The sequence below is a fragment of the Melaminivora sp. genome, assembly GCF_032059615.1.
Classification (GTDB): Bacteria; Pseudomonadota; Gammaproteobacteria; order Burkholderiales; family Burkholderiaceae_C; genus Melaminivora.
The window spans coordinates 1-51597 of the sequence record NZ_DAMCAM010000017.1; the positions used below are offsets into that span (position 1 = coordinate 1).

Annotated in this window: 72 protein-coding genes, 1 tRNA gene and 2 pseudogenes; 18 read left to right on the top strand and 57 right to left on the bottom strand. The window is 67.9% G+C overall.

Annotated elements, in window-relative coordinates:
- From RT051_RS05400 to RT051_RS05410, 3 genes are all read left to right on the top strand, one after another.
- A partial coding sequence (locus RT051_RS05400) for a SelB C-terminal domain-containing protein (RefSeq protein ID WP_313073227.1) occupies positions 1–286 on the top strand: 286 nt, incomplete at its 5' end.
- A gap of 8 nt (positions 287–294) precedes the next feature.
- A tRNA-Sec gene (locus RT051_RS05405) sits at positions 295–386 on the top strand.
- 186 nt (positions 387–572) lie between these two features.
- Positions 573–1775: a phage integrase central domain-containing protein gene (locus tag RT051_RS05410; RefSeq protein ID WP_313073232.1), complete on the top strand. Its 1203-nt coding sequence runs from the start codon at positions 573–575 to the stop codon at positions 1773–1775.
- 15 nt (positions 1776–1790) lie between these two features.
- Here the strand turns inward: RT051_RS05410 and RT051_RS05415 are convergent, their stop codons facing one another.
- The 11 genes from RT051_RS05415 to RT051_RS05465 form a co-directional block, all read right to left on the bottom strand.
- Positions 1791–1988, bottom strand: a complete 198-nt coding sequence (locus RT051_RS05415; RefSeq protein WP_313073236.1) for a hypothetical protein — start codon at positions 1986–1988, stop codon at positions 1791–1793.
- On the bottom strand, positions 1985–2305 hold the full coding sequence (locus RT051_RS05420) for a hypothetical protein (protein WP_313073241.1): 321 nt from the start codon (positions 2303–2305) through the stop codon (positions 1985–1987). The genes RT051_RS05415 and RT051_RS05420 overlap by 4 nt, the downstream gene beginning before the upstream one ends.
- On the bottom strand, positions 2302–2499 hold the full coding sequence (locus tag RT051_RS05425; protein WP_313073245.1) for a hypothetical protein: 198 nt from the start codon (positions 2497–2499) through the stop codon (positions 2302–2304). The genes RT051_RS05420 and RT051_RS05425 overlap by 4 nt, the downstream gene beginning before the upstream one ends.
- A 3-nt stretch (positions 2500–2502) precedes the next feature.
- Positions 2503–3582 (bottom strand): phosphoadenosine phosphosulfate reductase family protein, encoded by a 1080-nt coding sequence (locus tag RT051_RS05430; protein ID WP_313073250.1) that lies wholly within the window; start codon positions 3580–3582, stop codon positions 2503–2505.
- 26 nt (positions 3583–3608) lie between these two features.
- Positions 3609–4085, bottom strand: a complete 477-nt coding sequence (locus RT051_RS05435) for a hypothetical protein (protein WP_313073255.1) — start codon at positions 4083–4085, stop codon at positions 3609–3611.
- Positions 4082–4429 (bottom strand): DUF4406 domain-containing protein, encoded by a 348-nt coding sequence (locus RT051_RS05440; RefSeq protein WP_313073260.1) that lies wholly within the window; start codon positions 4427–4429, stop codon positions 4082–4084. Before RT051_RS05440 ends, RT051_RS05435 begins: the two co-directional genes overlap by 4 nt.
- 4 nt (positions 4430–4433) lie before the next feature.
- Complete coding sequence (locus RT051_RS05445) at positions 4434–4652, bottom strand: hypothetical protein (protein WP_313073263.1); 219 nt, start codon at positions 4650–4652, stop codon at positions 4434–4436.
- A 78-nt stretch (positions 4653–4730) separates the two neighbouring features.
- Positions 4731–4922 (bottom strand): hypothetical protein, encoded by a 192-nt coding sequence (locus RT051_RS05450; RefSeq protein ID WP_313073268.1) that lies wholly within the window; start codon positions 4920–4922, stop codon positions 4731–4733.
- 3 nt (positions 4923–4925) lie between these two features.
- A complete protein-coding gene (locus RT051_RS05455) occupies positions 4926–5228 on the bottom strand; it encodes a hypothetical protein (RefSeq protein WP_313073272.1) in 303 nt (100 codons plus the stop codon).
- Positions 5225–7198, bottom strand: coding sequence for a replication endonuclease (locus RT051_RS05460; RefSeq protein WP_313073276.1), 1974 nt, complete (start codon positions 7196–7198; stop codon positions 5225–5227). Before RT051_RS05460 ends, RT051_RS05455 begins: the two co-directional genes overlap by 4 nt.
- A gap of 4 nt (positions 7199–7202) precedes the next feature.
- Positions 7203–7550, bottom strand: a complete 348-nt coding sequence (locus RT051_RS05465; RefSeq protein WP_313073280.1) for a hypothetical protein — start codon at positions 7548–7550, stop codon at positions 7203–7205.
- 113 nt (positions 7551–7663) lie between these two features.
- Here RT051_RS05465 and RT051_RS05470 point away from each other — a divergent pair, with 113 nt between their 5' ends.
- Entirely contained in the window at positions 7664–7942 is a 279-nt protein-coding gene (locus tag RT051_RS05470; RefSeq protein WP_313073285.1) for a hypothetical protein, read from the top strand.
- A 29-nt stretch (positions 7943–7971) separates the two neighbouring features.
- On the opposite strand, the gene RT051_RS05475 is transcribed toward RT051_RS05470, so the two are convergent.
- The 5 genes from RT051_RS05475 to RT051_RS05495 form a co-directional block, all read right to left on the bottom strand.
- The gene (locus RT051_RS05475; RefSeq protein ID WP_313073289.1) at positions 7972–8124 is read right to left on the bottom strand and encodes a hypothetical protein; all 153 of its coding nucleotides are present in this window, start codon (positions 8122–8124) and stop codon (positions 7972–7974) included.
- Between the two features lie 123 nt (positions 8125–8247).
- The gene (locus tag RT051_RS05480; RefSeq protein ID WP_313073294.1) at positions 8248–8670 is read right to left on the bottom strand and encodes an ogr/Delta-like zinc finger family protein; all 423 of its coding nucleotides are present in this window, start codon (positions 8668–8670) and stop codon (positions 8248–8250) included.
- 72 nt (positions 8671–8742) lie between these two features.
- Positions 8743–9003 (bottom strand): hypothetical protein, encoded by a 261-nt coding sequence (locus RT051_RS05485; RefSeq protein WP_313073298.1) that lies wholly within the window; start codon positions 9001–9003, stop codon positions 8743–8745.
- Positions 9000–9239, bottom strand: a complete 240-nt coding sequence (locus RT051_RS05490; RefSeq protein ID WP_313073301.1) for a hypothetical protein — start codon at positions 9237–9239, stop codon at positions 9000–9002. The genes RT051_RS05485 and RT051_RS05490 overlap by 4 nt, the downstream gene beginning before the upstream one ends.
- Before the next feature lie 23 nt (positions 9240–9262).
- Positions 9263–9484: a hypothetical protein gene (locus RT051_RS05495; protein ID WP_313073305.1), complete on the bottom strand. Its 222-nt coding sequence runs from the start codon at positions 9482–9484 to the stop codon at positions 9263–9265.
- Between the two features lie 99 nt (positions 9485–9583).
- Between RT051_RS05495 and RT051_RS14680 the strand changes: the two are divergent.
- The 3 genes and pseudogenes from RT051_RS14680 to RT051_RS05505 form a co-directional block, all read left to right on the top strand.
- Positions 9584–9745 (top strand): annotated as a pseudogene (locus tag RT051_RS14680) (helix-turn-helix domain-containing protein); the annotation flags it as partial.
- Positions 9746–9808: 63 nt separating this feature from the next.
- Positions 9809–10276 carry a S24 family peptidase gene (locus RT051_RS05500; RefSeq protein ID WP_313073309.1) on the top strand — a complete coding sequence of 156 codons (468 nt, stop codon included), beginning with the start codon at positions 9809–9811 and terminating at the stop codon, positions 10274–10276.
- Positions 10277–10278: 2 nt separating this feature from the next.
- Entirely contained in the window at positions 10279–10761 is a 483-nt protein-coding gene (locus RT051_RS05505; RefSeq protein WP_313073316.1) for a hypothetical protein, read from the top strand.
- Positions 10762–10803: 42 nt separating this feature from the next.
- Here RT051_RS05505 and RT051_RS05510 read toward each other — a convergent pair whose 3' ends face one another.
- Positions 10804–11157 carry a hypothetical protein gene (locus RT051_RS05510; RefSeq protein ID WP_313073322.1) on the bottom strand — a complete coding sequence of 118 codons (354 nt, stop codon included), beginning with the start codon at positions 11155–11157 and terminating at the stop codon, positions 10804–10806.
- A gap of 168 nt (positions 11158–11325) precedes the next feature.
- Here RT051_RS05510 and RT051_RS05515 point away from each other — a divergent pair, with 168 nt between their 5' ends.
- Positions 11326–11865: a DUF2939 domain-containing protein gene (locus RT051_RS05515; protein WP_313073324.1), complete on the top strand. Its 540-nt coding sequence runs from the start codon at positions 11326–11328 to the stop codon at positions 11863–11865.
- Positions 11866–11871: 6 nt separating this feature from the next.
- On the opposite strand, the pseudogene RT051_RS05520 reads toward RT051_RS05515, so the two are convergent.
- Positions 11872–12117 (bottom strand): annotated as a pseudogene (locus RT051_RS05520) (phage late control D family protein); the annotation flags it as partial.
- Positions 12118–12150: 33 nt separating this feature from the next.
- Here RT051_RS05520 and RT051_RS05525 point away from each other — a divergent pair.
- Together RT051_RS05525 and RT051_RS05530 are read left to right on the top strand one after the other, a co-directional pair.
- Positions 12151–13320, top strand: coding sequence for a ParB N-terminal domain-containing protein (locus RT051_RS05525; protein WP_313073327.1), 1170 nt, complete (start codon positions 12151–12153; stop codon positions 13318–13320).
- 79 nt (positions 13321–13399) lie between these two features.
- Entirely contained in the window at positions 13400–14287 is an 888-nt protein-coding gene (locus RT051_RS05530) for a hypothetical protein (RefSeq protein WP_313073330.1), read from the top strand.
- Between the two features lie 3 nt (positions 14288–14290).
- Here the strand turns inward: RT051_RS05530 and RT051_RS05535 are convergent, their stop codons facing one another.
- Complete coding sequence (locus RT051_RS05535; protein ID WP_313073332.1) at positions 14291–15229, bottom strand: DNA cytosine methyltransferase; 939 nt, start codon at positions 15227–15229, stop codon at positions 14291–14293.
- Positions 15230–15353: 124 nt separating this feature from the next.
- Between RT051_RS05535 and RT051_RS05540 the strand changes: the two genes are divergently transcribed.
- Positions 15354–15770, top strand: a complete 417-nt coding sequence (locus RT051_RS05540; RefSeq protein WP_313073334.1) for a very short patch repair endonuclease — start codon at positions 15354–15356, stop codon at positions 15768–15770.
- Here the strand turns inward: RT051_RS05540 and RT051_RS05545 are convergent.
- From RT051_RS05545 to RT051_RS05690, 30 genes are all read right to left on the bottom strand, one after another.
- The gene (locus RT051_RS05545) at positions 15767–16825 is read right to left on the bottom strand and encodes a contractile injection system protein, VgrG/Pvc8 family (RefSeq protein WP_313073340.1); all 1059 of its coding nucleotides are present in this window, start codon (positions 16823–16825) and stop codon (positions 15767–15769) included. The genes RT051_RS05540 and RT051_RS05545 overlap by 4 nt on opposite strands.
- Positions 16825–17286, bottom strand: a complete 462-nt coding sequence (locus RT051_RS05550) for a phage tail protein (protein WP_313073343.1) — start codon at positions 17284–17286, stop codon at positions 16825–16827. The genes RT051_RS05545 and RT051_RS05550 overlap by 1 nt, the downstream gene beginning before the upstream one ends.
- A 14-nt stretch (positions 17287–17300) precedes the next feature.
- Positions 17301–19754 (bottom strand): phage tail tape measure protein, encoded by a 2454-nt coding sequence (locus RT051_RS05555; protein ID WP_313073347.1) that lies wholly within the window; start codon positions 19752–19754, stop codon positions 17301–17303.
- Between the two features lie 30 nt (positions 19755–19784).
- Positions 19785–19913, bottom strand: coding sequence for a hypothetical protein (locus RT051_RS05560; protein ID WP_313073350.1), 129 nt, complete (start codon positions 19911–19913; stop codon positions 19785–19787).
- Between the two features lie 11 nt (positions 19914–19924).
- Positions 19925–20062 (bottom strand): GpE family phage tail protein, encoded by a 138-nt coding sequence (locus RT051_RS05565; RefSeq protein WP_313073354.1) that lies wholly within the window; start codon positions 20060–20062, stop codon positions 19925–19927.
- 8 nt (positions 20063–20070) lie between these two features.
- Entirely contained in the window at positions 20071–20415 is a 345-nt protein-coding gene (locus RT051_RS05570) for a phage tail assembly protein (protein ID WP_313073357.1), read from the bottom strand.
- Between the two features lie 116 nt (positions 20416–20531).
- Positions 20532–21041 (bottom strand): phage major tail tube protein, encoded by a 510-nt coding sequence (locus RT051_RS05575; protein WP_313073361.1) that lies wholly within the window; start codon positions 21039–21041, stop codon positions 20532–20534.
- 46 nt (positions 21042–21087) lie between these two features.
- Positions 21088–22284: a phage tail sheath subtilisin-like domain-containing protein gene (locus RT051_RS05580; protein ID WP_313073366.1), complete on the bottom strand. Its 1197-nt coding sequence runs from the start codon at positions 22282–22284 to the stop codon at positions 21088–21090.
- A gap of 128 nt (positions 22285–22412) precedes the next feature.
- Complete coding sequence (locus RT051_RS05585; protein WP_313073368.1) at positions 22413–22862, bottom strand: hypothetical protein; 450 nt, start codon at positions 22860–22862, stop codon at positions 22413–22415.
- Positions 22863–22866: 4 nt separating this feature from the next.
- On the bottom strand, positions 22867–23718 hold the full coding sequence (locus RT051_RS05590) for a glycine-rich domain-containing protein (RefSeq protein ID WP_313073371.1): 852 nt from the start codon (positions 23716–23718) through the stop codon (positions 22867–22869).
- Positions 23719–23744: 26 nt separating this feature from the next.
- Complete coding sequence (locus RT051_RS05595; RefSeq protein ID WP_313073374.1) at positions 23745–24062, bottom strand: hypothetical protein; 318 nt, start codon at positions 24060–24062, stop codon at positions 23745–23747.
- Between the two features lie 14 nt (positions 24063–24076).
- The gene (locus RT051_RS05600) at positions 24077–24769 is read right to left on the bottom strand and encodes a phage tail protein (RefSeq protein ID WP_313073377.1); all 693 of its coding nucleotides are present in this window, start codon (positions 24767–24769) and stop codon (positions 24077–24079) included.
- 3 nt (positions 24770–24772) lie between these two features.
- A complete protein-coding gene (locus RT051_RS05605; RefSeq protein ID WP_313073381.1) occupies positions 24773–25411 on the bottom strand; it encodes a phage tail protein I in 639 nt (212 codons plus the stop codon).
- A complete protein-coding gene (locus RT051_RS05610) occupies positions 25408–25626 on the bottom strand; it encodes a hypothetical protein (RefSeq protein ID WP_313073384.1) in 219 nt (72 codons plus the stop codon). Before RT051_RS05610 ends, RT051_RS05605 begins: the two co-directional genes overlap by 4 nt.
- 3 nt (positions 25627–25629) lie before the next feature.
- Entirely contained in the window at positions 25630–26187 is a 558-nt protein-coding gene (locus tag RT051_RS05615; protein ID WP_313073388.1) for a hypothetical protein, read from the bottom strand.
- A 1-nt stretch (position 26188) separates the two neighbouring features.
- Positions 26189–26380, bottom strand: coding sequence for a hypothetical protein (locus RT051_RS05620; RefSeq protein ID WP_313073391.1), 192 nt, complete (start codon positions 26378–26380; stop codon positions 26189–26191).
- Complete coding sequence (locus RT051_RS05625) at positions 26377–26736, bottom strand: hypothetical protein (RefSeq protein WP_313073394.1); 360 nt, start codon at positions 26734–26736, stop codon at positions 26377–26379. The genes RT051_RS05620 and RT051_RS05625 overlap by 4 nt, the downstream gene beginning before the upstream one ends.
- The gene (locus tag RT051_RS05630) at positions 26733–27731 is read right to left on the bottom strand and encodes a baseplate J/gp47 family protein (protein ID WP_313073398.1); all 999 of its coding nucleotides are present in this window, start codon (positions 27729–27731) and stop codon (positions 26733–26735) included. Before RT051_RS05630 ends, RT051_RS05625 begins: the two co-directional genes overlap by 4 nt.
- Positions 27728–28105, bottom strand: coding sequence for a GPW/gp25 family protein (locus RT051_RS05635; protein ID WP_409520551.1), 378 nt, complete (start codon positions 28103–28105; stop codon positions 27728–27730). Before RT051_RS05635 ends, RT051_RS05630 begins: the two co-directional genes overlap by 4 nt.
- Positions 28102–28695, bottom strand: a complete 594-nt coding sequence (locus tag RT051_RS05640) for a phage baseplate assembly protein V (protein ID WP_313073403.1) — start codon at positions 28693–28695, stop codon at positions 28102–28104. The genes RT051_RS05635 and RT051_RS05640 overlap by 4 nt, the downstream gene beginning before the upstream one ends.
- A gap of 70 nt (positions 28696–28765) precedes the next feature.
- Positions 28766–29239, bottom strand: a complete 474-nt coding sequence (locus tag RT051_RS05645; RefSeq protein ID WP_313073408.1) for a phage virion morphogenesis protein — start codon at positions 29237–29239, stop codon at positions 28766–28768.
- 6 nt (positions 29240–29245) lie between these two features.
- A complete protein-coding gene (locus tag RT051_RS05650; protein ID WP_313073411.1) occupies positions 29246–29761 on the bottom strand; it encodes a phage tail protein in 516 nt (171 codons plus the stop codon).
- Positions 29762–29773: 12 nt separating this feature from the next.
- Positions 29774–30397, bottom strand: coding sequence for a DUF2514 family protein (locus tag RT051_RS05655; protein WP_313073416.1), 624 nt, complete (start codon positions 30395–30397; stop codon positions 29774–29776).
- Positions 30357–30881, bottom strand: a complete 525-nt coding sequence (locus RT051_RS05660; protein WP_313073420.1) for a glycoside hydrolase family protein — start codon at positions 30879–30881, stop codon at positions 30357–30359. Before RT051_RS05660 ends, RT051_RS05655 begins: the two co-directional genes overlap by 41 nt.
- Complete coding sequence (locus RT051_RS05665; RefSeq protein ID WP_313073424.1) at positions 30872–31111, bottom strand: hypothetical protein; 240 nt, start codon at positions 31109–31111, stop codon at positions 30872–30874. The genes RT051_RS05660 and RT051_RS05665 overlap by 10 nt, the downstream gene beginning before the upstream one ends.
- Positions 31112–31115: 4 nt before the next feature.
- A complete protein-coding gene (locus RT051_RS05670; RefSeq protein WP_313073427.1) occupies positions 31116–31340 on the bottom strand; it encodes a tail protein X in 225 nt (74 codons plus the stop codon).
- Positions 31337–31819, bottom strand: a complete 483-nt coding sequence (locus RT051_RS05675) for a head completion/stabilization protein (protein ID WP_313073430.1) — start codon at positions 31817–31819, stop codon at positions 31337–31339. Before RT051_RS05675 ends, RT051_RS05670 begins: the two co-directional genes overlap by 4 nt.
- 136 nt (positions 31820–31955) lie before the next feature.
- Positions 31956–32660 (bottom strand): phage terminase small subunit, encoded by a 705-nt coding sequence (gene gpM, locus RT051_RS05680; RefSeq protein ID WP_313073441.1) that lies wholly within the window; start codon positions 32658–32660, stop codon positions 31956–31958.
- A 105-nt stretch (positions 32661–32765) separates the two neighbouring features.
- On the bottom strand, positions 32766–33776 hold the full coding sequence (locus tag RT051_RS05685) for a phage major capsid protein, P2 family (protein ID WP_313073444.1): 1011 nt from the start codon (positions 33774–33776) through the stop codon (positions 32766–32768).
- Between the two features lie 57 nt (positions 33777–33833).
- Positions 33834–34664, bottom strand: coding sequence for a GPO family capsid scaffolding protein (locus RT051_RS05690; RefSeq protein ID WP_313073447.1), 831 nt, complete (start codon positions 34662–34664; stop codon positions 33834–33836).
- Positions 34665–34807: 143 nt separating this feature from the next.
- Here RT051_RS05690 and RT051_RS05695 point away from each other — a divergent pair, with 143 nt between their 5' ends.
- Positions 34808–36664 carry a terminase large subunit domain-containing protein gene (locus RT051_RS05695; RefSeq protein ID WP_313073452.1) on the top strand — a complete coding sequence of 619 codons (1857 nt, stop codon included), beginning with the start codon at positions 34808–34810 and terminating at the stop codon, positions 36662–36664.
- A gap of 2 nt (positions 36665–36666) precedes the next feature.
- The gene (locus tag RT051_RS05700) at positions 36667–37740 is read left to right on the top strand and encodes a phage portal protein (protein ID WP_313073455.1); all 1074 of its coding nucleotides are present in this window, start codon (positions 36667–36669) and stop codon (positions 37738–37740) included.
- A 504-nt stretch (positions 37741–38244) separates the two neighbouring features.
- On the opposite strand, the gene RT051_RS05705 is transcribed toward RT051_RS05700, so the two are convergent.
- From RT051_RS05705 to RT051_RS05725, 5 genes are all read right to left on the bottom strand, one after another.
- Positions 38245–39738 (bottom strand): putative nucleotidyltransferase substrate binding domain-containing protein, encoded by a 1494-nt coding sequence (locus tag RT051_RS05705; RefSeq protein ID WP_313073458.1) that lies wholly within the window; start codon positions 39736–39738, stop codon positions 38245–38247.
- A gap of 62 nt (positions 39739–39800) precedes the next feature.
- On the bottom strand, positions 39801–41987 hold the full coding sequence (locus tag RT051_RS05710; RefSeq protein ID WP_313073461.1) for a 3'-5' exonuclease: 2187 nt from the start codon (positions 41985–41987) through the stop codon (positions 39801–39803).
- 19 nt (positions 41988–42006) lie between these two features.
- Positions 42007–42510, bottom strand: coding sequence for a hypothetical protein (locus RT051_RS05715; protein WP_313073463.1), 504 nt, complete (start codon positions 42508–42510; stop codon positions 42007–42009).
- 85 nt (positions 42511–42595) lie between these two features.
- Complete coding sequence (locus RT051_RS05720) at positions 42596–44338, bottom strand: sodium:solute symporter family protein (RefSeq protein ID WP_313073466.1); 1743 nt, start codon at positions 44336–44338, stop codon at positions 42596–42598.
- 3 nt (positions 44339–44341) lie between these two features.
- Positions 44342–44605, bottom strand: coding sequence for a DUF4212 domain-containing protein (locus RT051_RS05725; RefSeq protein WP_313073469.1), 264 nt, complete (start codon positions 44603–44605; stop codon positions 44342–44344).
- A 413-nt stretch (positions 44606–45018) separates the two neighbouring features.
- On the opposite strand from RT051_RS05725, the gene RT051_RS05730 reads away from it, so the two are divergent.
- Positions 45019–45747, top strand: a complete 729-nt coding sequence (locus RT051_RS05730) for a hypothetical protein (RefSeq protein ID WP_313073472.1) — start codon at positions 45019–45021, stop codon at positions 45745–45747.
- A gap of 28 nt (positions 45748–45775) precedes the next feature.
- On the opposite strand, the gene RT051_RS05735 is transcribed toward RT051_RS05730, so the two are convergent.
- The gene (locus tag RT051_RS05735; protein ID WP_313073475.1) at positions 45776–46825 is read right to left on the bottom strand and encodes an MBL fold metallo-hydrolase; all 1050 of its coding nucleotides are present in this window, start codon (positions 46823–46825) and stop codon (positions 45776–45778) included.
- 189 nt (positions 46826–47014) lie between these two features.
- On the opposite strand from RT051_RS05735, the gene RT051_RS05740 reads away from it, so the two are divergent.
- Positions 47015–47254, top strand: a complete 240-nt coding sequence (locus tag RT051_RS05740) for a hypothetical protein (RefSeq protein ID WP_313073478.1) — start codon at positions 47015–47017, stop codon at positions 47252–47254.
- A gap of 22 nt (positions 47255–47276) precedes the next feature.
- Here the strand turns inward: RT051_RS05740 and apbC are convergent, their stop codons facing one another.
- Both apbC and selD read right to left on the bottom strand, forming a co-directional pair.
- A complete protein-coding gene (gene apbC, locus RT051_RS05745) occupies positions 47277–48368 on the bottom strand; it encodes an iron-sulfur cluster carrier protein ApbC (RefSeq protein WP_313073481.1) in 1092 nt (363 codons plus the stop codon).
- A gap of 96 nt (positions 48369–48464) precedes the next feature.
- A complete protein-coding gene (gene selD / locus RT051_RS05750) occupies positions 48465–49535 on the bottom strand; it encodes a selenide, water dikinase SelD (protein ID WP_313073484.1) in 1071 nt (356 codons plus the stop codon).
- Between the two features lie 121 nt (positions 49536–49656).
- On the opposite strand from selD, the gene mnmH reads away from it, so the two are divergent.
- The 3 genes from mnmH to RT051_RS05765 form a co-directional block, all read left to right on the top strand.
- The gene (gene mnmH, locus RT051_RS05755; RefSeq protein WP_313073486.1) at positions 49657–50748 is read left to right on the top strand and encodes a tRNA 2-selenouridine(34) synthase MnmH; all 1092 of its coding nucleotides are present in this window, start codon (positions 49657–49659) and stop codon (positions 50746–50748) included.
- Positions 50749–50827: 79 nt separating this feature from the next.
- Positions 50828–51409 carry a restriction endonuclease gene (locus tag RT051_RS05760; protein WP_313073491.1) on the top strand — a complete coding sequence of 194 codons (582 nt, stop codon included), beginning with the start codon at positions 50828–50830 and terminating at the stop codon, positions 51407–51409.
- 34 nt (positions 51410–51443) lie between these two features.
- Positions 51444–51597: class I tRNA ligase family protein (locus tag RT051_RS05765; protein ID WP_409520552.1), on the top strand; the 154-nt coding region annotated here is incomplete at its 3' end.

Consider the following 51597-nt stretch of genomic DNA (forward strand, 5'->3'; position numbering starts at 1 on the left):
GGTGCGCCAGACGCTGGCCAGCCTGGCGCGGCGCGGCGAGGTCTTCCAGGTGGTCAAGGATTTGTACTATCCAGCGGCTACACTCGAGCGCCTTGCCGCCCTGGCACGCACTTGCGGCCAGGCCCCCGACGGCCTGCAGGCCGCGGCGTTTCGCGACGCCACGGGCCTGGGGCGCAAGCGGGCCATCCAGGTGCTGGAGTTCTTCAACCGCGTCGGCTTCACCCGCCGGGTGAAGGATGCGCACCTGCTGCGCCCCGGCACCCCGCTGTTCGAGGGCGGCGGCTGAGATTTTCTGGAAGGGAAGCGTCCCTGGTGGGGCGCCCGGGCTTCAAACCCGGTGGACTGCGCCACGCGTGGTCGGAAGGTTCGACTCCTTCTCTCTTCCGCCCCTCCTCCATCACCACCAAAACACTTCGGCTATTTAGCCGCTTTTTCGCGCGCGTTGACCGCCAAAAATCAACGTGTTACGCTTGGTTATCTGGTGTTTTATACAGTATTACACCAACGGCCATGCAACCCGTGTTCAAGGCCAAATCATCATTTTTTGGCCTGTCAAGTGGCCTATAGAACAGATGCCCAAGCGAATACTGGAGATGACAGCGTTGGAGGTCTCGCGCCTGAAGGCAGAGGGCGCCTACTCGGTGGGTGGCGCGGTCGGGCTCCACCTCCAGGTTATCGGCGGCTCGCGCGTGTGGGTCTATCGGTACGTCTTCATGCGGCAGCGCAGGCGCATGGGTCTGGGCAGCTATCCAACGGTGAGCCTGTCTGCGGCACGCGAGGCGGCGCGTGCCGCTCGGGCGCTGCGTGATTCCGGCATCGATCCCATCAAGGATCGACAGGACAGACGCGAAGCCGCCCGGCTCGCCGCCGCGGCGCTGATCCGGTTCGATGATGCGGCCGACGCGTACATCCGCGAGCACGAGAGCACTTGGCGCAACGCGAAGCATGCCCAGCAGTGGCGCAACACGCTGAGCATGTATGCGCACCCCAAGATCGGCAGCGTGTACGTCTCCGACATTGATGCCCAGCATGTACTGCGGGTCATCTCCCCGATCTGGAAGACCAAGACGGAAACCGCCTCGCGCGTGCGTGGCCGCATCGAGCAAATACTGGACTGGGCCACGGCCCACGGCCACCGCACGGGCCCCAACCCCGCGCGTTGGCGCGGGCAGCTGGAGTACATCCTGGCCAACCCCAAGAAACTAGCCCCCGTCCAGCACCTTGCGGCCGTCCCGCTTGCCGATCTGCCGACGGCCTACGCGACGATTGCAGCGGCCTACGGGCAAAGCTCCCGGGCGCTGCGCTTTTTGATCCTCACGGCGGCCCGCTCGGGCGAGGTGCGTGGCATGCTGTGGAGCGAGGTCGATCTGGAGGCCAGCCTGTGGACGGTGCCGGCGGACAGAATGAAGGCGAAGAAGGACCACCGGGTGCCGCTTTCGCGCCAGGCGCTCGCGCTGCTGCGCTCGTTGCCGCGCGAAGCCCACGTAGAGCACGTCTTTCCCTCGACCCGCAAAGGGCCGCTATCCGACATGGCGCTCACCACGCTGATGCGCCGGCACAAACTAGGAGCCGTGCCCCACGGGTTCAGGTCCACCTTCCGCGACTGGGCCGGCGAGATGACGCACCACCCGCGCGACGCGGTGGAGCTGTGCCTGGCCCACACCATTGACACCAAGACCGAGGCCGCCTATCGGCGCGGCGACATGCTGGATAAGCGCGCGGTGATCATGCAGGAGTGGGCCGACTACGCCGCCGGGCCGCTGCCCGCCGCGTAGGGTGGGCGCGCGTCTTCAATCTGCGGCTGCGCCGCCCCAAGCCTTGGGGCAAGCCTGCAGCCACTCAACCACCTCCGACACCAACCAAAACAGCTTGGCGCCCATCTTGCGCGGGTGGGGGAAGGCGCGTTGCTCGATGAGAGCACGCAGGGTGTTCTCGGCAATGCCCAGCTCATCGAGCAGCTGGGCCTTGGTGAAGATGATCCTGCTCATGCGAATAGGTCGCCCTGCCCGTGGCTGCCTGCGCTCATCCGGCGCCAATACAGCGGCTCCAGATCCCATTCGCAGCGAGCACGCTCGCGCCACACATCCATCCCCGGGCCGGGCAGAAGGTCGGCGAACCACCCTCTCATCACGTGTCCATCATCGTGCGGAATGCCGTCTTGCAACCCCCATCGTTCGCCCTCGATGCCAGAACGATGGTTGCTCTCGTCGCCAGCCAACTGGCGCACCACCCGGATGCAGTAGCTGTAGCGGTAAAGCCCGACGGGGCGCAGATAGGCGCCCACGGGTGGCAGCGAGGCGATCACGCCGCGCCCTCGCTCGCCCATTGCACGGCCTCGGTGATCTCGCGCAGCGCCACGCGCAGCCTGGCCAGCTCACGGGCCGCGGCCAGGCCCTGCTCGGCATCCAGCTGCCGCATTTTTCGCACGGTGGCCAGCTCGTCCTCGGCGCGCAGCGCGCGCCGGCGCCAGTGGGTCAACGTCTTGCTGTTGTCGCTCATGACTTACTCGCAAAGCCCGTAGGCAGAGGCGCAGGCGGCCGGCTCATCCAGCACCTGCAGCAGGTCGTACTGCCGGCCGCCGCGCGTGGTCTTGGACCACTCGATGCGCGCCCAGATGTTCAGGTCGGCGAACACCTGGCGACGGTCGGCCGCAGAGTGCGCGTCCGCCATGAAGGTGGAATAGCCGCGCTTGGCGCACATCCCGACGGTGCGCTCCCACTCGGCGATGCGCTGCAGGTGTTCTGGAAAGCGCACGGCGATCTGCCGCAGCTCAGCCTTGCCGCAGTTGATGCAGGGCATGCAGCCCACGCGCGTCATGCCCTGGCGGTATAGCGGATTGGGCTGCACGCCGCGCGCAGCGGCGAAATCGAACACCTGCTGGGCCGTCCACTCCACGATGGGGCGGAAGGTCCACAGGCACGGGCCGACACGCTCGGACTTCTTGGCGTGGCGCCGGTTCGCGGACTCGTCTCGGCGCACGCCCTGCCAGCTGATGACGCGGTGTCCGGCGTCGATCAGGTCCAGCTGGAAGCCGACCGCCATGTTGCGCTTCAGCTCCTCGGTGCAGAACTGGGCCTTGCGGGACGGGAAGCGCCCCTTCCACATGCACAAGTCGAGGAACGGGTTTCCGCTGGGGAACATCACCGACAGCGCGCGGCGCTTGGCCTTGTTCGACCACCGCACCTTGCGGCCACCGTCCCAGCCCTTGGCCTGGCGCGGCGCCAGCTCGCCGGTGGACTCGCCGTCCTCGTCCAGCACCGGGAACAGGCGCACCGCGCCGGCCTTGTCGCGCAGGTACACGGGGTTGCCGGCGCGGTCGGTCTTGGGCACGCGCCGGTATTCGCGGCGGGTGCGCACGTCGCGGGCGATGAACTGGCGCTTTGCTGCCAGCTGCTCGGCGAAGTCGGCCTTGAGGCGGGTGATGGTGATGCCCAGGGCCGCCTCCAGGTAATCGAGATAGTCGTAGACGGCCTGGTCCTCATTGCCGGTATCGCAGAAGATCGGGACGACGCTGCCGGCGGGGCAGCGCTCCAGCGCGATCAGCAGCGTGGCGAGGCTGTCTTTGCCGCCGGAGACGGACACGATATGCAATTTTTTGGCCTGCCCAGTCATGCGGCGACCTCGCCCCCAAACGGCACGATCGCATCCGCCCGCACCCGCCCCAGCTTGATGTCTTCGCTCAACGCCATGGCGCCCGGCAGCACGGCCTGGGCCAGGACGCTGTGCTCGAGCATCAGCTCGGCCGACACCTCCAGGGCCAGCTGCAGCTGCGCGGCCCAGGCGGCGTCCCAGATGCAGCCGTCCACCGCCATGCGCAGCACCTCGGCCAGCGCCTGGTGCAGCCCGGCGCGGTTGTCGCCCGCCACGGGCCGCTGGGCGGCCACCTCGGCGCCGATGCCGAGCATGAAGGCCAGGCGCGACAGCAGCTTGCGCTGCTCGCTGCCATGCTCGACCGCCAGGCAGGCCAGGCCGATCTCGAGCATTTCGTTGTACAGCCACTGCAGCGCAACGGCCTTGCCCACCGGGCTGCACAGCGCAAGGTCTGCGCGGCTGCGCAGGTGCCGGCCCTTCTTCCGGGCCCTCATGCCGCCACCTCGGCCGTGGCCGCCTGCAGCGGCTCCGCTCTCGGCTGTGCTGCCCGCGGCGGGTACATGACCCACAGCCCCAGCCCGCGCGCCAGCTGATGCTCGACCTGCGCGCCGCGCGATTCCTTCCAGCCGGGCAGCAGATAGATAGCGTCGCAGCGCGCCAGCTGGGCAACGGCCAGGCGCATCCAGCCCAGCCACGTGCCGCCGCATGCGGGCAGCCCGTTCTCGGCCGGGTTCTCGACGTTGAAGCCGCGTGCGCGCAGGTGCGCGGCGGCGGCGTGGAAGGCGGGGTAGTTGCTCTCGGGCAGCCCCGTCATCGGACCAGCGATGTACACGCGCATGGCGTCAGCCCTCCACCGGCTCGATGCGCTCGACGCGCAGCACCTGCTTGCCGCTGGCCAGCTGCGCCCGGGCGTGGGCCTGCATGGCGTTGGCCGCCTTGACGCGGATGGTGGGCAGCAGGCCGGCGTCGGCGAGATCCTCGACGTTGGCCGGGTCCCAATCGGTGGGCAACAGGTGCGCGCGGTAGCTGCGCAGCGCCTGGATGTTGTGGATGGGGTGCATGACGGTCCTTTCCTTGTTACGGTTTTGATAGCTGACAGACGAAGCCCACAAAGGTCAAATGCGTGATTTCCTGCGGTTTCAGGCGGCCGGGGCCGGTTGCTCGCAGGGCGTGCACACGCAGCACGGCAGCGCGGCGCGCGCCAGCCGCGCACGCTCGGCGGCGAACACGGCAAGCAGGTGCTCGGTGGTGGTTGCGGCGGCGGGCACGTAGGGGCGCGGCGCGGCGGGTGGTTGGCAGCGCTGGCAAGGCGCGGGCAGGTGTGCGGGCATGGGTTACTCCCTTGCGGTGGCGGGGTGGCTGGCTGGGGCAAGTGCGGGGGCCGGGGCCAGCAGCAGCGCGCGGTCGATGGGCGCGGCGAGGGCCTCGGCCAGGTCGGCCAGCAGCTCGGCGGGCGTGTCCAGCACGTCGCGCTTCATGGCCTCGCGGGCCTCGGGGCCGTCGCCCATCTCGTCGCAGCGGCGGCGGGCGGCGCGCAGGGCATGCATGCGCAGATCGGCCAGCCGCTGGTCGGCTGGGCCCATGCGGCGGCGCGCCTGGGGCGTGGTGGTGTGGGGTGCTGCCTGTTTTTTCATCATTTCCAGGCCTCCTGTCGCTGCAGTTGCTGGATCCGGCGGTAGTGCGCCACCGCTTCGGGCGTGCACCAGTCCTCTTTTTCGTGGTCCCCGCGGCCAAAAACCAGGCGGCGCAGCTCGTGCGTCAGGCGGGCCGTACAGTTATTGAAACCAGTCCAAGCGCGCGGCAAAGCCGCGCGGGCGGGCGCCTCGCCCTGGGCGTCGCCCTGCTCAGGCGTGGCCGCTGCCGCGCCCTCGCCCAGCACCGGGGCCCACATGATTCGGCGGCTCACCAGCCAGCGCCCGGCCATGCGGCCGCGCTGGGCGAGCAGGCCCACCACCCGGCCCACCTTGACCTCCTCGCCGTAGCGATTGACGGCGCCGGCCTCGGGCGGGCGGTGCGCGGTGCGCAGGTGCCACTGGCAGCGGCGCACGGCGTGGCCGCCCATCGCCTCCATGAACAAGCGCCAGTCCGCGCGCAGCTCGCCGCGGCGGTGGCAGGCGTGGTAGGCGCGCAGCGTCTCGCGGTCGCCCTCGCGCTGGAACAGCTCCAGCTGGTCGCCGGTGACGCGGCGCAGCTCGCGCCAGACCGTGACACTGGGCATGCCGATGGTCTGAAACTGCCGGATGCCCCAGGTGGCCGCCCAGGCGTCCACGCGCTGGTGGCCCTGGCCCTGGCCCTGGCCCGGCTCCTGAGCGGGTGCCCGGCCTTCGGACTGCGTGGGGGCGGCGCCGAAATCCATGGTGATCTGCTGGCCGTCCACCAAGTCCTGGTGCTCGGCCAGGGCCAGGTGGCCCACGCTCTTGGCGATGTACTTGGCCACGTAGCCGGCGGCGCCGCCCTTGAGCATGCGCTTGACGTTGATGCGGTTGTCCGCCGCGCCGCGCTCGTCGCCGTCGTCGCTCAGCCAGTAGCGGCGCACCGTGGCCTCGATCTGCTGGGCGCCGGCCTCGGTCTCGGCCCACACCAGCATGTGCCAGTGCGGCGTGGCGTCGTGGTGGGGCTCGGCCACGCGCAGGCCGTACATCTTCACGCCGCGGCGGGCCAGCGCGGCGCGCGTCTTGGCCCACATGTCGCGCAGCCACTGCTGGCCGTCGCGCGGCGTGGCGCCGGCGTATTTGCGGTTGGGCACCGGCCGGCCGCCGCTGCCCTGCTTGACGGGGTGGAAGCGGCTGGGCAGCGTCAGCGTCACGAACAGGCCCACGTGGGCGCGGGCGTCGGCGTATTCCTCGGCGCCGCGGATCCGCGTCATCAGCTCGCCGCCACGGATCAGCGGGTTGGACGTGCCCAGCTCGGCCAGTTCGGCCAGCGTGAAGACCTGGCCGGCCTCGTTGCGGTACAGCGTGCGGCCCAGGGCCTCGGCGTTGCGCTTGAGCTGCGCCTGGCGGCGCGCCATGCCCTCGCTGCTGACGTAGCCGCCCCGGCCCTTGTGCACCAAGCCCAGGCCCACGGCGCCGGCCTCGACTACGCGCGCCACGTGCACGCGCAGTCGGCGCCGCCACCAGGCCGCGTCCTGCGCCCGCTTGATGGCGGGCTCCCCCTGGATGGGCTTGTCTTCCACGATGCCAACGCAGCGGATCAGCATGCGGATGCTGTCCACGCGCTCGGCCAGGCCCAGGGCCTGGCTCTGGCACAGGGCGTCCAGCTCGTCGGCCTCGGCCGCCAGCTTCTTGGCCATGTCGCAGATTTCGTAGTCCTGCAGGTTCCACAGCGTGGCCGCGCCGAAGCGGTCCTCGTGCCCGGCCAGGGCCTGCATCAGGTCCCAGGCCTGCGCCCACTCGGGCGGCTGCGCCAGCCATTCCTGGGCCGTCAGCGCGGCGGCGACGATGGGCGGCGTGCTGCGCTCGAAGCGCGAGCGGATGGCGGCTTGCCAGGTCGCAGGCGCGCAGCGGATCACGCGCTCCATGTGCGCGGCCGCCTTGTGCAGCGTGGGCTTGTTCTTCTCCCACTCGGACAGGCTGCCGTTGGGAAGGACGCGCGGGATGGTCGCCACGGTGCTACACCCTCGCGGCAAGGGCCGTCACGCCGCGCAGGTGGTGGCGGCCATCGCGGATCACCGCCTTGACCGCCTGCTGCTCGGGCTCGGGGAACTCATGCCAGTGGCGGCTGGCCAGCGTGTCCAGGTCGGCCACGTCCACGCCGACGCCGGCCACCATCAGCAGCACCATGCGCCACTGCAGGGGCAACTTGCGCCACTCGGCCGCGGCGGCATCGACGAAGCGGCCTTTGCTGCTGATCTGCACGAACTCGTCGCGCAGCACCATCAGACGCTGCAGCACTTCGCCGCTGGCAGGCGCTGGCGCCTTGGCGGGGGCCTGGGCCACCACTTCCTCGCTAGCGCTCATGCCGGTGCCGCCCCGTTGTTACCATGCGTTGCTTGCAGTACCGCTAGAGCCTTGGCGACATAGCGCAAGGCTGCGCGCAGCTGCGCCACATCAGCATCGGACAGGAGGGAACTTTGACCACCAAGCTCATCAAGGATGTAGAGCCGCTGACCATGGACAGCCAAATACTGGCGGCCATCGAAGAAAACACCCACCCGGACCTGGGCGGGACCGTCATGGTCATTGGGGTGCGCAATGGCGCCGGGCAGCTGTACCGCACGGCCAAGGTCGCAGGCCTGGCCAGCTTCATGGGCGTGGTCGGTGCCCTGCAGGACCTGGGCCTGACTGACGAGCTGGAGCACGAAACCGGCATGCGCGAAGGCTGCGACGCCATCTTCAGTGCCACCGATTAGCTGCGCCGATGGCTGGTGTGCATGGGCGCTCATGCGGCACCTCCTTTGAGCTTGCGCAGGCCGCAGCCGCAGGCGTTGCAGCCCAGGCGCTCCAGCACGTCGAAAGCGCGCTCCCAGGCCTGTTTCAAGTTGGCCGCCAACACGGGTTGCAGACGCAAACCGGCTGCAGTGCGGTAGGTCATGACGTAGCAATTCACAGCTTTCCTCGGTTTTTGGGCAAAAAAAGTCCCTGCCTGGCGCGGCGCGCCTTGCAAAAAGTGGGTTCGGGTGGGTGATGGGTGCCGCTGGCTTTCAGCGGCTGGCGGTCAAGTCGTGTCGGCCGCCTTGGCGCTGCCGGCGAACAGGTCGCCGGTTATGGGTGTGGTGAATTGCGCTTCGTGCTGGGCCTCGCCGGCGTTGTCCAGCACCACGCGCACCATGTCGCGCCGCACGTGGCTGGACAGGGGCAGGTTGACGGTGGGGTCTGGCGTGGCCGATGGGCTCAACGTGCGGACCACCTCGGCCATCACGACGTATGTGTGCCCGCACTCCACGTTGCTGCAGGCGTAGATTGATTCGCGCATCGTGTCGCTGACCATCCGGCTGGTGCGAATCTCGGACGATGCGCGGCAGTGCGGGCACGCCCAGCGCGTGCCCTCGTAGCGCAGCTGCCGCCCCTGGTGGCTGGCGCGCGGGCGCGGCGGCTTGGCCATGCCCAGCGCCAGCACTTCGGCTTTGCTGTTCATCATCGTCATCCCCTCGACGCCGTTTTGTTCGTGCCGCTTTTGAGCGGCTATTTGCTGCTGATTGCTGCCGGGTGGTCAGTGGCCAGCGGCCCGGTCCTGCAGGTAAGCCTCCAGGCCACGCAGGTACATGCGCTTGACGAACACGCTCGTGGGCCGCTCGTCCTCGTCCGCCAGCTGGCGCGCCTGCTCGAACTCGGCGGGCTTGAGGCGCAGGCCCACTAGCTGCGGCCGGCGGGTGGGTTGCTTGGGCGTGGGCTCGTCCAGGCGGCCGGCCTTGCGGTTCTTGGCCACCAGGGCCTGCAGGCCGGTGGGTTGGGTCGTTGCTGCTGCTGTCATGGTGGTCCTTCGTGCCCGGTTGTGGGCTTGTCATCGGGGTGGGGGTGGCGGTTGTCCACCACCAGGCGGGGGCCGGGCCGTATGCCCGTCATGCCGTAGACGCTGCGATCAAGCTGGGCGCTAATTAGCCGCTCGATCACAGCCGTGGTGCTGGGCATGTGCCATGCCTGGCGCAGCCGCTCCAGCTGGTGCTCCAGCTCGGCGGATACCTCCACCAGGTGCTCTTGGGTTTGCATCGCGCATGGCCTGCTGGCGCTGGTCAGCAAATAGCTGCGCCGCCGGCGGCAGTCGCTGCGGGCACGTTGCCCAGGCCCAGCTTCTGCAGCTCTTTCTCGGCGGCCAGCAGGGCCATGTTCTGGATCAGCGTGGCCTTCTGTACGCCCAGGCGGTCGGCCAGCACGGTGATCAGCTGATCGTCCGCGCGCTTGAAACGCACGGTGTGCCGAAAGTCGCGGCGTTGTTGCTTGTCGTCGTATGCCATGTGCTTACCTCCCGCCGAAATCGGCGCGTGTAACATGCGGTTATCGGTGTATGTCGTAATGCGCCGCACTATTGCACGGAATACCGTGCGTGTCAATCAATGAGCACAGATTTCCGTACATCGCTAAGTGAGCGGCTGCGATCTGAGAGGGACAGGCTGGGCCTTTCTCAACCGGACATGGCCGCTCTTGGGAGCGCCAAGCCGCGCACCTATCAGGACTGGGAGAGGGGCATCGCTGCAGTCAGCACGGAATTCCTGTCGGCGGTTGCTGATAGTGGGCTTGATGTCCAGTACGTGGTCACGGGCCGTCGCTCTCCCACTCGGTTGTCCGGCGCTGCGCCAGCACCCGAGCCGCACGACGACGCCGATGCCGTGCGGGTGCCGCTGTACAGCGCGACTGGCAGCATGGGCCCCGGCAATGAGTTCATTACCGAGGATGTGATCCTGGGCGAAGTGCCGGTGTCGCGCCGTTGGCTGGCTGCGCATCTGCCGCGCTCACGTCCTGCAGCGCTGCGTCTGGTGCACGCCTACGGCGACAGCATGGCCGGCACGCTGGAATCAGGCGACTTGGCCCTGGTAGACACCGACCAAACCGTGGCCGATGTGGACGGGGTGTACGTGCTGCAGGCCAACGGCCAGCTGTTCATCAAGCGGGTGACGCGGCGCATGGACGGGCGCTGCGAGGTGTCAAGCGACAACCCGAGCGTGCGCACAGTGGATGTGCTCGATGGCTCGCAGCAGGTGCGCATTTGCGGGCGGGTGGTGTACGGGTGGAACGGGAGGCGCTTCTAGCCATGAGCGTGCTTCATTTCATGTACACCGACGCCGCGGGCGAATCCACGCTTCGCGCGGTATCCAACTGGACCGAGGAAGGCCATTACATCGTTGGCAACTGCGCAGCTGCCGGTGGCGCCCCTCGGACGTTTCGCAAGGACCGCATATCCCGTTACCTTGACGGTTGCGAGGTGGCGCTCGCAACACCGTTTGCCGGCCCGCCTCCCAAGCTCTCTCGCACCCTCCCACAAGACAGCCGGCCCCATATCCTTTTCACCGGCTTTCCTGCCGCCTTGCGCTCGGAGCTTGAACAGCAATGCGCTGCAGCAGGTCTCAAGGTGGTGAAGACCGTCACGCAGCAGCTAGCTTTTCTTTGCGCTGGCCCTAATGCCGGCCCTGCCAAGCTGGCGAATGCTCGCGCACAGGGGGCGTTCATCGTCTTCGAGCCAGATCTCCCCGAGCTGCTCGAATCTGGCGTTCTGCCGGATCACATCGCGGACTAGCTTCTATGCAGCTCGCCCGCCTGGCCCTATTGCTCGCGCTGGTCAGCAGTCGGCCTGGTAGCTGCGGAACACGTTTTCCGATGCGTTGCATGCGCCGCACACGCGCCCCGTGTCTGGCTGCACGCGCACGGCCTTGTCATCCCACAGCGCAATGAGCCCCGGCGCTTTGACGTTGGTCACCTCAAGCTGCGGAAGATCGTTGTCGCTCAGCCATTTTTTAACAGCTGCCGCTCCCACTGCTGTATGCGCGCGCACGGTGAAGATGCGCACTTCAAAGCCCTGCGCCCGCCAGCGTCTCACGCGATCCCACATGGCGCTTATCGGCGCTCCAATGCCGTTCGTCACCCGTGTTGCCAAGGTGCCGTCAAGGTCTACCGCAATCCATTCTTTTGCCATGCGCGCATCTTCCCTCCGAAGGGTCTGTTCTTTCGGTGCGCTTGTTGTGTATGGCGCAGCCACTTCCGTACCTGCCAGATATGCAGGAGTCCGGAGTTCTTCCCGACCGGATCGTCGATTGATCCATGCCGCACGTGATGCTGGCTTTTTCACGAAGAGAGGGTGCCCATGAACAGAAAGATCGTAGGCGGCGTTATTGCCGCATCCCTTTGCGCTGCAGCTCTGCTCTATGCGTCACCGTACCTCACGCTGCACCAAATTCGCGGTGCCATTGAGCGCAAGGATGCCGATGCGGTGTCGGAATACGTGGACTTCCCCGCGCTGCGCGAGAGTGTGAAGGCCCAAATGCTGGTGCGCATGCAGTCCGAGATGGACAAGCCCGAAATGAAGGGCAACCCCTTCGCGGGCTTCGGCCAAGTGCTGGCCATGGGCCTGGTCAACCAGTTCACCGAAACCCTGGTGTCGCCTGCCGGCGTGATGCTGATGCTGGAAAACGGAAAGCCGGGCAAGCCCTCCGACGTGGCTGCCGCGGGGATTGGCGTCGGCGCCAGTGAGCCCGGCAAGCCCCGCAAGGACTTCGCGGTTGACTATCAGGGCTGGTCCAAAGTGCTTGTCCACCCCAAAGGGGAACAGGGCGGCTTCATCTTCAAGCGCGACGGTCTTCTCAGCTGGAAGCTGGTTGGCGTACGCATGGATGACCTGAAGTAACCGTGCTTACTCGGCTACAGCCCGCGCATCATCACCCCCGCCGCGCTCCATCTCCAGCTTGGTTGTGAACCCGCCGTCGCCCAGCGTGTGCGTGGCGGTCTTGACAAGCCAGTCGGTGCCATCGATCTGCGGCTTGAACCCGGCCACCGTGATCGGCGCCTGGGGTGTGATGTCTGGCCTGCCCAGGGCCAGCGTCAGCTCGAAGGTGGCCTTGCCGCGCTCCATGCGCTGCAGCTCGGCCCGGGCGGCGGCCATAGTAGATTGCGAAATTAGAAGGAAAAGTCCATGCCAAAAAAAGACACCGCAGCAAAGCCAGAGGTTTCTGATATGCAGCAACAGTCTTCCGTGCAAATGCTGGAGATCGGAAGGCTGGCTCTTGATTCTGCCAATCCGCGCCTTCCTGAGGCTGTAGAGCGTGATGAGCCATCGATGATGGCCTTCATCGCCGAATCGACAGCCATCGAGGACTTGATGCAAGCGATTGGGCAAAACGGCTTCTTCGAAGGGGAGCCAGTGGTGGCAGTCAGGGAAGGCGGTGAATATGTAATTGTTGAAGGCAACCGCCGATTGACGGCGGTCCGGCTTCTAAATAATCCCTATGTAATAGAAAAGCCATCTGCGCGGATCGTCAGTATTTCAAACGATGCGCAGTATAAACCCGCTGCAATTCCTGTAATCGTAAGGGAAACCCGCGCAGAAGTTCTGCCATACCTCGGCTTTAGGCACATTACAGGAGTCAAGCAGTGGGAGCCGCTGGCAAAGGCCCGTTATATCGAGCAAATATTCAATAGCACAGATAATTCGCTTCCGCCAGATGCCCGGTATGCGCAGGTTGCCAAAACTATAGGCAGCCGGAAAGACCATATACGCCGCAATCTTGATGCCTTGGCTGTGTATAGACACATCAAAGAGAACGATTTTTTTAACATTCCCGACCTGTCTGAGAGAACCATTAGGTTCGCTGTGCTTTCAACTGCAATAGCGGACGAGCGCATAGGCGCGTATGTCGGGGCCTCGGAGGCGGCCAACTCGGCAGCAAACGAAGACGAAGATTTTATCCCTACGAACCCCATTATCGAACCCGGGGCGCTGAAAAAACAGCATATCAAGGAGCTAGCGGAGTGGCTCTACAAAACCGATGAAAAAGGCGCAACCCGGGTTGGGGAAAGTAGAAATTTAAGACAGCTGTCAGCTGTTGTTTCTACGCCAAAAGCTTTGGAGGCATTCAAATCTGGCAGCACTCTTTCTTACGCCTACAGGATAACCAAGGGAGCAAGTGAGGAGCTCAAAGAACTACTATACGAAGCAGAAAATGTGCTTACGCGAGCTGTGGGCTTCGTTGCAAATGTCAGCTATGACATGGAGCTATATGAAATAGCGAAGCAGCTGCGCGAAAAAATTGTCCTTATCGGAAAAACCCTTAAAGACAAGCAGATTTCTAGCGATGACTTTTAAGATTGGCCCTGTTCATAGAAACGTCCCTCATTTACTAGCAGACTTGGTCGAATTGTTGCTAGTAGTGGGCTATGACAAAATGACCCATATCGCAAGGCAGAGCGCAGAGGCCATCGTCATGGCTTCTGAAACTCACCCTGAAGAGCTCGACGAGCAGGAAGCCGAAAGCTCAGGTGCAGAATCAGACGCTGAGAAGCACGACTTCTCTTTCATCGCGATGGATGACGTGTGGAAAGTACTGCAGTACCGGGATAAATTCTTCGGAGAGAATTACCCCTTTGATATTGATGGCGACTCAATAAGGCCAGCATTGGAGTTGTCAGAAGGTGGCAGGCTCTACCGGTTCCTTTTGGCGTGCTCCCGGCTGAAATCTTTTTCAAGACAGCAGCGTTACGAATGGGCTAGAGGGTTCGCCACGCTAAGCGCCTTTTCTCTAAAGCAGGGGATGCCCGAAGCAGCGCTTGTCAGAATCTTCGATGCAAATTCTGACGACCGAAAGAGCTATTACACGACTGATCTGCGCCAGGCATTGGAAATTTTGGGAGATGATCTCCACGCATTCTTTGTTAATAAATCCGAGTGTCAAAAAATCCACCCTTCCGGAGATGCCTCGCTAGACATAGTCGGCATCTACCCATTTTTAGATGGTGCGTCCGGGACAATCGCGATATTGGGACAATGCGCCGCAAGAGAAACAGAATGGCCCTCTAAAAGATTTGAGGGAAGCCCCGCAACACTAAGCACCTACTTTACTCTCACAAGTACGCCTCAGCACGTAACGTTCATCCCTCTAAGCTTCCGTCTTTCCACTGGCGGTTGGGTGGATGCAAGCAAAGTTACCGGCACGTTAGTTATTGACCGGGGACGGATGCTTAGCCTCTCGTTGCGTTCTAAAAGTCTAACGCAAATAATTGACTCGGAGTGGTTCAAGAAGTTCGAGGCAGCAATAAATATAACTGTTGCATAAGTATCACCAGATATCCGGAAGCATCCTAGCAACCGCTTCAAATAGTGGAGGCGGCACAGCATTCCCGGCAACTTTATATTTCATATCTAGGCTGCCAGCTTCTGTTTCTGGAAATTCGAAGCCCTTCGCAAATCCCTGCAGGCGTGCGGCCTCGCGATAAGTAAACCGGCGTGCGGGACTGTCTGTCTCAAACCGCCATTCGTTGTGCTGCACCTTGACCATCGCCGGGCTGATGGGGTGCAGCGGCATGTGCCTTGGGTTGGCCACAATGGTTCGGGAAGTCTCGTCCCAGCCGTTGCGTCGGTCGCGCGACATGTAATACCAGTGGAAATCCTTTGTATAGAACTCGCCTTCCGGCCATTCGGGCAGGTCGCCGATGGCGTCGCGGATAGTCACAGTCGGCCTGTCCCTCCCTTCGCCGTGTGTGGGGACAGGGAACTCGTAGCGCGCGCCCATATCGCTGCGTATGCCGACAATGAAAATGCGCCTGCGCTCTTGCGCCACGCCGAAGTCGGCTGCGTTCAGCACTTCCGCCTTGACCTCGTAGCCTGCTGCCGTGAATACCTTGATTTGATCTTCTAGCAAATGCCGGAAGTTCTTGCGCACCATGCCGGAGACGTTTTCGACGATAAAAGCCTTGGGCCTAACAAGGCTGAGCGCCCTGGCAAACTCCAGGTACAGCTTGTTGATCTTGGCGTCCGGGTTGCGCACACCTCCCTGGCTGAAGCCCTGGCAGGGGTAGCAGCCGGCAAGCAGGTCAGCCTTGGGGAAGTGGCGGATTTTTGACACATCCTTGACCTGGTAGTCGGTCTCCGGATGGTTGGCCAAGTACACATCCCGCGCATAGGGCAGGATGTCGTTGGTCATGACCACTTCGAACCCTGCAGCCAGAATTCCGGCGTCGGACCCGCCGCAGCCTGTGAAAAGAGAGATCGCTTTCATGATGGTTCTTTGCGCAAGGCGGCAGTTTAGCGGTCCAATGCCGCCCTGGCCATAGGCAAAAGCGGTTTCCCGCAGCCTGAACGCTTCTGCGCAGGACACCCGTCGGCGATGTACTCTTGGCGCGATGGACACGCTCAGCCCAGATGCCCGCAGCCGCTTGATGTCCCGGATCAAAGGGAAGAACACCAAGCCCGAGATGGCGGTGCGCTCGGCGGCGCACAGCCTGGGCCTGCGCTTCCGCCTGCACGACAAGCACCTACCTGGCTGCCCGGACCTCGTGCTGCCAAAGCATCGCACCGTCATCTTCGTGCATGGCTGCTTCTGGCACCGCCATGGCTGCAAGCTGGCATCCAACCCAAAGAGCCGGCAGGACTACTGGGGCCCTAAGTTCGAGCGCAATGTGCGGCGCGATGCCGAGCACCGCGCGGCTCTGGAGGCCGCAGGCTGGCGCGTAGCTGTGATCTGGGAGTGCGAAGCAAGGGCGCCGGATGCGCTACAGGCCAGGCTCATCGAACTGTTCGGCTTGCGCTGCGGCTCCTAGGCGGGCGGCCTGCGCTCCGTGCGCCTGGCGGGCGCATCGCCATCCACTCCGCGCCTCTCCATCTCCATGCGCGTGGTCAGCCCGTTGTCATCCAGGCTGTGCTCCACCGTCTTGCACAGCCAGTCGGTCCCGTCGATCTCGGGCTTGAAGCCGCGCACGTTGACCGGCGTCTGCACCATCAGCGCGGGCTGGCCGACAGCCAGGGTGATCTCCAGCGTGGCGGCGCCGCGCTCGATGCGGCCCAGCTCGGCCTCGGCGGCGGCCATGGCGTCGTCTTCAGTGGCGTAGCTGTCGCGCAGGGTTTTCAGGTTGTCCTCGGTGCCAGCGATGGCGCCTTTCTTCTCGGCTGCGCCAGGGTCATGCCATAGGGCGCGCACGCCGGTATAGCTGTCGCGCGCGGCGGCGTGGTAGCGGTGGCGGTCGCCAGCGGCGCGGGTCAGCACGGTGGCGTCCAGCTCTTCGCTGCTGGCGGTGCGGGTGCTGCCGATGGGCAGGAACACCAGCCGGCCTTTTTTGACGGTGGCCACGGCATCGTGCTGGCGGCCCAGGCGGGTCAGGAAGTGCACGTCGCTTTCGTTCGTCTGATCGACGTGCGGCACTGGGATGTTGGCCAGGCTGGCGTCCACCTTGGATTGCAGGCCATTCTTGGCGGCGATGCCCTGCACGATCTGGCCCAGCGTGGCCTGGTGCCAGCTTTGCGTAGCGCGCTGGCGCAGGGTTGCGCGCAGCTCGGCGCTGCGGCAGCGCAGCTGCACCACGTCGGGGACGCCGCTGTGCTCGATCTCGTCAACCAGGTACGTGCCCTTGTCCACCATGCCCGTGTGGCGGTAGCCCAGGTGCAAGGCGACGGTGGCGCCCACGGGCGGCAAGGCCAAGTTGCCGGTGGAATCGTCCAGGGTGATGTCCAGCTGATCGGCCTCTTCGCCGCGGCTTTCGCGCAGGGTCAGGCGCATCAGCAGCGGGCGCACGGTCTGCGAAATATCCCGGCCGTTGACCTCCAGCCGGTATTGCACCTGCCGGTACTCGGTGCCGGCGTCGTGCAGGTCCACGGCCATCACATCCACCAATCCCAGTCGTCGCCGGTCCACCAGTCGCCCCAGTCGTCGCCGCCATCGGTGCCGCCGCCGGGGTCGGCCAGGGCATCGTCCACGCGCGCCAGCGACACGGTGAACTCGACGCGGCGGGCCACGCCCTCGCGCACGAAGATGGAGCCCGTTTCCTCCACGTTCTCGATCACCCAGGCGCCGAAGGCCTCGCCGGCGCCGTTGACCAGGGCGTAGGCCTTGCCCTGGCCGGCCATGTCGCGCAGGCGGTCCAGCGCGCGGCGGTCGCCCATGAATTCGGGTGCCTGCAGGCCGCTCAGCGTGATGGTTTCGTCGCCCGGTCCCACGTACTGGCGCGCCGGCCTGGCGCCCACGCGGCTGTTGCTGGGGTGGCGCCAGCTGCTGGCGCGGCGCAGGTCCTGGTAGGCGAGGGTATCGAGGGCAAAAACAAACTGCCCCAGGGCGGCCATCATGGTGGGCGGTCCTTTCAGTCGATATCGGCCAGGGCGCTGTAGCGGCGGGATGCACGCTCGCGCTCGCGACGGTCCAGCTCGGCGGATACGGCGCGGGCGATGGCCTGGGCGTCCATGCCTGGCGCGGCGTTGACGGTGATCTGGTAGGTGCTGCCGCCCATGGTCGGCGCCGCAGCTGCTGGTGCGCCCACGGCGGCCATGGGTGCCATGGTGGCCGTGACCATGCCCAGGGCGGCGGCGCGCACCATGCCGCTGCCGCGCTGCATGCCAATGGCGGCCCCCTCGGTCACATGCTCGCCCAGCCGCATGAACACGCGGCTCGGGCTGTGGATGCCCAGCTGTTGCTTGAACCAGTCGATTGAATCGCCGGCGGCCATGCTGATGGCGTCACGCACGGCGGTGATGCGGCTTGTGATGCCGTTGGCCATGCCCTGCACGATTGCGGCGCCGGCCTCGAAGAACTGGGCACCCAGGCCCCACACATACTGCGCAGCGCCCGACACGGCGGCGCCTATGTCTTGCATCAGCAGCTTGAAGCCGCCCACCACGTCCTGCCAGCGCGAGTACAGCATGTAGCCCGCCGCAGCCAGCAGGCCGATGGCCAGCACGATGGGATTGGCGATCAGGAACGCCGCCAGCACCCGCATGCCGCCCAGCAGCAGGCCGGCGCCCGCGCGCAGGAGCGTGAACGCCCGCCCCAACATGAATCCCGCGCGGTACAGCAGGCCCATGGCCGGCGCGGCAGCCTGGGCGGCGATGCGCGCGGCGGCCAGGTTGAGCAGCCAGCGGCCCAGCAGAAAGCGCGCCATGTGCAGCGGCCCCAGCACCGCAACGATTCCGATCACCAACGCGCCCATGGCAGACAGCAGCGCCGCCGTGGCCGCTGCCGTCAGCGCCAGGGCCTTGGTGGCGCGCGGGTTCTTGCGTGCCCAACCGCCCACGGCGTTGGCCAGCTCTGCCAACCAGCGGAGCAGCTGTTTCAACTCGGGCGCGATGGATTTCCCCAGGGCCGCGAGCATGTTAGTGAAGCTGCCATCAGCCGCCTCTGCGGCGTTTCGCAGGGTTTTCAGCTGCTCGTTCACGCGCTGCTGCAGGCTGGCCTGATCGGCCAACTTCTTGGCGGCTTCTTCGTAGCCGTCGATGCCCTTGTTCATCAGGGTGTTGACCACCTGCAGGGTTTCCGCATCGTCGCCAAACAGTTCCTTGATGACGCTGCCGCGCTGCATGGTATTGAGCTTCTGCAGCTTGTTCAGCTGCTTAAACAGCTGCTCGATGCCGCCGAACTCGCCCCGGCCGTCGCTGAAATCCAGCGTGAACCCTCCGCCTGCGGACTTCACGGCGCTGTTGGCCTTGCCCAGCTTCTTGGCGTCCATGCTGGCCTGGAACACCTTGCGGATCGCGTTGCCTGCGGACGCCCCATCCACCATGCCCGCCTGGTTCATCATGACCATCATCGGGCTGAGCGCATTCATCACCTCCATGCCTTTCTTGCGGGTGATGTCCAGCACAGGTGCCAGCTTGGTGAAGCCCGACAGCATGTAGTCGGCATCGGCGCCGGCATAGTGTCCGCGCTGCACCATGTCCAGAACGCCCATCATTTCGGACTCGGTTGCCCGCGTGGCGTCCTGCATCTTCGCGGCCATGGTGGCCGCTTCCTTCGGCACCTTCTTGAGCTGCACGGCCAGGTAGGCAGCCGCCTCGGCCGTTCCGCCCAGGATGGTCTTGTCGCTCAGGCCTTCCTGACTCAGGGCCTGCATCAGCTCGGTAAAATCCTTGGTGTTTCCCGGCAACCTGTCGCCCAGCTTGGTGGAAAGGTCCAGCATCTGCTGCATGGACGCGGGGACGGTGCCATCAGCGCGCATCAGCGATGCGCCCAGTTGCGCCTCTGCATCCTCCGCCGGCATGAAGGCCTTGATGGCGGCCTGCAGCGGTGCGCGCGCCTTGGCGCCGGCCATCTGCAGGCCCACGCCGGTGGCGCCCCATGCGCCCAGCTTCACCATGGCCTTGCTGTGCTTCTCGCGCAGTGTGGCCAGTCGTTCCTCCACCTGGCGCTGCTGTTCTACCTTGTGGCGCTGCGCGTCCAGCTGGGTGTTGGCCGACTTGATGGCGCTGGCCAGCTGCTGCTGGTCCACGCGGGCGTCGCCCCAGCCGCGGTTGGCCATGTCGGCCTGCAGCCGCTTGACGACGGCCAGCTGCTTTTCGTAGTCGGCGGTGAGCTGGCGCACCACGGCCCGGCTGGCGTTTGCGGCCTTCGCCTGCTCCAGCATGCTGCGCGCGTTGTCCAGCTGGTCGCGCTCCTTCTCGAACCGTGCCAGGGCACGCTGCTGGGCTTGCAGCTTCTTGATTGCGGCTTCGGCTTGCCCCACTGCCTGGGCGGTTGCCTTGCTGCCGGCGGCCACAGTGCGCAGTGGGCCGCTGACCTTGTCCACTGCGGCCAGCAAGACCTCCAGCCGGAGTTTGTCAACCATGGCGCGCCCCTTCGGCGCACGGCGCGCCCGCTACGCGGCCTGGTCCTGGTCGCGCCAGCGTGCCCACAGGTACAAGGGCAGCAACAACACGCCCGCGCCCATGCACAGCAGCCACAGCATTGCTGCGGCCCAGGCGATGTACATGATGGCGTCGAACATGGTGGTGCATGTTATCGCGTCCTCTCAGGCGGTGCGTTCAGGGCGTTGTGGCGCTCGACGGCCAGGTGGCGCCACTGCATCAGCTCGCCCAGCTCCATCGGGTGCATGGTCTCTGGCGTCCAGTGCAGCAGCATGGCCACGTCGGCCATGGCTTCCTCTACTCGGCCAGGGATTCCATGGCCGCCTTCGGCACCAAAAAACCGGCCACCTCCACGCTGCAGGCCACCAGGTCGGCAGGGTCCATTTCGTCCACCTCGTGCTTTGCCAGGGTGGGCGCGGTGATGCGCGGCAGCAGCGTTGCCACGGCGTCGGCCTTCATGGTCAGCAGGTCGGCCAGGGCCAGTCCGCGCAGGTCGCCGGTGCGCGGCTTCATGAGCTGCAGCCGCGTGATGGTCTCGCCCTTGCGCACGATGGCCTCCTGCAGCGAGACCGAGACGGCCGGGCGGCCGTTGACGCGTCCGCCGGCGGGCTGCACAGCCGTGGTTTCCTGGTTTTCGTTCATTGGGTTGATCCTTCGCTTTGGGAATGAAAAAAGCGGCCGGCCCAGTCAAGGGCGCGCGCCGCTGAAGAGCCGTTGGCGCCCCCGTGCGCTTCCCGGCCTACTGGAGACCTCTCGCTTTAGATACCCAGGGCGGCGCGCGTGCTGGCCAGGTTGTCCTGGCCGCCCACGCTCTCGACCATGTTCACCAGGTCGATCTCGATCTCCACCTGCCCGTCCACCACTTCCTTGTAGTAGCTCAAGGAGTATTTGTAGGTGCGCTCGGTGGCGTCGCCGGCCTTGGCGCTGCCGGGGTCGCGCTCGGTGAGGCGGCCGCGCATGACCACCTCCACGGGGATGACGGCTTCGCTGTCGTCGGCCTGGATGGCGCCGGCGAAGCGGATCAGCACGGCGTCATGCGTGGCGGCGCCCCACTTGGCCACCAGGCCGCCGATCCAGCCGGCGGCCTTGATTTCGGCCTCCATCTTTTCCTGGCCGAAGTCCAGCTCGATGGGGCCGTTCATGCCGCCGCCGCGGTATTCCTCCAGTTTGCGCGACAGGGTGGGCAAAGTGACTTCGGGCACCTCGCCCATGTAGTTGGTGCCGTCCACGAAGGCGGCGAAGGCTTTGAGTTTGCGCGGCAGGGCCATGGCGTTGTCCTAGGGTTGTGCTGTCAGGGGTGGGCGGCAGCGCGCGTTATTGGCCGGTGGCCACGCGGATGGCCCAGTCGGCGTAGTAGCGGTCGGTGATGCGCTGGCGAAAGCCCAGGTCTTCCAGCGGTGGCAGCGGCGTGTAGTCGTAGTCGATGGTGAGCTTGCCGCTTTTCAGCAGCTCGGTGGTGTTCACCTCGTAGTCGATCCAGGCCTTGCCATCGAGGATGTAGCCGCCGGCTTTCAGGCTGCGCATGCGGGCGTTGATGCCCTCCAGGATGTCTTTGACCAGGGCGGGGGTCAGCGGCTTGTCGATGAACGAGAAATGCCCCTCGGCCATGGTATCGGCCAGCACGTGCGCAGTACGCGTGGCGGTCTCAAAGCTGAAGGCCTCGTCGGCGCTGCAGGTGCGGTTGCCCCAGAAGCGAAAGCCTTGCCTGCGGATCAGCGTGGTAACGCGCCCTTCGTTGAGCAGCGTGGCATCGCTGGCCGGGCTTTGCAGATCGAAGAACACGTCGCGGCTGATGCCGGTAGGGCCATTGACGGGCACGTTCGACAGGCTCTTGTGCCAGCCCTGGGCCTGGTCGATGGCGGCGCGCAGGCCCAGGGCATAGGCCACGGCCGGAGCCTGCACCACGGCGTTGTCGGCAGTGCTCCAGCGGGTGAAGTCGGGCCAGATGACCATCGTCTCGCGCTTGCCGAAAGCCCGGGCATAGTCCAGCGCAGCGCTCACGTCCTGTGCGCCATGCGCGGCCACGTAGGCCATGGCACGCAGCTGTTCGGCCACGCTGGTGAGGGCCTGCGCCACAGGCGCAGTGTCCAGGCCCGGCGCGCCCAGGATGCGGGGCTTGACACCCAGCTGCTGCTCAGCTGCCAGCAGCGCCTGGATGCCGGAACGCTGCCCGTCCGCATAGCCGCCGATGGCCTTGCTGGCTTGGTCGGCAGCCTTCTCGTCGGCGTCGGCGCCCACGCCTTCGGGCACGCGCACGATGACCAGCACTGGCCGCGCATTTTGCGCAATGCAGGCCAGCGCGGGGCCCAGCGTGCCCAACGTGCCTGCCTTGGCCTGGGCCTTGTCGATACTGGTGAACAGCACCGGCCGATTGAGCGGATAGGCGTCCGCGTCGGCGTCGCTGCCGGTAGCCACCAGGCCAATCACGGCCGTGGAGACGATGCGCAGCGTGCTGGTGCCTTCGGTGAGCTCGGTGACGCGCACGCCGTGGTGGAAGTCTGCAATTGCCATGGGCTGTCCTCTGATGCGGTAAAGGCCGCACTCGATGCGCGGATGGCCCATGGTGCTTTTGCACGCAGACAAAAGCCAGCAGCGCGCGCTGTGGCTGCGCCCGCCAGTGGCGCCGGGCGGAGCGCCGCTCAGCGCAGCGTGCCGGTGAGGATCTCCAGGCGACGCGCTTCGCTGATGTGGCCCTGGTCCTGCAGGTGCTGCAGGGCCTCCTGCGTGGACTGCAGCGCCAGGTCGACAAAGTTCAGGCGCGGGTCATCGACCAGCGCGAAGAAGTCATCGATGGCTTCGTCCTCGGTGCGTGCGGCCTTGATGGCGATGCGCTCGGCCAGGGTGAACAGCAGCTTGAACTCGACCGGCGAGACCTGGGGATAAGGTGAGGCTCCAGGGGATGGGACAAGCCCGGGGGGCTGGGGCTGCCATTGGCCATCCACCAGGTGCCACTGGGGCTGCACTTCGGGCGGCACGGCAGTGAACTGGGCCGCCAGTTCAGGGTGGAAGCAGTCGCCCAGGGCAAAGCCTTGGGGCGGCGTGAACACCTCCGCTGCCACGCTGTCGATGATGCGAGCGTATTTTTCCATGCTATTACCACTCCACAATCAAGAGGCCATCGGCGCCACAGCCGAACAAGCTGTTCGCAGAGCTGCCACCCCCGCCGCCGGGGAATCCGCCCGCGCCTGAATTTTGGATGTTGTTGCTGCCCATCGCGCCGCCGCCGCCGCCGTTCCAGCCAGCCGAGGCACTGGCCTCTTGGTTGCTGCCCGCGCCGCCGCCGCCGGTGCCGATGTAGTCCACCGCGTCTGGCACGGCGCTGGTGCCCTGGTCGATGCCCCGGCCCGCGCCCACTCCCTGCGACAGCGCTCCAAACCCACCCAGCCCACTGCCGCCGCTACCGCCGAAATGCCCTCCTCCGCCGGAGGCACCGCTCGCGCCGCCGGGCGCGCCAGGGCCAAAGAGATTCGCTGCTCCACCGCCTCCATAGGTGCTCTGCGTTCCGGAGATGTACCCGCCACGGCCGCCGCTGTGGTTCACATCGCCGCCGGAGCCGCCTCCGCCGGCCCCGCCCGCTTGGCCCCCGACACCCTGCCCGCCAGCGCCCCCACCCGCCGATGCATGTGCTCCAAAGGACGTGCTGCCGCCAGCCTCGGCCTGGCTCTTTCCGCCTGTGCCCACTGTCACGGCGATGGCTGCGCCAGGCGTGACTGCACATACTTTCATGGCGAATGCGCCGCCTCCGCCTCCGGTGCCGGCGCCTGCGCCGCCCGCGCCCCACATACGCACTCGCACGGCGTTGACGCCTGCCGGCACTACGAAGGTGCCGCTCTGCCCGAACACCGCCACCCGGCCCTGGCCGAAGACCCCTGTAATGGGGTTGCGAGCGCCGCTGCCGATGCCATTCTCGGCGCCTGCGCTCCCTGCATTCAAGTTGCGTCCCATGTGCTGCTCCTTTCAGTTGCGCCCTCTCAGACGCTTTCCTCGAACCCCATCACGCGTGCTGAAATTCCGGCCGCGGCTGCGTGCACGATGACTCGTTCGCCCGCGCTGGCAACCAGCCCGGTGCGCTCCAGCACGTCATGGGGCTGTATTTCCGCCTCGTGCTCGATGTAGTCGGCATTGCCCGGCGTAGCGGCCGTGCCGATGGACAGGCTTACCTTGATGGCGCCCGCGGTGCGGTTGCACAGATTCACATTCATGGTGGCTACCGTGCCGGCAGGCACCGCATACAGCGTCACGTGGGTGGCGGCGGCGCAGTCGGCCGCGCCCAGTTTTCCGTTGGCCATGGCTGGCGTCTCCTTTACATGCCTGAGGCGTGGAAGTACCGCAGCGCCCGCGCGCCCCGGAGGGCGGCCAACGCATCGGCGGTTGAAAGTTGTCCGGCGCGCACGTAGCGCTCGTCTCCTTCGGGCTCGGTCAGATACTGCGGATGGGGGTCAGCATGCGCCAGGTGTCCGACCAGCTGCTCGCCGGTGGCGTACTGCGGGTGCGGGTCGGCCTGTGCGCGGTGCGCGGACAGAGCGTTGGCGATGGATTGGTTGGTTGCCACCGCCACGGATGGATCCACGGTGAGCGTCACCGCGGCGGCGCTGGAGACCTCCACCACCATGCGTATGTTCAGATCGCGGCTGGCGTTCTCTGTCTCCAGCACAGGCTTATAGGTTTCGGGGAAGCTGCCGTGCGCAAGCAGCCGCGGGCTGCCGGGGCCCACGCCTCCCAGCAGGCCGATCTCACGCACTGTCCAGCCGCCGATCGTGGCGGGCACAACGGCTTCCACGATGATCCAGCTGGGGTTTTCGGCATGCTGCGTCACGCTGCTGACCGGCACGCGCGCCACCTGGCGCACCAATGCCGTGGCGCCTTGCGCCGGCGCAACCGGCGCGCCTGCGCCATCTCCCAGGGCGATGTGGGTGAAGGGCACGGTGGCGCCTGTGGCCTGGGCATTGGCGATCGCCGCCGCGCCCTGGTGGGTGAGGATGGTGTAGTAGCTCATGCGTCAGGCCCTCGGCCCCCTCGGGTGAACGGTGGTGGTGTCCCAGCTTTGCAGGGCGATGCCGTAGCGCTGCGCCGCGCGCGGTGCCTGCAGCTGCGTGACGGCGTAGGGCAGCACTTCGGTGGTCTCGCCCGAGAAGGCGGCAATGCCGTAGCGCACCAGCGCCTCGGTACGCGCCACCAGCGTGAGCGTGAAGTGGCTGCGCACAGGCTTGGCAGCAGCCACCTGGCGCTCGATGCCGTTCAGCGCCTCTTCGGTGATGCCCCGCTCTTTCAGCTCCACCTGCACGCGGAACGTGTGCGGGGCTGCCGGCGGCTGCTCTTGCCACCACTCCACCAGGCGGGCGGACGCATCGGCCGCGCGCAGTGCCTGACGCACGGCGGCCACGGTACCTTTGGCACGGTGCACTGCATAGGACGCGGCGATGGCTGCCCGTTTCTGAGGCTCGCTCCAGGCATCGTCCCAGGCATCCACCGAGAACGCCCAGGCCAGCCACGGCAGCAGGGGGGCTGGACAGGCGGCAGGACTCCACAGCTCGCGCAGAGGCACGGACAGCGCATCCAGGCGGGCGCCGCCGGCCTCGAGCGCATGCTCGAGCGCTGTGGTGCCCGGCGGCAGGAGCGTGCGCGCGATCGCTGTCATAGCTGCCCGAAGAAGTAGCGCTGGCCCCTGTCCCGGGCACCGGCAGGCTGGCCGCCCACGGGCGTACCCTCGTAGGCCACCACGGCGCCGCTGTCGAGCTTGGCAAACAGGCGTCCGTCGGCCGTGTTGACCGCCAGCTCGCCAGGCACAAGCTGCACCGCCTGCGGCACCTTGCCGGGCGTGGCGCTGCGCTTGAGCCTGAAGGTATTGGCCATGGCTCAGAACGTGCCTCCATCGAAGGTGATGCCGTCGATGCTGCCGCCGGTGATGGCCACCGCGTTAGCAGCCTGCAGTGCCAGCGTTTTGAGCCCCAGGTTCGTGCGCGCCGCAGCTGCGTCCTGCAGGTCGGCGAGGTTCTGCGCCCGGGCCAGCTTGGAGCCCAGCTGGGCCGCCATGGTGGCGGCGAAGTTGGCGTCGTTGCCAAGCGCGTCCGCCAACTCCTTCAGGGTGTCGAGCGCCTCGCCGGCGCCGCCTACCAAAGCAGCGAGCGCGGCCTTGACAAACGCGGTGGTGGCCAGCTGGGTGTTGTTGGCGCCCGGCGCAGCTGTGGGCGCGGTGGGGGAGCCGGTGAGCGCGGGCGAGTCCAGCGGCGCGAAAGCGCCCGGCCCCGCAATGGGGATGGCCTGCGAGGCAGAGCCGCCTGTGCCGCCTGTGCCCAGGCCGTAGTACAGCACCTTGTCCTGCTCGTTGAAAGCCAGCTCGGCGTTCTCCAGCCGTGCGGGCGCCCCGGGCGCGCCGCCGGCAGCACGGCGCTTGATGCGGATAGTGTTGGCCATGTCAGAAATTCCCTCCGTCGTAGATCTGGTGGCGCTGCGTGCGCGTGGGCACGATGTGGCCTTCGGGGGCCACCTCCAGCACATCGCCTGGCTGGGCGTTTTGCATGTCGATGTAGGGGCCGACGACGGCGCCGGTCACGGCCTCCACTACGGAGTCGGCAGGCAGGACAATGACCTGCAGCTGCCCTGTCACCGCGTCACCCCATCGCTGACCACCACCGGCCCTTCGATCAGGCGGCGCGTCTCGGCCCCGGCGATCAGCACCAGGTCATATACCGCCGCCTGCCAGCCAAAGGTGGCCGTGACGGAGGCGGCGATCTGCAGTCGCAGCAGTCCCTGCGCCGCATCGAGCACCTGGATGCGGCCGTTGCCTGTGTGCAGCTCCAGCCAGATGTCCTGGGAATCCTTGGCTGGGCGGATTTGCATGCGGGGCACCTGTCCGCTGATGTTGTGCGGCTGCGTGCCATCGCCTACGGGCGTCCTCACTTGCAGGTCCAGCCGGAAGGTGGCGTAGCGCTCGATGAGCAGGGGCAAGGCGGCCGCGCTCATGGCGTGGCCCTTTGCACGGCGATGGAGTAGCCGGTGCAGTGCGCGGCCTCGGTGGGCCCCGCCAGCACATCGGCCAGCGGCTGCGCCAGGGCCACGCGCACCACGCCGGGCTGGTGCAGCGCTGCGTAGAGGGCCGACAGCGCCAGGTTCTGTCCGATGCTGCCGCGGCTGGCCAGCAGCCGCTCCAGCGCCGCAATGGCGGCGTCGCGCACAACAGCGTGATCGGGCCCGTCCTGCACGTACAGCGTGGCATCCACAGCGAACGGCACGGCGGTGGCCGCACGTACCACCACCACGTCGGTGAGCGGGCGAACGGCGTCGGCATTCAACGCGCGGGCCACCGCATCAAGCACGGGCTGGGGCGTGGCGCCATGGCTGGCGCGCGCAAGCACCGTCACCGCCACCATGCCGGGCAGGGGCATGCTCAGGCCGGCGCTGTGCTCGACCTGCAAGGCGATGACGCCGGCGGGCAGCTGCGCGGCCAGGGCTGGCTCCAGCACGGCCGGGCCGAAGCGTGGCGCATCCACGGCGACGTCGCGCACGCGGGCGTCGGCGCCGAGCGCATGGAATACGTAGGCGCCCTGTGGGCCAGCGGTGCTGAAGCCCTCCATGGCCATCTGGATGCGCCGGCGCAAGCTGGCATCGTCCTCATGCGCCGGCTGCCGCGGCGGGCTCGCCTGCGCGTCGCCCGCATCCACCAGCAGGCGCTGCACGCCGAAGTTGGCGCCAAGCTGCTCCAGGTCGGCGCCGCCGGCGTAGGCGAGCATGACGCCGTGTGCGGCGTCGTTGATGCGCGCGCGCAGCAGGAGCTCGCGCCAGGCCCACGCCTGCAGCAGCTTGACGATGGGGTCGGACTCCAGCGTCAGTATTCTGTCGATGGCTGGCAGGTGCGCCCGCAGGCGTTCAGCCAGCTCGGCCTTGGTTTGCGCCAGAAGCGCCTCGTAGTCGAGCGGCTCGACAACTTGCGGGGCAGGCAGCGCGGACAGGTCGATCATGCGCTGCCTCCGCCCGGACCCGGGCTTGCGCCCAGCAGCACCGCCATGGCCAGCGGCGCCGGCTCACGCCTCGCGCCGCCGGTGTAGCGGCCGTCGATGTGCACCGTGGCGCGACCGGGGCGCATGGGGTCGCGCTCGATGCCGATCTTCTCCAGGGTCAGCCTCGGCTCCCAGCGCATCAGCGCCGAGGCGATGGCCGAGAACACCCGTGTCTGCGTGGCCAGGCTGTCGGGCTGGTCGATCAAGGCAGGCACCAGGCTGCCGTATTCGCGCCGCATGACGCGGCTGCCGATGGGCGTGGACAGGATGTCGGCCACGCTCTGGCGCAGGTGGGCCATAGCGTCGATGCGCCCGCCAGTGGCACGGTCCATCATTGTGGCGCCCCCGACAAGTCGGCGCCGCTGCGCACTTTGCCATGCTTGTGGAGCATCAGGCTGATGCCGTCCGCGATCACGTCCACATTGCTAGTGACCTTGCCACCGCCGATGTGTACCGTCGCGCCGCCGGCGCTCAATGTGATGCTGTCCGGTTCCATGGCGATGCTGCATCCATCGCCGACTTCCAGCCGGATGGCCCGGTCCAGGTGGATAGTGCGCCGGCCTTCGCGGTACTCGGCCCAGTTGTTCGCGCTCCACTGGATGCGGTCCACGCCTGGCTCATCAGCGGGTGCGTCCATGGCGTCGCTGTATACGCCCAGCAATACCAAGCCCTGCCCGAGGTCGCCGCCTGGGGAGATCACCAGGCACTGCTCGCCCACGGCGGGCGGCCACCAAGTGCAGCCCTGCTGTCCGCCAGCGCGCCCGGCCAGCCAGGGCAGCCAGCCGGTGGTGTTGCCGCCCAGCTTGACGCGACAGCGTGCCGGCGCGGCGTGGCGCACGGCGGCGACGGTGCCCAGGCGCGCGATGTTCTCCAGCCGGCGCGTGGCTTCCTGGGGCGTGTCGTGTTGCGGGATGGAGCGGAACATGCAGGCATGGTGGCGCCACAGGAGGGCGTGCGCCAGCAGGGGCTGCTGTGGGTGCGCGGGCCACAATTTCTTATGCGGCCAGATGGTCCAGCAGGGCCTGCAGCAGTTGGTCAGCGTCGGGCTGACTGATGCCCAGCAGCTCGCGTGCTGGGTAGGCGTACTGCGGTCCGCCAGGGTTGACGGTGTCGGTTTCGCCGAAATGGTGCACGCGTGCGATGCGCTGGGCGCGGCTGGCGAACTCGACCACGGCAGCGTCGCTGGCGGCGCGAGCCTTGAGGTGCTTGGCGCGCCGCAGCTTGGCGAACATGGGCTGGCGCTGGCGGGCCTGCTGGCGCAGCCGCGGGCGCTGGCTGCGCAGCGTGGCGCTGGGCGCCTTGCGCGGCTGCCAGGGCTGGCCCTCGGGGTCGGTCTGCGCGCGCATGCGCTGGGCGTTGGCGGTGCGCAGGCGCCGGGCCACGTCCACCAGCATGCGGCGGCGCTGCGCGGGCTGCAGCTTGGCCAGCAGCGCGCCGGCCCAGGATTCGAGCGCCAGGAAGTCGGCCATGGTCGGCTACAGCGCGAAGCGCGCGCGCTCGGGCGGCGCGGCGATGTCCCACTCGGCCAGCTTCTGGTCTTTGAGCCACAGCTCCCAGTGCTCGGGCAGGCACTGGCCACCCGGGTGGCAGGGCTCGGCTGGGTGCGTGACGTGGAAGCGTGTAGGGTGCGCCTGATCGGGGCGGACGATGGCGCGCTCGGTGAGCGGCACGCGGATGCCGATGTCCACGGCGGCGGTGTTGAGGTGCTCCACCAAGAATTCGACGCCGCGGTCCTGCGTTGCCGGGCTGTCCAGCAGCTCGGACTGGTGCACGCGCACCCAGGCGAGGATGGGCACGAACAGCGCGTCGGTGTGGCCGGTGTAGTCCAGCACGGTGATGGCGGCGGTGTAGCGGTACTCAAACGACAGGCCGCCGGCCAGGGTGGACACGGCCTGGCCATCGGCGGCCATGACGATCAGGCGCTCGGGGTCGCGTGCCAGCTCGGGCACGGCGGTCTCGATCAGGCGGCGCAGGCTGGGGAGTTTCCACACGGCGATCGGCTCCTATGGCGTGGCGGCGGCCTGGCTCATGGCGCGGGCCGCGTCGTAGGCGCGCTCGCATGCGGTGCCGCGGGCGCGGGCGTCGTCAGCGATTGCCGCCAGCTCACCCGCTCGCGCGTCAGCGCGGCGCTGCAGGTCGGCGAGCACATCGAGGGCGGCGGTGTCTGGCGCGCACTGGCCGGCAGCGGCGCGAGCGAGGGCGGCGCGGCGGTGGCCGGCGATGTAGGCGGCAAGGTCGCGCTGCAGCCCGTCATGAGCAGCGCGAGCAGTGCGAGCGTCAGCAGCAGCAGCGGCAGCGGCGGCCGATGCCTCGGCCCCGATCTTTGCGATTTCGTCACGGTGGTTTACCTCCAGGGTGCGGTAGCGGTCGGTCAGCACGCGGGCCTGCCGCTCATGGGCGGCGCGCTCGGTGTTCAGGGTGGTGATGGCCTGCGCTTCGGCCACCTGGGCATCGGCCAGGCGCAGCGTCTGCGCGAGCAGCAGACCGGCGAGCGCCAGGGCGGCGAGCTGCCAGCCGTAGGCTTTGAGCTGCGCGATCACGGCCAGGCCCTCCACCAGTGCCACCACATGGCGAGCAGGATGGGGTTCATGGCGTGCCTCCCAGGCACTGGGTGCTCTCGCGCTCACGGCGCAGCGTCAGGCCGCGCAGGGGCCGGCCCTGGAACTTGTCCCAGTCCAGGATGGCCCTGCAGGCGCCGGCGTAGTCGCCGGCCAGCAGGCGGCGCACGATGGTGGAGGGGCCTCCGCGCTTGAGTTCGCAGAAGCCGTCTTTCACGCCCGCCTTTCCCGGCCCGACGTTGTAGGCGAGGCTGACGAACGCGTCGAACTCGTGCTGGTGCATGGGCACGGGCGCGCAGCGGCGCACGATGCGCTCGGCCTCGGCGGCGTCGCGCTGCAGCAGGATCAGGCCGCGCACCGGGTCGATGCGCTCGCCCGCCTGCATGGGGCCGGTGGTTTCAGTGCGCGTGCTGCCGAAGCCGCCGGTGGGCACGTCGCCGGGCACCGGCGGGCGGGCCACAGATTCAAACCCTTCGGAGACAGCGATGCCGATGAGGCCAGCAGCTGACAGCGCGAGCACCGCCAGGCGTGCTGTGGTGGGGGTCACTTGCATGCGGCCTCCTCCATTTTTTCGCGCGCCAAGCGCGCCAGACGGTCCTGGCGCTCGACGCGCCATTTCCAGACCAAGTAGGCAGACTGCAGCAGCACGTAGGCGATGGTCAGCGCCGTAGCAGTGTGCGTCATGGTCCAGCCGCGGGCGGCGGCATCTGCCAGGACAGCCACGGGCGGGGCAGCCTTGGCGGCCTCGGCGGCAGCGGTACGGATGGTTGCTTCCTTGCTCATGACGTCAGTCCCAGAGATAGACCATTCGGCGTCCCGGCTCGGGCGCCCTGACCAAGCGCACGGCCAAGCCCTCTGGCAGGTCGGCGGCTACCTGGGCCAAGCTGGGGTTGGCGGCCAGCGTGGCCTCGACATGGCCGGCAGTGGCGCCCAGGTGGCGCCAGGCCAGCGCGTCCAGCGTGTCGTGTGCCTGGGCACGCACGGTGATGGCGGGGGCGGCGCGGGTGGTCATAACAGCTCCGCGATCACGCGCGACTTGCCTTGCAGGTCCGCAATGGCCCATCGCAATTGCTGGTTGAAGCCGTCGATGCGGATCTCCAACGCAGACTGCACGCGCTGCTCCTTGCCTGCGCCCTGGGGCAGCGTGTCCAGATCGCGGTAGGCCTCGGCCAGCTGCGCCTGCACGTGGCTGTAGACGGCGCGGCGGTACTGGCGGGCCTTGACGTTCACGCCCGCGAGCTGCGGCGCCGGCACGTCTGCCAGCTGCGCGTGGCCGGCCGCGAGCTGCTGGGCCTGCCACTCGGCCAGCTCGGCATTGACGGCCCACATGGCGGCCTCAATGGCCAAGTGCAGGCGCTCGGGCGTGGCGGTGCCGTCCAGCCGCAGGTCTTTGCGCAGCTGGGCAGGGTCGATGTCCGGCCAGAAGTCGTCATTGACCACCGCCGGCTCAATGCCGGCGGCTGGCGGGTTTGCGGTTGCGAGGAACGACATGGGCGTGGGCTGGTGGCGGTGGCGGTGGCGGGTGTGGCGGTGGCCCAGGGCGAGGCAGGCGGGTGCACGGGGTGCGGTCTGCTGCCCTGGGGCCGCCACGGCGCGGGGTGCGCTCGGGTTGCAGCGGGTGGTGCGTTTAGTCCAGCTTGGCCAGACGGCGCTCCAGCCGCTCGATGTCCTTTTTCACGCCGGTGCGGGTGTCCAGCTGCAGGGCGCGCTGCAGCAGGGGCAAGGCTGCCTTGCAGGCCTTGAGGGTGCGGGTTTTCATATCCACGTCGTGGCTGCCGGTCTTGCCCAGCAGCGCCCAGCCGGCGGCCTTGTACAGCTTGGCGCGCGCCTGGTCTGGCGTGTCGGCGGCCTCGGTCAGCTGCAGGGCCTGGGCGGCGATGGCCACGGCGTCAGGGCCTGCCAGACGCCCGGCCAGGATGGCCTCGGCCACCTCGTCCTGCACGATGGTGGGCAGGTCGCGGTTGTAGCGGTCGGGCGGGCTCATGCCGCTGGCCAGGGCGTACTCGGCAAGCTGCAGGGCGCGGCCGTAGTTGCCGGCGTCGATGTGCCACACCAGCACCGTGGCCAGCACATCGTCCTGGGTGCCGGGGCGGGCGGCCAGCACGCCGTCCAGGTAGGCGTCGTACTCGGGCAGCATGGCGCGCTTGGCTTCGACCTTGCGCTCGACGCTCTGCAGGTCTTTCAGACGCAGGCGGTGCTGGTGAAGCTGGGCGAGCTGCAGCTCGTAGGCGGTGCCCACGGTGTGGCCGTGGGCGTTGGTGGCTTCGGCCAGCGCCGCCTGCTGCAGGGCCAGGTGATGCATGCGGTGCCGCTGGGCAGGTGTCAGGCGCATGGCCGGTGCTCTTTCGTCTGTTGGTGTGAGGGGCGGCAGTGCGCGGCCTGCAAATAGCGGCCCCTTTTTTTAGAGCCGCCATTTGCTGCCGCCGCGCGGCCGGCGTCAGGCGAGTTCGATGTTCTCGACCAGGCAGGCCTTGCCCAAGTCCTCGATGACGAATGCGTCGTTGCTGGACTCGTAGGTCTCGATGCGGTCGCGCTTGGGGTTGTCGATCACCGCGCGGCGGCGCTTGCCGTCCTGGTAGTAGATGGACAGGTTGGCCAGGCTGGTGATCAGCACCGCGTTCTCGGGCACGTAAGGCACGCTGATCGCCTGCAGGCCGCCCAGGCGCGCCTGGCTGCGCACGATGTCGGCCGCCAGCATCTCGGTGGGCGCCGTCTGGTTGTCCATCAGCGGGAACAGCTTGTCGTGCAGCAGGTTGCGCCCGACGATGGCCACCAGGTCGCCGGCCTTGGCGTGCCAGGTGTCCAGCAGGCCGTGGGTGGCGTCGTACACCAGGCCGTCCAGGGTCTTGTAGTCGCCGCTGCCGTCTGCCTTGACCTGCACCTTGCCGGCGACCTTGCCGCCGGTCATGACGCGCGCGGCGGCGTTGTCGCGCAGGTACTGCAACCAGCCCTTGTTCACATCTTGCAGCAACGGGTTGGTGGTGCGGTTGGTGTCGGCGGCAACGCTCACGCCGTTGAAGCCGATCATGATGCGGTCCAGCGCGCATTGCTGCTGGATGGCGCGGGCCAGGCGCAGCTGGAAGTCGGGGAACTTGGCCCACATGTCCAGCGTGGCGTAGCGCAGGTGCGTGTCGTAGTTGGTCTGCGAGCACAGATAGCCCTGGCCTTCCAGGCTGTGCGGGTCCGTGGTGGCGCGGTCCTTCGTGGTGGTGTCGGTGCGGCTGGCAATCGGCCCGGTGGTGCCCAGGCCCAACTTCTGGCCCTGCATTTCATCGACGGGAGCGATGTTGATGGACTTCAGGAATGCGCTGGATTCCTGGATGCGGTTCTCCAGCTTTTGCTGGATGCTGGGCGAAATGGTGAACTGCTGCGCGGCGGACGGAACGCTGTTGAGCGTGGCCTGGTCCTGCAGGTAGGTGTTGAACAGCTCGCGGGTTGCGTTCTTCATGGGGCGGTCCTCGGTGGGCGTGCGTGGTGGTTGGTCGGTGGACGGGCGGCGTGGGGGTCAGCAGTCGGCCTTGAGGGCGCCTTCGGTGCCCGTGGCGTCGGGCCGCTTGGTGCCGCTGCCGTCCTGCTGGCTCAGCTTTTCCTGCAGGGCCTTGAAGTCGGTTTGCAGCTTGGCGAACTGGCCGGCCAGCGCGGCGTGCGCGGCGGTGGCGGCAGCCAGCTCGGCGGCCTGGCGTTGAATGGCGGCATCAGCCGCGCCCAGCACTTCCAGCGTCTTGACAGCGAAGGCTTCGGAGGTTTCCGGCTTGTGCGTGGGCGCGGTGATGCCGCGCAAGTTGCTCAGCAGTTCGCTGAATTTGGCGACGAGCACGGATGCGATGCCTTCGGCGTCGCCCTCCAGGCCCAGGTCGGTCTCGACCGCGGCGGTGAACAGCGCGCCCTCGGTGTGCTTCTTGCCCTTGAACGGGCTGGCGTCGGGGTTGCCGGCGGCGAACTTGAGCACTTCGGTGCCGAGGCTGGCCGGGCTGTCGGTGACGGCCAGGCCGGTCATGTAGGCCTCGCCCGTCTTGGCGAAATTGGGGTCCACCTCGATGGAGGTGTAGATCTTCTGGCGGGCCTTGTTCATGGCCACCAGGCCGGGCAGCGCCTCGATCTGCGCGAAAAGTGCCAGCTTGCCGTCCTCGACCTGGCGCGCTTCGAGCGCCAGCACGTCGCCCAGCGCGGCGAAGGCGCTGTCGGGCGTGACGCCGCGGTAGTGCTCCAGCCACACGCGCGCCCCGTAGGTGGCGGGTTTGTAGTTCTTGGCCATCTGCTCGATCCAGGCGCGCTGGATTTCGCGGCCGTCGGTGGTGGCCCCTTCGGTGGCTACGCGGAAGAATTTGGTCGGCATGGTGCGGCCCTACGGCAGTGGTTGATCTGCCGCTATGTTGCGCACTGGTGCCGGTTGGTGCAATTTGCGCGCGTTGTGGCTGCACGCAGCACATTTTTCCGCTGCTGCGCTCCGCGCGCGCGCGGGCCACACTGGCGCGGCATATGACAGCCAGACCTACTCCCGCCAGCCGGCGCGCCGCCTCGTCCCAGGGCCCTGCCCCGCTGGGCGCTGGAGCGCACCCGAACGATCTGCCCGCCGGCACGCCCGGCGCTGCGGACGGGGGCGTCGGCAAACGACGCGAAGCGCGGGCACTGTACTGGATGGGCTGGCGGTTGTCGCACATCGCCGAGCACCTGGGCATTGCCCGCGGCACGCTGCACGGATGGCACAAGGCCGAAGGCTGGGCCGCGGCGCCGGCAGTGCAGCGGGTTGAGGGGGCGCTTGAGGCGCGCATGGTGACGCTGGTGGCAAAAACCGACAAGACCGGCGGCGATTACAAAGAAATCGACCTGCTGGGCCGCCAGCTCGAGCGCCTGGCGCGCATCGGCCGATACCAGCAGTCAGGGCGCGAGGCGGATCTGAACCCGGCCATCGAGGCGCGCAACGCCGGGCCGAAGCAGCGGCGCGCGAAGAACTCCCTGTCCGACGAGCACATCGAGCAGCTGAAAAGCGCCTTCCTGGACTCGCTGTTTGCGTATCAGCTGCAGTGGTGGCAGGGCAGCCAGCAGCGCACGCGCGCGATCCTCAAGAGCCGGCAGATTGGCGCCACCTGGTACTTCGCGCGGGAGGCGCTGATCGACGCGCTGGAGACCGGCCGCAATCAGATTTTCCTGTCGGCCAGCAAGGCCCAGGCGCACATCTTCAAGCAGTACATCGCGGCGTTCGTGCATGAGGTGACGGGCGTGGAGCTGAAAGGCGACCCGATCGTGCTGGCCAACGGCGCCACGCTGTATTTCCTGGGCAGCAACGCGCGCACGGCGCAGGGCTACCACGGCAATTTCTACTTCGACGAGTTTTTTTGGACGCAGGATTTCGAGCGCTTGAACAAGGTGGCCAGCGGCATGGCCATGCACAAGAAATGGCGCAAGACCTACTTCAGCACGCCCAGCAGCATCCAGCACGCGGCCTATGCCTTCTGGAGCGGCGCACGGGTGAAGAAGAAAGACAAGATCGACGTGGACTTGAGCCACGCGCGGCTGGCCAGCGGCTTCGTGGGCGAGGACCGCGTGTGGCGGCACATCGTCACGATCATGGATGCGCTGGCCGGCGGCTGCGACCTGTTCGACCTCGACGAACTGCGGCTGGAGTACTCCGACGCCGAGGTGGCCAATCTGCTGATGTGCGGCTTCGTGGACGACTCGTTCTCGGTGTTCCCGCTGGCGATGCTGCAGGGCTGCATGGTGGACAGCTGGGAGCTGTGGAAGGACTTCAAGCCTTTCAGCCAGCGGCCGCTGGGCTGGGCGCCGGTGTGGGTGGGCTACGACCCGAGCCACACCGGCGACAGCGCCGGCCTTGTGGTGGTAGCGCCCCCGGCGAAGCCTGGCGGCCCGCTGCGCGTGCTGCACACCGAGCAGTTCAAGGGCATGGACTTCGAGGCGCAGGCACGCGCGATCAAGGCCGTCTGCGAGCGTTACAACGTGGCGGGCATGACGCTGGACACCACGGGCATCGGCCAGGGCGTGTACCAGCTGGTGCAGCAGTTCTACCCGGCGGCGCGCGGCATCAACTACAGCGTGGACACCAAGACCATGCTGGTGCTCAAGGCACAGCAGGTCATCAAGACGGGCCGGTTGGAGTTCGACGCGGGCAACAAAGACCTGGCGGCCAGCTTCATGGCGATCAAGCGCGAGCTGACGGCGAGCGGGCGCAGCGTGACCTATGCGGCCGGGCGCAGCACCGAGACCGGCCACTCTGACCTGGCCTGGGCGTGCATGAACGCGCTCAGCCATGAGCCCCTCGAGACCGGCACCGGCCTGGCCAGCGTGCAGGGCTCTTCTTTCCTTGAAATTTCCGACTGACCATGACCAAACGCACACGCCGCGCCGCGGCCCAGGCGCATGCCACCACACCCGCAACCGCCACCGCCACCACACCCGCGCCGGCATCGCCACCGGCCCAGGCTTTCAGCTTCGAGCTGGGCGAGCCCGAGCCCGTCCTGGGCGGGCGATCGGCGCTGCTCGAGTACGCGGAGTGCCTGCAAAACGGCGACTGGTACGAACCGCCAGTGAGCCTGACAGCACTGGCCCGGCTGCTGCGCGTGGGCGCGCACCACGAGTCGGCGTTGCGCTTCAAGGTCAACGTGCTGGCCAGCACGTTCATTCCGTCGCAGGCGCTCAGCACCGAGACGCTGCGCGCCTTCGCGCTGGACTTTCTGGTGCTGGGCAATGCCTACCTGGAGCGGCGGCGCAACCGCTTGGGCGAGCTGCTCACGCTGCAGCACGCGCTGGGCAAGTACGTGCGGCGCGGCATCGAGCCCGGCCGGTTTTTCTTCGTCACGGATCTGCAAAGCCCGCATGAGTTCGCGCGGCACGACGTGTTCCAGCTGCGCGAGCAGGACCTGCACCAGGAGATCTACGGCGTGCCGCCGTACCTGGGCGCGCTGCAGTCGGCGATGCTCAACGAGTCGGCGACGCTGTTCCGGCGGCGCTACTACAACAACGGCAGCCACGCCGGGTTCATCCTCTATGTGACCGACGCGGCGCAGTCGCAGGGCGACATCGACAAGATGCGCGAGCAGCTGACCAAATCCAAGGGCACCGGCAACTTCCGCAACCTTTTCTACTACGCGCCGAACGGAAAGAAAGAGGGCATCCAGCTGATTCCCATCAGCGAAGTGGCGGCGAAGGATGACTTCCTGAACATCAAGAACTCCAGCCGCGATGACGTGCTGGCAGCGCACCGCGTGCCGCCGCAGCTCATGGGCATGCTGCCGAACAACGTAGGCGGCTTCGGCGACGTCGAGAAGGCCGCAAAGGTGTTCGCCCGCAATGAGATCGCGCCCCTGCAGGCCACGATGGCGCATGCGATCAACGCCTGGGCCGGCCGCCCCGTCTGCGCGTTCCGGCCCTACGTGCTGGACGACGCGCCGGCATAGACCCGCCCCCACTCCCGCCCACAGCCCGCAGGACGCGGGCTTTTTTTCACCCTCGCGCAGCCCCTCACCCCTGCTGCGCGGCCCCGTGGCGGCCCGCCCAGCCCCCGCCGCAGGCCTCCCGGCCGGCCCGGGCCGGCAGCGCCCCCTCCCACCCCCCTCCCACCCAGGCCCGCCCTACCCCGCGGCGCGCCGTCGAGACCCCGCCGCGCCTGCCCGCTTGATGTGTTGTTTTTGTCGGACCTGCCGGCACAGCGGCTTTCCAGCGCTGGTGCGGCCTCGCGCGGCGTTTTCCGCAGCTCTCGCGCGTCGGGTTTCGTCGGGTTTTGCCCTGCCGCAGCGCGTGGCAACAGCACCCCTCGGAAATGCCCAGCAAGGCCCCGAATCGGCTCCTGGAGCCGCCCAAAGACGATGGCCTATACCGAGGCCTATAGGGCCGCCAATATCCGCTCCAGGCCGCTTAAATGCTGGGTCGATGAATTCTTCTCTCTTCCGCCATTTCCGCCCTCAGAGCCGGCCCGTCTGGTAGCGCTGACCCAGCACGGCCTGCAGCTCCCGCACCACCTTGAAGGCATCCCGCAGCGTGCTGCGCTCGAAGCCCGAGAGTTCGGCCAGCCGCAGGTGGTTGTCGGGCTGTTGCCCGGCGTCCGTCTGGCGGCTCTGGTGCGCGATGCGCAGCGCCGCGATGAACTCCAGCGTGTCGATCAGGTCGCGCGCCGCCTGCGGGCTCACCTCGCCGCCATCGGCCACGGCCAGCAGCCGCTCGCGCGTGTTGACGGCCTCCACGCCGCCGGCCAGCGCATGGATGCGCGCCAGATCGATGATGGGCACGATGCCGCCGTGCTTGAGGTCCACCGTCCCGGGGTGCGCGCCCCCGCGCTCCACGGCGATCCGGCCGAACAGGCCCAGGGGCGGACGCTGCCCCAGTGCATTGCCGACCATGTGCGCCAGGAACAGGCCATTGCCCCGGGTGCGCTCCAGCATGGCAAGGCGCAGCGTGCGCAGCAGCTGTGCATCGCCGTGCACGGCGCGCAGGTCGAAGAACACCCCGGTGAGCATCAGCGCGGCGGCGTCGGGCTGGTGCACCCACTTCCTGAAGTATTCGTCCCAGCGCCGGCGCGGCTGGCGCCATGCCTCGTTGCTGGCCATGATGTCGCCCGGGCAGTGCACGTAGCCGCAGGCGTGCAGGCCGTCGCAGACGAAGCGCGCCAGCCGCGCGAAGTAGTCGCCGTGCTCGGCCGGCCGGTAGTCGTCCGACAGGATCAGGCCGTTGTCCTGGTCGGTGCGCGCGGCCTGCTCCATGCGTGCCTGCGAGCCGGCCGCCACCCAGGCGTAGGGCACGGGCGGCGCGCCCAGGTCCTGCTCGGCCAGCTGGATCAGCCGCAGGGTGAAGGCATCGGTGACCGAACTGATGATGAGGCCGGTGTTGTAGGCGCTGGTGTCGGCCCGGGCCAGGCCGGCCTGCAGGTGGCGCACGCGCCCGCTGCAGGCCACCAAGCCGGCGAGGTCGGGCTGCTGGTGGATGTCCTGCGTCAGGTGGACCGCCGAGGTGCTCTGCAGCCGCCCCAGGTCGGAGGCGGTGACCATGCCGACCAGGGCCTCACCCTCCAGCACCGGCACGTGGTGGATGTTGCTGCGGGCCATCAGCAGCAGGGCGTCGAAGAGGGGCTGGTGGCGCTGCAGCGTCATGGGCGCCGGCGTGGCGACGTCGGCCACGGGCCGCTCGGTGTCGATGCCGGCGGCGACCACGCGCTGGCGCAGGTCGCGGTCGGTAACCAGGCCCAGCAGGCGCCCGTCCCGGGTCAGCAGGATGGAGGAGACGCCGGCGGCGGCCATGCGCCCGGCGGCGCTGCGGATGCTGGCCTGCGGGTCGATCTGCAGCGGCGAGCGCTGCAGCAGGCTGCCGATCGGCGCGGCCATGGCGCAACCCTGCGAGGCCTGGGGCAGCGCGGGAAGGGCGCCCTGCCCGGCCGGCGGCTGCAAGGTCTTGGATGGCGGCATGGGCGAACTCCTCCTCTGCCAGGGTGGGGGCGGCGGTGCACCGCGCGCCCCGGCGCATTTTTTCAGTAAGTGAGCCGGGCGTAATAAGTCTCGCGCGAGCGCGCGCGCGCCTGACCCAGGGTGACGATGCCCATGTCCCGCAGCAGCGGGATGAGTCGCAGCAGGATCCCGGCTGTCGCCAGGGCGTCGCCCAGCGCGGTGTGCCGCCCCGGCACGGGCACGCCCAGCCGCTCGGCGATGGCTTCGAGCCGGTGCGATTCCTGGTGGGGGTGGACCAGCGCCGACAGCAGCAACGTGTCCAGCACCGGCTGGGCAAAGCGCAGGCCGGTGCGCGGCTCCAGCAGCTGCAAAAAGCGCATGTCAAAGGCGGCGTTGTGCCCGACCAGCACCGTGTCCCGGGCGAACTGGTGAAAGGCCGGCAGCACCTGCTCGACCTTCGGCTGCCCGGCCACCATGGCCGGCGTGATGCCGTGGATGGGGATGCCGGCGGCGGGAATGTTGCGCCCCGGGTCGACCAGCTGCTCGAAGGCCTCATGCCGCAGCAGCCGCCCGTTGACCACGCGCACCGCGCCTATCTGCAGGATCTCGTCGCCGCCCGACGGGTCGAGCCCCGTGGTCTCGGTGTCGAACACCGTACAGATCAGGCGGGACAGCGGGCAGTCGTCCAGCGCCTCCTCGGCGCCCGTGTCGGCGAACAGATCGAAGTCGAAGAACTCGGGCCGGCCCGCATGCGGGGCCGCCAGGGCCGCGGCCTCTGCGGCGCCCTCGGCCAGGGGCAGCAGCAGGCGAAAGCAGGCCTGGTGCGCGACCCGGTCGCGCTCGAACCCGATCTCGGCGCCGTGGCGCCCGAGCACGTCGCGCACCGACAGCGGATGCGGCTCGCCGCCGATGCGCATCGGGTCGATCTCCCAGCCGGTCACGGTCTCGGTGTTGACGGCGTGGCCGCTCCAGACCAGGTCGAGCTGCGCCCGCCCGCCCTGGCGCGCCAGCCGCAACTGGAGGCTGCGCACGGCAAATTCTTCGACCAGCCGCCCGCCCAGGTGCTCCAGCGCCTGCAGCATGGAGAAACTGTCCAGCCTGAGCCACAGGGCATTGTCCACCTCATCCGCCGTGACGGGGACCGCGCACTGGCGCGCCAGCTGGCGCGCCGCGACCTGGACGAACTCGCTGCCTCGCACCTCTTCAAGCGGCCAGCGCGTGCGCAGGCTCTCGGTGGCGTGGCGCGCGGCCGCATCGACCCGCGCGGCCAAGGCGCCGATCTCGCGGCGCAGCACGCCCAGCGAGCGCTCGCGCGGGGCAGGCCCCAGGCCGCCATGGGCGAGCGCATCCAGCGCCGCCTGCGCGGTCGCCAACGACGCCCGGCTGCCTTCGGTCAGGGTGTGCAGCCACTGGTCGCGCGCCGCCTCCTCCTCGAAGTTGCGTGTGATGTTGTCCAGCAGGAGCACGAAGCCCTCCAGGCCCGCCGGGTCGTGCATGCCGTCGCCGCCGCTGCCGACGTCGGTCACGGGCGAGAGCTGCGCGCGCAGCAGCTGCCCGCCCCGCGTGGTGGTGACGAACTGCGCCGACGGGTGGGGCGCGCCATGCGCCAGGCGCTGCTGCACGCGTTCGAGCGCGTGCGCCACCAAGCGCTCGTCGAACACCGCGTAGATCGAGCGCCCGATGCCGATCAGCTCGGCCCCGCCGGCCAGGTGCGGCGCCTCCGACAGTGCCCGGAACTGCAGGCGCGCGCGGTTGTTGTACAGCAGGATGCGGCCGTGCCGGTTGCACACCACGACGCTTTGCGTGAGCTCCGACATCAGCGCGGCCAGCCGGTTGCGCTCGCGGTGCACGCCGGCGCCGGCCCGCGCCACCTCGGCGGCCACATCGCCGCGCAGGCCGTCGCGCTGCGCGGCCAGCGCGTTGATGGCCTCCACCAGCGCCTGCTGGCCGGCGTGCGCGCGGGCCTTGAGCGGCAGTGGCTCGACAGCGTTGGCCACGGCGCGCGTCTGCTCGGCCAGCTCGCGCCAGGCGGCCTGCTGTGGCAGCCACCAGCGCTGCAGCGCCGCCACTGCCGCCGCGGTGCCCCCGGCCCAGGCCAGCGCCAGCAGCGGCAGGCCACGCGCCACCAGCGCCGCGAACTGCGCGCGCTCGGGCCCCGGCAGCGGCAGCCACGCCAGCAGCAGGCCCAGGGCCAGGCACAACCCCACCGCGCCCGCCGCTGCGGCGGCGGCGTACCAGGGCAGGCGATTCCCGGCTCCGCGCATGCGCATGACCTTGCTGAAAGGGCGCTCAGCGGCAAGCATCCTTGAATATGGCATCGCCTTCGGACACCTTTTCTACCGCGCCCAGCAGCCGGCCCTGCCGGCCGTCGAAAGCCACGCGCTCCCGGCTTTCGCAATTGAGCACGTAGGACCGCGATTCGAGTCGCTCCACTGGGTCCTTGCGGAAGGCATATTCAAAATATTCCACCAGCCGCTCGCTGTCCTGCAGCCGGGTCGTATATTTTCCATCCACCACGACGAAAGAGTTCACGGCCGGATGGATATAGCTCCAGGGTTTGAACAGGCTTTTCTCTCGGCCTTCCTCGACCACCACGGTGCCGGCCGGCAGCTGGCTGAGCTTGAAGCCGTACCAGTCGTAATCGTAATAGGCCAGATACCCGAGCATGCCCATTGCTGCGGAAGCGGGAATCAGCCATTTCGGCAGCCGGTTGCGCGTCAGCTTTCTGAGAAAAAATGCTGCCCCGCCCAGGCAGACGCCCAGAATCAGGACACCGAAGAGATGCCACACCATAAATATTTCTCTCGCCCTGATGGAAAAGGTGGGCCTTCCCGGGAAGGCCCACCTGCACGCCAGAATGACCTGTCTTATTCAGGCATCACGGATAGCGCACGTGGCGCACCATTTCCTTGGTTTCCTCGGACGTGTCTTCCGTCGCCAGCGAAACCGCCACGGACACGGCGATATTGATCGCCGCACCGATGCAGCCCACCGACAGCGGGGAAATACCCAGGATCCAGTGCTCGGGCGTATTCGGGAAGGAATTGGTGCCCGGAATGAAGAACCAGCCCAGGTACAGGAAGATGTAGGTCACCGTGGCCAGCGAGCCCGCCACCATGCCTGCGATCGCCCCCTTGCTGTTGATGCGCGTCGAGAAGATGCCCAGGACCAGTGCCGGGAAGATGGACGAGGCCGCCATGCCGAAGGCCAGCGCCACCGTCTGGGCCGCGAAGCCTGGCGGATTGAGCCCCAGCCAGGTGGCCACGATGATGGCCCCGACCATCGCGACCCGCGCGTAGAACATCTCCTTCTTCTCCGTCAGGTGCGGCATCAGCGTGTTCTTGAGCAGGTCATGACTCACGGCCGAAGAAATCGCCATCAGCAACCCTGACGCCGTGGACAGCGCCGCCGCAATTCCCCCGGCGGCGATCAGGCCGATGATCCAGGCGGGCATGTTGGCGATCTCGGGCAGCGCCAGCACCAGGATGTCGTTATTCACCGTGAGTTCGTTGCCCTTCCAGGTCTGCGCCCACTCGGCCTGGCTGGACAGGTCCTTGTTGGCATCGTTGTAGAACTGGATGCGGCCGTCGCCGTTCTTGTCCTCGAACTTGATCAGGCCGGTGGCCTCCCAGTTCTTGACCCACTGCGGACGCTCTTCGTAAGCCAGCGACGCGGCGCGCGGGCCTTCGGGGTAGATGGTGTCGAGCAGGTTCATGCGTGCCATGCCCGCCAGCGCCGGAGCGGTGGTGTAGAACAGCGCAATGAACACCAGCGCCCAGGAGGCAGACCAGCGCGCGTCGCGGATGTTGGGCACAGTGAAGAAACGGATGATGACGTGCGGCAGACCGGCCGTGCCGACCATCAGCGTCAGGGTGAAGAGGAACATGTTCCACTTGTTGCTGACGTCGGCCGTGTAGTCCTGGAAGCCCAGGTCGCGAACCACCTCGTTGAGCTTGTGCAGCAACGGTATGCCCGAGGCCGCGTGCTCGCCGAACAGGCCGGTCTGCGGCAGGAAGTGCCCGGTCATCATCAGCGACAGGTACACCGCCGGAATGGTGAAGGCCAGGATCAGCACGATGTATTGCGCCACCTGGGTATAGGTCACGCCCTTCATGCCGCCGAGCACGGCATAGAAGAACACCACCACCGCGGAGATGATCAGGCCAGTATCGCTTCGCACTTCCAGGAAGCGCGCAAAGGCCACGCCCGCGCCCGTCATCTGGCCGATCACGTAGGTGAGCGAGATCACGATCAGGCAGACCACCGCGACCACGCGAGCACCCTTGCTGGCATAGCGCTTGCCGACGAAGTCCGGCACCGTGTAGGCGCCGAAACGGCGCAGGTAGGGCGCGAGCAGGGTCGCCAGCAGCACGTAGCCCCCCGTCCAGCCCATGATGAAGGACGAGTTGACATAGCCCACCGAGATCAGACCGGCCACGGAGATGAACGAGGCCGCGGACAGCCAGTCCGCGGCCGTCGCCATGCCGTTGAGCGTGGGGTGCACGTTGCCCCCGGCGATGTAGAACTCACGGGTGTTCTTGGCCCGGGCCCAGACAGCGATCCACGTGTAGATGACGAAGGAGCCGATGACGAAAATGAAGTTGATCCAGAACTGGCTCATGGCTTATTCCTCCAGCCCGAATTCTTTGTCGAGGCTGTTCATTTTCCAGGAATAGAAAAAGACCAGTGCCAGGAACGTCAGGATGGAGCCCTGCTGGGCAAACCAGAAACCCAGGTCGGCGCCACCGACGGAAATACCCATCAGCAACGGACGCAACAAGATTCCAAATCCATAGGAAACCGTCGCCCAGATGACGAGGCAGATGGTGATGAGTCGGACATTAGCGCGCCAATATGCGCGGTCCCTGTCGGTAATTTGTTTAGCCATGATTAACCCCAAATTTCGTGCCACTGCACGGCCAGGCTGGATAGATGGTGCAAAGCACCCTCACGATTCAGTCGTGGTCGATAAGGCCTCCTTGTTCCAAGGTCTGCGCTCAGAATTTTCAAGATGCTTTTTTCTGCCGAAGAAGCAGATTTTTCAGGGATTTTTCCGAGGTTCCGGGGTTTTTCCCGTTTTTTCGCTTTTTCAGGCATTGGCCCGGCACTCTAGCCCTGCGCCTTTCGCGAGACTTACAAAGCCTCGCACCCTCCGGAAACCAAGGGCAAATACTTAGACAGGAACGGCTCGGGCAGGCCTTTTCGGCCGGAAAACGCCCGGTCCCTGCCATCCGCAGCCCGCATGCCAGGGGCGGCCGCGTCCGACCCTGGCCCTCGTGCCGGGCTGCCAAGCTGGCCCACATGCGCCAGATGATCGACTTCAGCTCTTGGCAGGGCCTGCTGTCCACGCTGCTGGGCCTAATCCTGTTCACGCTCGTGGCCGTGGGCCTGCGGCTGGTGGTAATGCAACGCATGCAGCAGCGCCGCGAGCGCCAGAACCGCCAGATCAACGAACGCCTGAAAACGCTGATCGCGGCCTACAAAACCCTGGGCGGCTCGTTCACGGGCAACCTTGCAGTGGACCCGCGCCACCTGCGAGATCTGCGCGGGCTGCAGCTGCGCGCCGCCGAAGGGGCGGCGCAGGACGAGGGAGCAGGCGCAGAGGCGGCCCCAAATCCGGGCTCCGAGCGCCGGCGCCGCATCCGCGATGCAGTCGAGGCGGCGCTGTCCGACGTGATCCTGCTGGGCACGGCCGAGCAGGTGCAGCTGGCCGTGCAAGCTGCCAATGCCATGGTGGCCGGCCGCCACATCGAGACCGCCGCGCTGGTGGTTTCGCTACGCGACTTCATCCGCTCGGCGCTGGACCTGGAGCCCGTGCCGGCCGACCTGAGCATCCCCAGCCAGGGACCGCTGCGCGGCGCGGCGGGTGGCCGGGGAGGCGCTGCCGGCTCCGCCGGACGCGGCGGCGGAGGGGGCGGTGGTGGCAGTGGCGGAGCCGGGATGGCGGCTGGCGGTGCGCTGGGCCTGGGGGCAGGCCGGGCCGGGGAGGATGCGCAAGCGCCCCCTCCTCTGGGCATGCACGAGCCCTGAGCTGCACCGCCCCAGTCTGGCGCCTGGTTCAGTTCGTCAGCGTGTGCCAGGCGACGCCCGTGCCATCCACGTGGCGCTGCACCCGGCCCTGGGCGATGAGGTAGTTGAAGCAGGCCGTGGCCTCGCCGGTCGCCAGGCTCAGCTGGCCCGGGTCGGCCTCGCCGATGGGCCGGCCAAACAGGGCGGCAAAGCTGTCCACCGTGCGCAGCGGGCCCTGCTCCAGCTGTTGGCACAGGGCATTGAGGGCGCGCTCCTGGCTGCGGCGCAGCTGCTCCAGCCGCGCATGCAGGCCGTGGAAGGGCTCGTTGTGCGCGGGCAGGACCAGCACCGAATCGGGCACCTGCTCGCGCAGCCGCTCCAGCGACTCGAACCAGCCCTGCAGCGGGTTGGCCAGCGGTTCGTTGGGATAGACCGAGACGTTGGAGGAAATGCGCGGCAGCACCTGGTCACCGGCGATCAGCAGGTCGAGCCCCGGGCAGTACAGCGAGGCGTGCTCGGGCGAGTGCCCGCTGGTGACGATGACCTGCCACTCGTGCCCACCCCACTGCAGGCGCTGGCCGTCCTCCAGGCGCCGGAAGCTCTCGGGCAGCGCGTGGATGAACTTGCCAAAGCTGCCGAAGCGGCTGCGGTAGGCCTCGATGGCCGCCTCCGACCAGCCGGCCTCGCGGTGAAAACGCACCCCGTCCGGCGGCGCCTCGCGGCTGGTGTCGGCGTGCAGCACGCGGCAGGACAGGTATTCGGTCCGCGTCATGAACAGGGGCACGCCGGCGCGCCGGGTGAACCACCCGGCCAGGCCCACGTGGTCCGGATGCATGTGCGTGACATAGACGCCCCGCAGCGGCCGCGCCAGCGGCCCGCTGCCGGTGAGGGCCAGCCAGTCGGCCACGGTCTGCGGGCTGTTGAGGCCCGTGTCCACCAGCACCCAGCCATCCTGCACATCCACGGTCCAGACGTTGATGTGGTCCAGCTTGAAGGGCAGCGGGAGGCGGATCCAGCGCACGCCGGGCGCCACCTCCACGAAGTCGTGCGGTTCGGGGCGCTCGAAGGGATAAGTCAGGGGGCTGGCAGGATCGGGCATGGTGGGGCTCAGGAGCGCCAGGGGCGGTGTTGCACAGGCCAGCGATTGTGCGGCTGGCAGGACCGCAGCGCTGGCGCCTGCGTGACGCGCGAGCGCGGCCGCGTCCGACGCGCCAGCGCAAGGCAGCGGCCTAAAACCGCTGTTCACCCGTGCATTTCACCGCCGGACGTCCCGCTGCAGGAGGTAGCCATGGCCCACATTCCCGATTCCAGGATAGAGCGCTCCGACCCGCCCATCCACCCACGCAAGGTGCCCGCATCGGTGGACATGCGCCGGGCGATCTGGATCATCGCCGCGGCCATCGTGATCTCGCTGGTGGTTGCGGGGCTGGGGCGGCTGTTCGCGTCCTCGGAAGACCCGTACCTGCCCGAAAGCCGCACGGCCACCGGCGCCGAGGCCCCGGCCATACCGGTGCCGCCGGCGCGGTGAGCGCCCGCCCCGGGCAGTCCGGTCAGGTGCCCTTGCTGACCGTGATGGTCGGGAACTTCGCCGAAAAATCCTTGCCCTGCTGCCCGATCTTCACCGCCACCTTGCGCGCGATGTCGCGGTAGAGGGCGGCGATTTCGCCCTCGGGCTCGGCGGCGACCGTGGGCTTGCCGCTGTCGGCCTGCTCGCGGATGGACATCGTGAGCGGCAGCGCGCCGAGGTAGTCCATGCCATAGCCCTCGGCCAGCTTGCGGCCCCCCTCGTGGCCGAAGATGTGTTCGGCGTGGCCGCAGTGGCTGCACACGTGCACCGCCATGTTCTCGACCAGGCCCAGGATGGGCACGCTCACCTTCTGGAACATGGTGATGCCCTTCTTGGCGTCGATCAGGGCGATGTCCTGCGGCGTGGTGACGATCACCGCCCCGGTCAGCGGCACCTTCTGCGCCATGGTCAGCTGGATGTCGCCGGTGCCGGGCGGCATGTCCACCACCAGGTAGTCCAGGTTGTCCCAGCGCGTTTGCATGATGAGCTGCTCCAGCGCCTGGCTGGCCATGGGGCCGCGCCAGATCATGGCCTGCTCGTCATCGACCAGAAAGCCGATCGAGTTGATCTGCAGGCCCAGGGCGTGCTTGGGCTCCATCAGCTTGCCGTCCAGGCTCTCGGGCTTGCCGTTGGTGGCGGTCATGGTCGGCACACTGGGGCCGTAGACGTCGGCGTCCAGCAGGCCGACGCGCGCGCCCTCGGCGGCCAGCGCCAGCGCCAGGTTGACGGCGGTGGTGCTCTTGCCCACGCCGCCCTTGCCCGAGGCCACGGCGATGATGTTCTTCACGCCCGGCAGCAGCTGCACGCCGCGCTGCACCGCGTGGGCGATGATCTTGCTCGCAACGTTGACCGAGACGTTGGCCACGCCCGGCAGGGTGCGCGCGGCGGCGATGAACTGGCTGCGCAGCTCCGGGATCAGGCTCTTGGCGGGGTAGCCCAGCTCGACGTCGAAAGCGACGTCGCCGCCTGCGATCTGCACGTTGCGCACGGCGCGGGTGCTGACGAAATCCTTGCCGGTGTGCGGGTCCTTGACGCTGGCAAGCGCTGCCAGCAGATCCTTTTCTGTGAGTGCCATGGTGGTCTTGTCTGGGTGTTCGTTCGACGGGATGGCCGAGTCTAGCCAAGGGGGTTTGGCACTCCCGGCGCTGGGCTTATCGGGCGCGGCGGCCGCTCAAGCCTGCACGTGCAGCCCCGCGGCGCCCGCCTGCACCTGGCCCACCACGGCGGCGTGCCCGAAGCCCTCGCGCGCAAACACCGCCAGCACGTCATCGACCGCCTCGCTCGCGCAGGCCACCAGCAGGCCGCCGGAGGTCTGCGGGTCGGTCAGCAGGGCCTGCGCCGTGGCCGGCAGGCCGTCCGCCAGCCGCACGTCGGCCCCGTAGCCGGCCCAGTTGCGGCCGCTGGCGCCGGTGACGAAGCCCTGCCGAGCCAGCTGCTCCACGCCGGGCAGCAGCGGCACGCGCGACCAGTCGAGGTGGATGGCGACCCCCGCGCCGCGCGCCATCTCCAGGGCGTGGCCGGCCAGGCCGAAGCCGGTCACGTCGGTGATGGCGTGCACGCCCGGCAGCGCGGCCAGCAGCGGGCCGGGGGTGTTCAGGCGCGTGGTGCTGGCGATCATTTCGCGGTAGTGGGCCTCGGCCAGCTGCTCTTTCTTCAGCGCCGCCGAATACACGCCCACGCCCAGCGGCTTGCCCAGGACGAGCACGTCGCCCGGCCGCGCACCGGCGTTGCGGCGCACCTGGTCGGGGCGCACCAGGCCCATGGCCACCAGGCCGTAGATCGGCTCGACCGAGTCGATGGTGTGCCCGCCGGCCACAGGGATGCCCGCCGCGCGGCACACGTCCTGGCCGCCGCGCAGGATGGCGCCGATGGTCTCCACGGGCAGCTGATTGACCGGCATGGCCACCAGCGCCAGCGCCATGATGGGCTTGCCGCCCATGGCATAGACGTCCGACAGCGCATTGGTCGCCGCGATGCGGCCGAACTCGTACGGGTCGTCCACGATGGGCATGAAGAAATCGGTGGTCGCCACCAGCGCCTGGCTGTCGTTCAGGCGATAGACGGCGGCGTCGTCGGCGGTTTCCAGGCCGACCAGCAGCTCGGGCGGCACCAGGCCGGCGGCGCCGCTTTGCGCCAGGATCTGCGACAGCACGCCCGGGGCGATCTTGCAGCCGCAGCCGCCGCCATGCGACAGGGAGGTCAGGCGCACGGCGGCAGAGGGGGTGGACGAAGAAGCATTCATGGCAGGGCAATTGCGGGTTCAAAGACAATCCGCGCTTTCGGCGCAGCGGCGCGCGACGACGCGAGCCGCCGGATCATCTCAGATTCACCGCGCCCGCCTGCGCGCCTGTCCCCCTGCTCCCGTGTCCCACCACCGCCCCATCCGCCCGCAAGACCGCCACGGCTTCGACGCCCTCATCGACGCGCGCTCGCCCGCCGAGTTCGCCGATGACCACCTGCCCGGGGCCATCAACTGCCCCGTGCTGAGCGACGAGGAGCGCGCCATCGTCGGCACGCTCTACGTGCAGCACAGCGCCTTCGAGGCGCGGCGCGTGGGCGGCGCCTTCGTGGCGGCCAACCTGGCGCGCCACCTCTGCGGCCCACTGGCCGACAAGCCGCCCGGCTGGCGCCCGCTGGTCTATTGCTGGCGCGGCGGCATGAGGAGCGGCTCGATGGTGCAGTGGCTGCGCCTGGTGGGCTGGGACGCGCAGCAGCTCTCGGGCGGCTACAAGGGGTTCCGCCGGCACGTCATCGACCAGATCGCGGCGCTGGTGCCGCAGCTCGACCTGCGCGTGCTGGTGGGCGCCACCGGCAGCGCCAAGACGCGCGTGCTGCATGCGCTGGCCGAACAGGGCGCGCAGGTGCTGGACCTGGAGGGCCTGGCGCGCCACAAGGGTTCGCTGCTGGGCGCCCTGCCCGGCGTGGCGCAGCCATCGCAAAAACACTTCGAGACGCAGCTGGCCACGGCGCTGGAGGGGTTCGACCTGGCCCGGCCCGTGTATGTGGAAGGCGAGAGCGCGCGCATCGGCCGCCTGTCCGTGCCCGTGCCGCTGGTGCAGCGCCTGCGCGCCGCCGCCTGCATCGAGGTCGAGGCGCCGCTTCGGGAGCGCCTGGCCTACCTGCTGCGCGACTACGCCTACCTGGGCGACGACCCCGCTGGCCTGTGCGAGCGCCTGGCGCAATGGACCGAGCTGCACGGCCATGCCACCGTGCAGCGCTGGCAGACCTGGGCGCGTCTGGGCAACCTGGCCGCCCTGTTCGAGGAGCTGATGCGCCTGCACTACGACCCGCACTATGGCCGCTCGCAGGAGCGCAATTTCACGCACTGGAGCGCCCGCCGGCGCCTGCCCGCGCCCGACCTGTCCCCGGCGGGCATCGCCGCGCTGGCGCAGGCGGTGCAGGCACCCGGTGGATTTCAACAGGAAAATCCGGTCCAAGCCCTTGCCAGCCATTGAGCCTTAGCTATCAATTTTATTGATCACTCCGCTCCGCCTTCCGCTGTTCCACGAAAGCCTTTCCCCCATGAAATTCAAGATGGCGCCCAACTCGGGCTTTGCCGTGCTGCTGCGCTCGCCCTGGTGGGTGAGCTTCCTGATCGCCGCGGCCATCGTGCTGGCCTGCGCCGCGCTGCTGCCGGCGCACTTGGTGCCGTTCGCCGCCGCGGGCGCGCTGCCGATCTTCGTCATCGGCTGCGTGGCGGCCTGGCGCCAGGCGCGCGCGCCCAGCCGTGCGCGGGTGCAGGCCGCGCGCGCGGCGGCGGCCGCCATGCCCTGGCGCGACTTTGCCGCCCTGCTCACGCGCGCCTGGGTGGCCGAAGGGCACGCCGTGCAGCCCCTGCCTGCGGGCACGCAGGCAGCCGACCTGCGCGTGGTGCGTGGCGGCAGCGGTCATGACTTCATCGTGGTGGCCGCGCGCCGCTACAAGGCCGCCACCCATGGCGTGGAGCCACTGCGCGCGCTGCACGCCCTGGCGCAGCAGCAGGGCGCGCAGGCCGCCACCTACGTCGTGCTGCAGGGCAGCGTGAGCGAGGCCGCGCGCCAGTTCGCCGCCGGGCACGGCATCGCCCTGCTGGAAGGGCCGGCGCTCGAGGCGCTGCTGCTCAAGGGCCAGCCCTGACGCGCCGCGCCCCCCGCTTCTAGAATCGCCTGTTTTGCCGCCCCGCCGCCCGGGGCGTTCCCGCCTGCAGCCTCCCGCCCGTTCCATGACCGCACGCAAGATCTTCGTCACCACCGCCCTGCCGTATGCCAATGGCAACTTCCACATCGGCCACATCATGGAATACATCCAGGCCGACACCTGGGTGC

Bases quoted from the DNA above. Each gene is read 5' to 3' on its own strand.
- RT051_RS05515 (WP_313073324.1), top strand. From the start codon at position 11,326: ATGAACAGAAAGATCGTAGGCGGCGTTATTGCCGCATCCCTTTGCGCT.
- RT051_RS05660 (WP_313073420.1), bottom strand. From the start codon at position 30,881: ATGCAAGTGACCCCCACCACAGCACGCCTGGCGGTGCTCGCGCTGTCA.
- RT051_RS05605 (WP_313073381.1), bottom strand. From the start codon at position 25,411: ATGACAGCGATCGCGCGCACGCTCCTGCCGCCGGGCACCACAGCGCTC.
- RT051_RS05610 (WP_313073384.1), bottom strand. From the start codon at position 25,626: ATGGCCAATACCTTCAGGCTCAAGCGCAGCGCCACGCCCGGCAAGGTG.
- RT051_RS05535 (WP_313073332.1), bottom strand. From the start codon at position 15,229: ATGAAAGCGATCTCTCTTTTCACAGGCTGCGGCGGGTCCGACGCCGGA.
- RT051_RS05715 (WP_313073463.1), bottom strand. From the start codon at position 42,510: ATGGTGTGGCATCTCTTCGGTGTCCTGATTCTGGGCGTCTGCCTGGGC.
- RT051_RS05730 (WP_313073472.1), top strand. From the start codon at position 45,019: ATGCGCCAGATGATCGACTTCAGCTCTTGGCAGGGCCTGCTGTCCACG.
- RT051_RS05490 (WP_313073301.1), bottom strand. From the start codon at position 9,239: ATGCAAACCCAAGAGCACCTGGTGGAGGTATCCGCCGAGCTGGAGCAC.
- RT051_RS05585 (WP_313073368.1), bottom strand. From the start codon at position 22,862: ATGGAAAAATACGCTCGCATCATCGACAGCGTGGCAGCGGAGGTGTTC.
- RT051_RS05625 (WP_313073394.1), bottom strand. From the start codon at position 26,736: ATGAGCGCGGCCGCCTTGCCCCTGCTCATCGAGCGCTACGCCACCTTC.
- RT051_RS05450 (WP_313073268.1), bottom strand. From the start codon at position 4,922: ATGCCCGCACACCTGCCCGCGCCTTGCCAGCGCTGCCAACCACCCGCC.
- RT051_RS05735 (WP_313073475.1), bottom strand. From the start codon at position 46,825: ATGCCCGATCCTGCCAGCCCCCTGACTTATCCCTTCGAGCGCCCCGAA.
- RT051_RS05630 (WP_313073398.1), bottom strand. From the start codon at position 27,731: ATGATCGACCTGTCCGCGCTGCCTGCCCCGCAAGTTGTCGAGCCGCTC.
- RT051_RS05480 (WP_313073294.1), bottom strand. From the start codon at position 8,670: ATGATGAACAGCAAAGCCGAAGTGCTGGCGCTGGGCATGGCCAAGCCG.
- RT051_RS05455 (WP_313073272.1), bottom strand. From the start codon at position 5,228: ATGATGAAAAAACAGGCAGCACCCCACACCACCACGCCCCAGGCGCGC.
- RT051_RS05540 (WP_313073334.1), top strand. From the start codon at position 15,354: ATGGACACGCTCAGCCCAGATGCCCGCAGCCGCTTGATGTCCCGGATC.
- RT051_RS05740 (WP_313073478.1), top strand. From the start codon at position 47,015: ATGGCCCACATTCCCGATTCCAGGATAGAGCGCTCCGACCCGCCCATC.
- RT051_RS05465 (WP_313073280.1), bottom strand. From the start codon at position 7,550: ATGAGCGCTAGCGAGGAAGTGGTGGCCCAGGCCCCCGCCAAGGCGCCA.
- RT051_RS05670 (WP_313073427.1), bottom strand. From the start codon at position 31,340: ATGACCACCCGCGCCGCCCCCGCCATCACCGTGCGTGCCCAGGCACAC.
- RT051_RS05435 (WP_313073255.1), bottom strand. From the start codon at position 4,085: ATGAGGGCCCGGAAGAAGGGCCGGCACCTGCGCAGCCGCGCAGACCTT.
- RT051_RS05705 (WP_313073458.1), bottom strand. From the start codon at position 39,738: ATGCCGCCATCCAAGACCTTGCAGCCGCCGGCCGGGCAGGGCGCCCTT.
- RT051_RS05495 (WP_313073305.1), bottom strand. From the start codon at position 9,484: ATGGCATACGACGACAAGCAACAACGCCGCGACTTTCGGCACACCGTG.
- RT051_RS05410 (WP_313073232.1), top strand. From the start codon at position 573: ATGCCCAAGCGAATACTGGAGATGACAGCGTTGGAGGTCTCGCGCCTG.
- RT051_RS05425 (WP_313073245.1), bottom strand. From the start codon at position 2,499: ATGAGCGACAACAGCAAGACGTTGACCCACTGGCGCCGGCGCGCGCTG.
- RT051_RS05700 (WP_313073455.1), top strand. From the start codon at position 36,667: ATGACCAAACGCACACGCCGCGCCGCGGCCCAGGCGCATGCCACCACA.
- RT051_RS05640 (WP_313073403.1), bottom strand. From the start codon at position 28,695: ATGTTCCGCTCCATCCCGCAACACGACACGCCCCAGGAAGCCACGCGC.
- RT051_RS05725 (WP_313073469.1), bottom strand. From the start codon at position 44,605: ATGGCTAAACAAATTACCGACAGGGACCGCGCATATTGGCGCGCTAAT.
- RT051_RS05615 (WP_313073388.1), bottom strand. From the start codon at position 26,187: ATGGCCAACACTATCCGCATCAAGCGCCGTGCTGCCGGCGGCGCGCCC.
- RT051_RS05695 (WP_313073452.1), top strand. From the start codon at position 34,808: ATGACAGCCAGACCTACTCCCGCCAGCCGGCGCGCCGCCTCGTCCCAG.
- RT051_RS05675 (WP_313073430.1), bottom strand. From the start codon at position 31,819: ATGTCGTTCCTCGCAACCGCAAACCCGCCAGCCGCCGGCATTGAGCCG.
- RT051_RS05510 (WP_313073322.1), bottom strand. From the start codon at position 11,157: ATGGCAAAAGAATGGATTGCGGTAGACCTTGACGGCACCTTGGCAACA.
- RT051_RS05415 (WP_313073236.1), bottom strand. From the start codon at position 1,988: ATGAGCAGGATCATCTTCACCAAGGCCCAGCTGCTCGATGAGCTGGGC.
- RT051_RS05690 (WP_313073447.1), bottom strand. From the start codon at position 34,664: ATGCCGACCAAATTCTTCCGCGTAGCCACCGAAGGGGCCACCACCGAC.
- RT051_RS05645 (WP_313073408.1), bottom strand. From the start codon at position 29,239: ATGGCCGACTTCCTGGCGCTCGAATCCTGGGCCGGCGCGCTGCTGGCC.
- RT051_RS05580 (WP_313073366.1), bottom strand. From the start codon at position 22,284: ATGGCAATTGCAGACTTCCACCACGGCGTGCGCGTCACCGAGCTCACC.
- RT051_RS05590 (WP_313073371.1), bottom strand. From the start codon at position 23,718: ATGGGACGCAACTTGAATGCAGGGAGCGCAGGCGCCGAGAATGGCATC.
- apbC (WP_313073481.1), bottom strand. From the start codon at position 48,368: ATGGCACTCACAGAAAAGGATCTGCTGGCAGCGCTTGCCAGCGTCAAG.
- RT051_RS05555 (WP_313073347.1), bottom strand. From the start codon at position 19,754: ATGGTTGACAAACTCCGGCTGGAGGTCTTGCTGGCCGCAGTGGACAAG.
- RT051_RS05485 (WP_313073298.1), bottom strand. From the start codon at position 9,003: ATGACAGCAGCAGCAACGACCCAACCCACCGGCCTGCAGGCCCTGGTG.
- RT051_RS05505 (WP_313073316.1), top strand. From the start codon at position 10,279: ATGAGCGTGCTTCATTTCATGTACACCGACGCCGCGGGCGAATCCACG.
- RT051_RS05710 (WP_313073461.1), bottom strand. From the start codon at position 41,987: ATGCGCATGCGCGGAGCCGGGAATCGCCTGCCCTGGTACGCCGCCGCC.
- RT051_RS05635 (WP_409520551.1), bottom strand. From the start codon at position 28,105: ATGATGGACCGTGCCACTGGCGGGCGCATCGACGCTATGGCCCACCTG.
- RT051_RS05685 (WP_313073444.1), bottom strand. From the start codon at position 33,776: ATGAAGAACGCAACCCGCGAGCTGTTCAACACCTACCTGCAGGACCAG.
- RT051_RS05475 (WP_313073289.1), bottom strand. From the start codon at position 8,124: ATGACCTACCGCACTGCAGCCGGTTTGCGTCTGCAACCCGTGTTGGCG.
- RT051_RS05560 (WP_313073350.1), bottom strand. From the start codon at position 19,913: ATGTTCGACGCCATCATGTACATCGCCTGGGCCGCAGCAATGCTGTGG.
- RT051_RS05440 (WP_313073260.1), bottom strand. From the start codon at position 4,429: ATGCGCGTGTACATCGCTGGTCCGATGACGGGGCTGCCCGAGAGCAAC.
- RT051_RS05565 (WP_313073354.1), bottom strand. From the start codon at position 20,062: ATGGCCGACGTGGCCATGCTGCTGCACTGGACGCCAGAGACCATGCAC.
- RT051_RS05445 (WP_313073263.1), bottom strand. From the start codon at position 4,652: ATGCACCCCATCCACAACATCCAGGCGCTGCGCAGCTACCGCGCGCAC.
- RT051_RS05665 (WP_313073424.1), bottom strand. From the start codon at position 31,111: ATGAGCAAGGAAGCAACCATCCGTACCGCTGCCGCCGAGGCCGCCAAG.
- RT051_RS05570 (WP_313073357.1), bottom strand. From the start codon at position 20,415: ATGAACGAAAACCAGGAAACCACGGCTGTGCAGCCCGCCGGCGGACGC.
- RT051_RS05760 (WP_313073491.1), top strand. From the start codon at position 50,828: ATGGCGCCCAACTCGGGCTTTGCCGTGCTGCTGCGCTCGCCCTGGTGG.
- RT051_RS05530 (WP_313073330.1), top strand. From the start codon at position 13,400: ATGACCCATATCGCAAGGCAGAGCGCAGAGGCCATCGTCATGGCTTCT.
- RT051_RS05720 (WP_313073466.1), bottom strand. From the start codon at position 44,338: ATGAGCCAGTTCTGGATCAACTTCATTTTCGTCATCGGCTCCTTCGTC.
- RT051_RS05545 (WP_313073340.1), bottom strand. From the start codon at position 16,825: ATGGCCGTGGACCTGCACGACGCCGGCACCGAGTACCGGCAGGTGCAA.
- RT051_RS05525 (WP_313073327.1), top strand. From the start codon at position 12,151: ATGCCAAAAAAAGACACCGCAGCAAAGCCAGAGGTTTCTGATATGCAG.
- gpM (WP_313073441.1), bottom strand. From the start codon at position 32,660: ATGCGCCTGACACCTGCCCAGCGGCACCGCATGCATCACCTGGCCCTG.
- RT051_RS05575 (WP_313073361.1), bottom strand. From the start codon at position 21,041: ATGGCCCTGCCGCGCAAACTCAAAGCCTTCGCCGCCTTCGTGGACGGC.
- RT051_RS05600 (WP_313073377.1), bottom strand. From the start codon at position 24,769: ATGAGCTACTACACCATCCTCACCCACCAGGGCGCGGCGGCGATCGCC.
- selD (WP_313073484.1), bottom strand. From the start codon at position 49,535: ATGAATGCTTCTTCGTCCACCCCCTCTGCCGCCGTGCGCCTGACCTCC.
- RT051_RS05595 (WP_313073374.1), bottom strand. From the start codon at position 24,062: ATGGCCAACGGAAAACTGGGCGCGGCCGACTGCGCCGCCGCCACCCAC.
- RT051_RS05550 (WP_313073343.1), bottom strand. From the start codon at position 17,286: ATGATGGCCGCCCTGGGGCAGTTTGTTTTTGCCCTCGATACCCTCGCC.